The following is a 55047-nucleotide window of genomic DNA, read 5'->3' as shown; positions in this document are numbered from 1 at the left end:
ACCACTGCCCGGTCCAGGACTGTCCGATCCACCCGCCCCGCCGTGCCGTCTCCGTAGAACCCGCTGGACACAAAGGCGACCTTGTCCCCGGCGCTGTCCAGGATGGTGGCCCCTTGGGATGCGGCCTTCGTTTCCTCCGAAAGATATGGACCCTGCTCCGTCCGGACAGTCCAGCCGCTCGGGTAGTTGAAGGAGATGTGTCCATCCGGGAACGTGAATTTTTGCAAGGCTGCAACTGGTGGTGCTGTAGGTGTCGGCGTTGGTGCCACCGACGGAACGATCGCAGGAGCCGGCTGAGTGGGCGTGACCGGCGTCGGAGCGCTGGAGGGCGTCACTGATGCGCTGGCCGAAGGTGTGGCGGACATGCTTGGCGTTGGCGTTGGTTCAGGGGTTGTGACGGTGACTGCCGGCGCCGGCGTCGAGCTCACTGGCCCAAAGTTGGCCGCCACGAGGACGCCAGCCGTGACAGCTGCCGCTCCCAGCAACAACGCTCCGGCAATCCGGACCTTTCGTTTCCTGCGATCTTGGAGGGAGATCACGCCAGCCGGCACAGTGTCGCTGAAGACCCTGGGCCCGGTCAGCATACGAGCCAAAGCTTCTTCGCCGTTGATTTCGGCCTCTGGTTCCTGGGCAAGAGGGTCGATCGCGGAAATCTGGCTCTTGATCTGGTCCATCTCAGACTCCCATCTTGTGTGTAGTCGTTTCGACACCTGCAGGCATCTGTTTCCGGAAAGCACCACGTGCGCGGTGCAAGCGGACCTTGGCTGCTGATTCACTGCAGTTGAGTACCCGCGCGATTTCGGCACAGCCCAAACCATCCCAATAGGCCAGCTGGAGGATGTCCCGGTCCTGGTCGCGGAGGCGGGCCATGGCATCCTGTACAACGACGTTCTCGGAGTCGCCCCCGAAACGCTCCACCGCCGTCGTGCGTAGTTTTTCCTGCAGTGCCTTTTGCCGGTCACGGCTACGATAAGCATTCCCGACCAGATTGCGCGCAACAGCGAGCAGGTATGGAATATCGGGTTGGGAGTCGTCGTCCCATTTCTGCCAAAGGACCCGGAAAACGTCCGCCGCGATTTCTTCGGCAATTTCCGCCGATTCCACCCTGCGGCGGACAAATCTGAAAACGGACGGATAGCTGTTTTTGTGAATGGCGATAAACGCCAGTTCGCGCTCGGAAAGCACGATTTTCCCCCTGAAAGTAGTGTCCTGAACTGCAGGATACTTCTATAGTTTCCGGCCCACGTCCCGGGGTTACACGCGGCTTGAAGAATTTTCGATAGATTCGTCCCACCGAACCCGAGCGAAAGCGTGGAAGTCACATGGTGGAATCAGGTCCCGCAGCAGACTGGGCCCGCAAGCAGGTGGAGCAGGGGCGCGTGCCTGTGGCCGTGCTGGGAATCGCATCCAGGCACGGCATTGCCGACATTGTTGCCTTTGGGCACGACGGCGGCCGGAAGGCAGCCATCGATGATCACTTTGCGCTGTTCTCAGTCACCAAACCCATCAGCGCAATGACGGTGATGCGCCAGGTTGAGCTGGGGAAATTGTCGCTCGGCAATGCATTGATGGACGCACTCCCCGGCTTCGGCGCCCACCGCACTGACACGGTTACCCTCGAACACTTGTTGAGCCACCGGTCGGGAATCATGGATACAAAGCTCGACGGCGGCACTCCCCTCCGCGAGGACCTCACCTCGGCGGAGCAAGCCTTCTATGCTGGCTCGTTGGTCCAGTACTGCAATGTGGCTTTTGAAGGCGCTGCGGCAATGGCTGAATGGGCGGATGGACGCCCGTTCGAAGAGCAGGTTCGTTCATTGGCTGAGGACACCGGCGCGAAAGGCCTCACGTTCCACACGGACTGCAACCCGCACACAGTCCGTGGCGCAGAAGAGCAAGGCCTGGACGTTGAGGGGATGTACAGGAAGAAGCACCCTGGCGCTGGGTTGTTCGGCACCGCCACGGATCTGCTCAATCTCGGCACTGAGTTGCTGCGCGATTCCGGCAAGGCAGTGCGGCCCGCCACGCTTGCGGCCATGCGCCGGCCAAGGACCACCGGGGTTTCGCACATCAGTGTCCGGCCCAAGCCTTTGCGGCACACGGGCCTCGGTTTCCAGATGCCAGCCAACGAATCCGAGCTGATTGCCCAAGGGATCTACGGTCACCCCGGGTGGGCGGGCACGGAATGGTGGATGTTCCCGGAGCAGGACCGGTGCGTCGTGTTCCTGACCAACGTGCTGGACACCCCGGACCTTGGCGTGGACACCAATGAGCTCTTCAACGCAGTGGCGGCCTCCTGAGCCCAACTATGTAGCAGCACAGCGCGTTTTGAGCCCTCAAAACGCGCTCAGCTGCGACTTACTTGGGCTGGGGCGAGCGCATCACCCGGCCACGCCATGCGGAAACAGCCCAGACGATCACGAACAGGCCCACCAGGACGAGGCCTGCGTTGCCGAGGTCGATCCCTCCCAACCACGAAGTCAGCGGGTCCTCGAGTTCAAACGCGGCGTTGACGAATCCCCCGAGCGTGATCACGGAGATGAACAGCGCCGAGACAGCCGAGATGCCGGTAATCACCACGTTGAAGCCGAGCTTCCGCTGAGGGTCGTTGATGGCCGATCTGTACATTTTCATCATGGCCACGCCGTTGATGGAATCGCACAGTGTCATGGCAGCGGTGAACGCGAAGGGAAGCGCCATCAAGGCGAGCGGCGAGACGCCGGCGAGTGCCGCCGTCGTGGTGATAACCAGCAGCCCGATGGTGGTGGCCGTATCGAAGCCGAGGCCGAAGAGGAAGCCGATCACGTAGATATTTCGCGGCCGCTCCACCTTTGACAGGGGCTTGGCCAGCAACCGGGCAACAAATCCCTTCGCCTCGAGGTCTTCTTCTCGGATCGTTCCGCCGGCCTGGATGCTCCGGTAAACCTGCGTGGCGCGCAGGAATGCCGAGCCGTTGAAGAGCCCCATCCCCAGCAGGAACAACCCCGACACTCCGCCACCGATCAAGCCCAACACCTTGTTGCCCGCGGTGCCGTCCTCCATGAATTGACCTATCAGCGTTGCGCCTGCCACCACCAGGAGCCCGGCCAGGATCACCACGGAACTGTGGCCCAGGCTGAACGCAAACCCGACGCTCACCGGATCCTTGTGCTGGGCCACGAACTTGCGCGTGGAGTTGTCGATTGCAGCGATGTGGTCCCAGTCGTAGCTGTGCTTGATTCCAGCCACATACGCGGTCACCACCAAGCCGAGCGCAAGCGGCTGCGCCGCCCCTGCCGAACCCAGCAGCAAAAGCACGACGGCGGCAACGTGCAGAGCGGCCACCGCGCCGAACGTGAAAAGTAGCCGGGTGCGCAGCGGCAACTTCTCCCGGTCCCGGTATATGGCGGCGAACCCAGTCAACGCAGTCATCAATACTTCCTCAGATTCACGGGTCCCTGACCATACCAACGTTCACGGAGAACTGAGGTACAGGCGCCCAGCAGATTATTGAGTTCGTCGGTGCTGTTGGACAACGATCTCAGCACAAGTCCAGTGGTACCGCCAACACTATTGGTCAATGAAACGCCCGTGTAAGCATCATGGTCCCGCATCAAGTGGTGCAGCTCGTCGGCAAGCTCCTGATTTACCCGCGGATCCACAACCACCAACGACCCCACATGACTAAAGCCCTCCATGAACCCCATCCCAGTCACATCACCCAGCGGCGGCCTTATCAGGAGGTTATCGAGGACCAATAGCCGGGATCCCCCACCAGTCTCGACCTGGATCTCATTGCGCAGCCGCAACTCCTCATACCGGAACACCCCGCCGTCGGGCGACCACCCCGGCGTAATGACCTCAGCCATGACAAGGCTCGACGTCGGGTGGAGACTGATGCGCGAATTCTGCCGATAACTCGCCTCCCGATAGGCGATCAATTGGTCGGGCAGCAACTCCAACCGCGCCCCCTCCCCCAGCCGCACACTCATTCGCTGCTCAGCAAACGACCCCGGAGTCCGATACACCTTCGTGGCCGACTGAGTCGTCAACAGCAGCTCTGCCCCCGCCTGGACCTCCACATCAATAAGGAACAAGTCCGCCCCCAAATACGCCCCGCCAGGATTAACCATGACAAAGCAAACCTGCCCGGACCCATCCAAATAATGCGGCCGCAACACTCTCAAAGCGCCCTCATGAAATTGCCGGGAAGCAACAGACCTCCCGCCCCGCACACTAACAAAAAGCTCCAACCGCCCCCGCACCCCCCGCTCCCCAACCGCTGAAGGCAACCCTGCTTGCGACTCCACGTTCCCCCAAGGACCGACATCAACGGTCGGGACCACAATGTGCGTGCTCATAAGCCACCCACGCTAGGGGACTGGGCCGCCGCAGCGCTGGAGCTGGACAAGACGGTTCGTCGAATGAGCGGTGACCCGACAGCCGAGGCGGCGGAGCCGGATATTAGGGGCCGCGGCGTGGCGGGCATCGCGAAGCGGGCACGGCCCCTAATATCCGGCGAAGTCGCCGGACCCGTGGCGGGCGCCGCCCCCGGTGAGATCAAAGCGGCCTTGGGCACGCTCATGAGGCCAGATCAAGCATCAGGACGTCGCGCCGGATCCAGTTCAGGACGGCGTCCAACCCTTCGTCGGTTTTGAGATTCGTGAAGCAGAACGGTTTGTTGCCGCGGAATTCCTTGGAGTCCCGCTCCATTACTGAGAGGTCTGCCCCGACGTGGGGTGCCAGGTCCGTTTTGTTGATGATGAAGAGGTCGGATTTGATCATGCCTTGGCCGGCTTTGCGGGGGATTTTTTCGCCTTGGGCTACGTCGATGATGTAGATGGAGAAGTCGACGAGTTCGGGGCTGAAGGTGGCTGAGAGGTTGTCGCCGCCGGATTCTACGAAGATGACTTGAAGGTCGGGGTGCCGGGTTTTGAGTTCTTCGATGGCTGCTGTGTTCATGGAGGTGTCTTCGCGGATTGCGGTGTGGGGGCAGCCGCCTGTTTCGACGCCGATGATGCGGTCTTCGGGGAGGATGCCGTTGGCCGCGAGGATTTTGGCGTCTTCGATGGTGTAGATGTCGTTGGTGATGGCGGCCATGGAAATGTCGCCGCTCATGTGCCTGGTGATGCGCTCGACGAGTTGTGTCTTGCCAGCTCCGACCGGTCCACCGACGCCAATTTTGATGGGTTCAGACATGTGTCCTCCTGGTTAGCTCATGAACATGCGGGCGCGTTGGCGCTCGTGCCGCATTTGTGAAATTTCAAGTCCGGGGCTCACGGCCCCAAAGTCGTCCCAGCACAGTTGTGCTACAACCTCGACGGCGGCAGCAACGGCGTCGTGCGCGTGGCGTAGTACCCGTTGCCCGGCGTTCTGCCCGAGCGGTATGGCGCGGACGGCGTTCTGCGTCAGGGAAGTAACGGTGGCAAACAAATACGCTGCAAGCGCCTCCTCAAAAGGAACCTTCAGCGACCGCGCAATCACCCCAAAAGCCAACGGCTGGTGCCCCCCACACTCCCCCCGCCGAACCAACGCCCGATACGCCTCCAACTCCGCCGAAGGAAACACCTCACCACCAATCTCCAAAAGCCGCCCACCCATCTTCAAGGAAGCCTCCCGAACCTCCCGAGCCAACAACTGCGCAGAAAGAACAGAATCCAACAAGCCAACATCCACCCCCTCATACAAAAACCGCAAAGCCAACCCATCCGAATAAGTCAACTGCTGCCCCACAAAAACCCCCAACCACCGCCCAAACGACCCCTCATCACAAACCAGCTCACGATGTATGTAGCTCTCAAACCCCAAAGAATGAGCAAACGCCCCCGTAGGCAACGCAGAGTCCGTCAATTGCTGAAGAGCCAGCTGATATGAGCCGAGCTGTTGCCGAGCGCTCATCGCTGACCGCGCTGGAGCGGAGCTGGGAAGGGGGCCGCGGCGTGGCGGGCATCGCGAAGCGGGCACGGCCCCCTTCCCAGTGAAGCGCAAGCGCGCCCACCCGACTGAGCGCGCGACGAAGGCCTAGTGCGAATGCTCAGCATGGCGGAAAGGCACCGGCATGACCCGCTCCTGCCGCACATAAGGCACACCCACATGCTTCAGATAATCCTCGACCGTGTGGTCATACTGACAAACCATGACCTCGCCCCCGTACTCAGACACCGAGTCGAAGAATTGCGCCTGCAAATGCCGGTTGCCGAGGGAGTGCGCGACGACCCCCATTTCGTGGATGCTGCGCGGGGCAATCACGAGGACGTCGGTGGGCAGCACGGAGATGACGATGAGGTTGGTGTCGTCGGCGGCGAGGATGTCGCCGTCGCGCAGGTCGCCGGATCCGGTGGGGAGTCGGATGCCGAGTTCTTTGCCGTGGTCGGTGGTGACGCGTTGGATGCGTTTGACGAGCAGGGCGCTGGGGAGGACGACTTTTTCTTTGTGGTGGTCAGTGTAGGCGTCGGGCTGTTCGTGGAGGTTGCCGAGGATTTTTTCGATAATCATTTGGTCTCCGGGATGGTGTTTAGAAGAGGTGGTAGCGCTGCGCCATGGGCAGCACGTCGGAGGGTTCGCAGGTGGCTTCGACGCCGTCCACTGTCACCTTGTAGGTTTCGGGGTCGACGACGATGTCCGGGGTTTCGCCGTTGAACTTCAGGTCGGTTTTGCGAAGCTTGCGAATGCCGGTGACGGGCCGGATGATGCGTTCGAGTCCCAGTTCGGCCGGCACGCCGGCGTCGATCGCGGCTTTGGAGAGGAACGTGATGGACGTCTGCTGGAGTGCCTTGCCGTAGCTGGCGAACATGGGCCGCATGGTGCGGGGCTGGGGCGTGGGGATGGAGGCGTTGGAGTCGCCCATGAGTGCGTAGGCGATCTGTCCGCCTTTGATGACGAGCTCGGGTTTCACTCCGAAGAACGCGGGGTCCCACAGCACCAGGTCCGCGAATTTCCCTTCTTCCACGGAGCCGATGACGTCCGCCATGCCCTGAGCGATGGCGGGGTTGATGGTGTATTTGGCTATGTAGCGTTTGAGCCGGAAGTTGTCCGATCCGGCAGAACCGTGCACAGCACCGGAAGGATCCTGAAGAACCCCGCGTTGCCGCTTCATGGCATCGGCCACCTGCCAGGTCCGGATGATCACCTCGCCTACGCGGCCCATTGCCTGCGAGTCCGAGGACGTGATGGCGAAGACGCCGAGATCGTGTAGGACGTCCTCAGCTGCGATGGTTTCGGCACGGATGCGGGAGTCTGCGAAGGCCACGTCTTCCGGGATGTCCGGGTTGAGGTGGTGGCAGACCATGAGCATGTCCAGGTGCTCTTCGATGGTGTTCTTGGTGTACGGCAACGTGGGGTTCGTGGAGGCCGGAAGCACGTTGGGTAGCCCGGCAATCTTGATGATGTCCGGCGCGTGGCCACCGCCGGCGCCCTCGGTGTGGAAGGTGTGGATGACCCGGCCGTCGATCGCCTTGATGGTGTCTTCCACGAAACCGCACTCGTTGAGGGTGTCGGTGTGGATGGCTACCTGGACGTCGTATTCGTCGGCAACGCGCAGGGACATGTCGATGGAGGACGTGGTGGAGCCCCAGTCCTCGTGGACTTTGAGCCCGACTGCACCAGCGCGGATCTGCTCTGCGAGGGGTTCGACGGCGGACGCGTGGCCTTTGCCGAACAGGCCTATGTTGATGGGGAGCCCTTCCGCGGCCTGGAGCATCCGCGAGATATGCCAGGATCCGGGCGTGATGGTGGTGGCCTTGGTTCCTTCCGCCGGTCCAGTGCCGCCGCCGACCATCGTGGTGACGCCGCTGCAGAGTGCAGTGGGAACCTGTTCGGGGGAAATGAAGTGGATGTGGGTGTCGATGCCGCCAGCCGTGAGGATTTTCCGTTCGCCGGCGATGATCTCCGTGCTGGCACCGATCACGATGTCCACCCCGTCCGCGATCTGCGGATTGCCGGCTTTGCCGATCTTGAAAATGTGGCCGTCCTTGAGGGCGACATCGGCTTTGTAGATGCCTGTGTAGTCCAGGACGATGACGTTGGTGATGACCGTGTCAGGGATGTCCTCGGAGCGCGTCGCCTGGCCGTTTTGGCCCATGCCGTCGCGGATTACTTTGCCGCCCCCAAAGACCACTTCTTCGCCGTACACGGTGTAGTCGTTTTCAATTTCGAGGAAGAGTTCGGTGTCTGCAAGCCGGATGGCGTCACCTGTCGTTGGGCCGTACAGCTCGGCGTATTGCCGGCGGGGAAGCTCGAAGCTCACTTGGCATCTCCTTCCATAGCCACGCCCGGACGAGCGGTCCCGCCAACGCGAGCACCGCCGTCGAGCTTTCCATTGACGGCGTTACTCAAGCCGAAAACCTCCCGGGAACCTGCCAACTCCACCAGGTGGACGGTCTTCTTGTCGCCCGGTTCGAAACGGGCTGCGGTGCCGGCGGGGATGTCCAGACGCCGGCCGTAAGCGGCTTCACGGTCAAATTCCAGGGCGCGGTTAGCCTCCGCAAAGTGGTAGTGCGAGCCAATCTGGACTGGCCGGTCGCCTCGATTGACAACCTCGACGGCGATCGCCTCACGGCGGCTGTTGCACGCGATGGGCTCGGAGCGGAGCCTGTATTCACCGGGGATCATGGGGGCTCCTATCGAATGGGGTCGTGGACAGTGACGAGCTTGGTGCCGTCGGGGAACGTGGCCTCGATCTGGACGTCGTGGATCATCTCCGGCACGCCTTCCATCACGTCTTCGCGGCGCAGCAATGTGGTCCCGTAGCTCATGAGCTCCGCAACGGATTTGCCGTCCCGGGCGCCCTCAATGAGCTCGTAGCTGATGATCGCGATAGCTTCCGGATAGTTCAGCTTTAATCCGCGCGCCTGCCTTCGCCTGGCCAGATCGGCGGCCACCACGATCATGAGTTTTTCCTGCTCACGGGGCAAAAGATGCATCGATTCTCCTCAAAGCAGCTACTGGGGTGCACACGTACGGACAGTTTGTGATCAGCGTAAGGACTGGAAGTTTCAGCCACGTTTCCAGAGGGTCTCAGTCGGCTGTGGGTTTGGCCGCCCCTCGATGCTTTCGGATCTGCCATACGACCAGGATGACGACCACGACGGCGGCCACCACCAAAGCGGCACCGCGCCCCACTGTGCGGGCCAGTTCTTCGTACGAGTTCCCGGCGATGAATCCCAAGGTCACGAACAAGCCGCCCCAAAAGATGCCGCCTGTGAAGTTCCAGATGGCGAAGCGGCGGTATGGCATTCGGCTGAGCCCTGCGAGCGCGGGCATGACTGCACGAAAAAAGGCTGTGAAGCGGCCCAGGAACACGGCGAGGCCGCCACGGCGGGCAAGGAAATCCTCGGCTTTTTGCAGCTGGGCCCGTCTCTTGTCCAGGATTTTCAACCCCATGACCCACGGACCCAAGTGCTTGCCAATCTCGTAGCCCACCGTGTCACCCAGGATGGCTGCGGAGATGACAATCAGGATCATGCCCCACAAGGGAAGATCACCCCGGCTGGCGAAGACTCCTCCGACTACCGCTGCGGTTTCGCCTGGGATCACGAAGCCGATAAACAAGGCATCCTCGGCGAAGACCAACGCGAACACGATGCACATCACCACCAGTGGACTGGCGTTAAGGAGTCCGTCGAACAACGACTGCATGGGGTTGAGTGTGGCAGATCAACGGGTCTGTGGGGAGACGCTGCGGGCGCTGTTTTAATGACCGCCTATCCATAGACAGCCTAATACATCACTAATATACTAGTTGAGTACTTCACGTGAAAACTCGTGATCAGCTCGATGAGGAGTTAAACAGCACATGCAGAAACTCGCACACCGGCTCGAACGCCTGGGCACCGAAACTGCGTTCAGCGTGGCGCAGGCCGCTGCCGCCTGGAAGGCCAAAGGGAACCTGGTGTACCCCTTCCACCTTGGCGACATCAATATCCCAACGGCCCCTCACATCGTTGAAGCGATGAACAAGGCAATCACCGATGGCTACACGGGCTACTGCCCAGGCCCCGGTATCCCCCAGCTTCGGCAAGCCCTCGCCGAAGACCTCGGCGCACGGCGCGGGATGGAATTCTCCCCGGACAACGTGGTAGTGATGACCGGCGGTAAGCCTGTTATCACCAAGTTCCTGCAGGCCGTCATGAACCCAGGCCAAGAGGTGCTCTACCCCAACCCCGGATTCCCGATCTACGAATCCCAGATCGAATACCTGGGCGGCACCGCTGTGCCCTACCGTTATGTGCCCACACGTGACGGATTCGCGATCGACCTCGACCAGGTCCGGGCATCAATCACCCCGAACACAGCCGCGATCATCTACAACGACCTGCAGAACCCCATCTCGGCCGAATCGACGGCGTCCGAACGCGAGGCCATCGCCCAGATCGCGCAGGAGCACGACCTCTGGGTGCTCTCCGATGAGGCCTATTTCGAGACGCGCTATGAAGGAGTCTCGAGCTCGATCGCGGCACTTCCGGGCATGGCCGAGCGTACGGTCATTCTCTACACGTTCAGCAAGAAGTTCGCTATGACCGGCTCGCGACTCGGTTGTGCCGTTGCCCCGCTTGAAATCGCAAAAGTGCTCAGCACCCTGAACACCAACGATGAATCGTGCACCACTCACTACGTGCAGTGGGCCGGCATCGAAGCCCTCCGTGGCCCCCAGGAACCGGTACAGCAGATGCTGGACATCCTGAAGGAACGCCGGGATACCGCGTGCGGGATCGTGAATGCCATCCCGGGAATGAGCGTGGCAGTTCCGCAGTCCACGTTCTACCTGTTTCCCGACGTCACCGAAGCCATGCAGCGGCTGGGTTACACAGCAGTGGGTGACTTCGCTTCCGACGCCCTCTACAAGACCGGGGTTTCCTTCTGCACGCGTGAGCACTTCGGCCGGCGCCTGCCCGGCGAGGAGCGGCAGTACATCCGGCTCGCGTACTCGGGCATCGAAGTGCCGGACATCCGCGATGGCCTGGCCCGCCTGCGTGAATGGATCGAGACAGCATGAGCCGCATCGTCGTCACCGGACGCGTGCCGGAACCCGCGCTCCAGAAGCTCCGCGCCGAACATGAGGTGGATGCTTGGGAGGGCTCGGACTCCATCAGCCGCCAGGAACTCCTGCGGCGGGTTGCAGGAGCCGATGCCATAGTGAGCCTGCTGACCGAACGCATTGACGCCGAACTGCTCGACGCCGCGGGCCCGCAGCTCAAGGTGGTCGCGAACGTCGCCGTTGGCTATGACAACATCGACGTCCCCGCCTGCACCGAACGCGGGATCATCGCCACCAACACCCCGGGGGTGCTCACTGAGGCCACAGCCGACATCGCGTTCGGCCTGATCCTTATGGCCACGCGCCGGCTCGGCGAAGGCGAACGGCTCATCCGGTCCGGCCAAGCCTGGAAGTGGGGAATGTTCTTCCTGCTCGGCAGCAGCCTGCAGGGCAAGACCTTGGGTGTCGTCGGCATGGGTGGCATCGGCCAAGCCACCGCACGCCGGGCCAAGGCCTTCGGTATGGAGATCGTCTACCAGTCCCGCAGTGAAATCGACCCCGCCATCGCCGAGGAACTCGGTGCACGGCGAGTGGAACTTGATGAATTACTGACCATTTCCGACGTCGTGTCGCTGCACTGTCCGTACGGACCGGCCACGCATCACCTGATCGGCGCTGAGCAACTCGCCACGATGAAGAAGTCCGCCTATCTCGTCAACACCGCACGCGGACCCATCATCGACGAAGCCGCACTCGCCTTAGCCCTTCGCGAAGGACAGATTGCGGGCGCAGGCCTGGATGTCTTCGAACATGAGCCCAAGGTGCATCCGTGGTTGCTGGACCTGGAAAACGTGACGCTCGTGCCGCACCTCGGCTCCGCCACGGTGGAAACACGCACGGCCATGGCAGTACTCGCAGCGGACAACACGCTCGCCGTGCTCAAGGGCGAACAACCGCCTACTCCCATCAGCTAAGGGAACGGCAGTTGCTGTGGCGGCGGGTGAGTTTCTACCCGCCGTCACAGTACTTAAGCCCGAGAAGCACTAGTTGTTCCGGCCGCGAGCCGCGACCTTCCACGTATCCACCACGGCGCCCTCACGAACCACAGTGACCTCGTCCACGAGGTTCATGGCCAGGCAAACGTGGTTCGGGATGAGCCTGAGTCGCGTGCCCAGTGCCGGCAGTTCCTCAGAGTCCGGCCAAACAATGGTGGCGTGGTGTTCAGAGAGCGCTGTAATCCGGGCCTCCCGGTATTCGGGCAGGCGCCCGTATCCGGTGGCCCAGTCCGGACGGTCACTGCCCAGGATCTTGCTGCCCGCGTCCACAACCACCCGCCGGACGTTGCCGCCGTCGGACTCGTGTCGGCTGACCACAGTGGCAGCGACCGTCAGGGCAATGTCCTTCCACGTGCAGCGTTCGAGTTCAAGCTGTTGGGCATCACCGAAAACATAGACGCCGGGGCGCAACTCGGTCGCCAGCGTTTCGGCGTCGAGCAGCGCGGTGGGGGTGGAGCCGCCGCTGATGGTGCGGACCTCAAAGCCGGCGTGCTCCAGTGCGGCGGAAGCACGGCCAAGGGCCTCATTCTCGTTACCCGCTGCATCCCTTGGCATTCCGGGCTTGTAACTGTGTCCGGGGAATGTGAAGACGCCCGCAATGTTCAGGCCGCTTGCTGCGGCCGCGCGCGCAACATCCACCACTTCTCCGGGCAGGACTCCGCTGCGGTGATGCCCGCTGTCCACTTCGATAAGGACATCAATACTTCTGGCATCGGCGCCCAACTGGCGGCCCATCGCCGTCGCGCTTTCGGCTGAATCCGTGCCCACCGCGATGCTGCACGTTCTGGCAAGCTTCCGCAGCCGCTCTGCGTGGTGCGCCTCAACCCACAGCGGGTAGGCGATGAAAATATCCGTGGCGCCCCCGGCCGCAAAGACCTCGGCCTCCCCGATTGTCGCAACCGTGAGCCCGACTGCTCCAGCAGCGAGCTGCTTGGCCGCGATCTCCAGTGTCTTGTGTGTCTTCACATGCGGTCGGAGCCTCAGTCCCCTGCTCAGCATGCTCGATGCCATGCGTTGGATATTTCGGTCGAGGACATCGACGTCGATCATGATGGCTGGCGTGAGAATTCCGTCCGGGACTGCGTGGTTCATTCTTAGAACAGTAACGTCCTACGGCGCGGACTGCCTGACGCGCAGCGAGAACGCCGCCTCCGGCTGCTCCACCTTGTCCGCGGAACCCTTGCCTTCGATCCTGTTGATGAGTAGTTCGACCGCGCGCTCCGCAATTTCCGCGCGGCCAGGCTCCACCGTGGTCAACGACGGCGACGCGAACCGGGCTTCGTCAATGTCGTCGAAGCCAGCCACCGCTATTTCGTCCGGGACCGGTTTGCCTCGGACCAGAAGTTCGTGCAGCGCCCCCAAAGCAACGGCGTCGTTCAAACCGAACACGGCGTCGAAGCCAACCCCGCTGTCCAGCAGCCGGGCGATCGCGTCGGCACCGGCGTCGCGCCGCCACTCACATTCGATCACGAGCGCCGGGTCATACTCCGCGCCGGCGGCAGCGAGCGCAGCTTTGTAACCGTTAAGGCGCAGGCCGTTACTGCCGGTTGTGTCGCCGTCGTGCGCGCCCAGAACGGCTATACGACGTCGGCCTCCCGCCAGCAGGTGCGCGGTGACGGCTGCGGCTGCCTCATGGTTTTGGATGAGGACCATGTCCAGCCGCGGGTCCTGCACGAATTCGCCCAACAGAACCAGCGGTTTCTTGCCGGCGGCCTGGATGATTTGCTCGGCATCCAGTGACAGCGGGATGAAGAGGAGCCCGTCCGTGAGGCTGCGGAACTGGCCTTGAAGCGCAGACTTTTCGTGGTCCGCCTCGTTGCCGGACTGCTCAACGAGGACCCGGTAGCCGCGGGCCCACGCCGCCTTCATGATGTCCGACGCGAGTTCGGCGTAGTACGGAACCGAGAGGTCGCTCAGCACCAGACCGAGCATGCTGGTCTTGCCGGAACGGAGGCTGCGCGCGGTCAGGTTGGTTTCGTATCCGAGTTCTTCGATCGCATCCAGGACGCGCTGCTTGGTTGCGGGCCGGATGAATTCGTAGTTGTTGATGACGTTGGAAACCGTCTTCAAGGAGACCCCGGCGGCCCGCGCGACGTCGTTCATGGTGACGGCCATCAATGTGCTCCTTCAATCCCTCTGCCCCGGATCCGTTCGCCGGGGTTGCTGGGTACATCGTTGCAGATCAGCCGCCACTGTTGCGCTGCATGGCGCAGGCGTAGTGTCGGTAGTAGAAGATTTCGGGTGTGGCAAATGGTCCGGAGTTAACTATCCGGGCTGTGCGCGAACTCGAGCGCACTGCCGCCAGCCGGAGTCAATCGCTCTGGCATTGCCTGGAATGAGGCCGAATGGCCCAGAACGATGCAGTACCCACAGCGGAACAGTTGCAGGACCTGCTGTTGGAGAGCCCCGGCTTTACCGAATTCCTTCTGGGTCTGACCACCATTTCGGCTTCGTTGTTGGGCGGGGATGTCCCCATGCTCTGTGCTATCACCGTAGAGCGGGATGGAGGCCCTGCCACCGTGGCGAGCAGCACGGAGGCTGCTCAGCGCCTGGATGAAAAGCAGTACGAGTTCGACGACGGTCCGTGCCTTACGGCGCTCCGGGAGCAGCACACCGTCTTGGTTGAGGACCTTCAGGCAGACATCCACTGGCAACATTACGCCGACGCTGTTTCGCAGGAAGGTATCACCACCATGCTGGCGGTACCGATCGCAACAGACGACGACTCACGGGCGGCGTTGAACTGCTATTCCACCCAAGCAGGCACCTTCGATACAGAGACCGTGGCATCCATAGTGAAGCACGCAGAATCCTTATCGAGGATTCTGCGGCTGGCCCTTCGCCTGCACACCCCGGACCCATATCCCGTGCATCTGCGCTCCGCGTTGGAGTCGCGTGCGATAGTCGACGCGGCTATTTCCCTCATCATGATCCAGAACCGCTGCAGCAGGGACGCGGCCATCAGGCTCATCCAGTTGGCGTCGCGCAACAGCGACAGGCGGCTCCACGAAATAGCCGAAGACATTCTGAAGCGGGCCGGGCTCGAAGAAAAGGAGGGTAGGTAGCTCTATGAATGCCGAACCTTGGGAGGCACCGGAACACGATGGAAGATTTGACCAGCGCATGCACGCCGCCCATAGATTCCGGAACGGAAACGTCAGTCTTAACAGTCTGTGGACCTACTACTTCGGGATTGGAGGGGACGCCGACGAGTTGGTCTTGGACGCCTACCTCAACGGACTTCTGGTTCTTGCCCCGGGCCAGATGGAACTCGTAGATACTGCCTTCAGGGAACTCACCGCAGACGGCCGGACAGAACCGGCCGGCCAGCAGGGCCGAGGAATAGTAAGGAAAGACAATGACTGAAACCCAGCCATCACGGTACGTTAACAGCCCTCTCCCTTTCCCCGGTCCCGTTGAAGATCACGTGGATCTGACAGACTTCGTGGAACATCTGCAGGATCTCTTGGTGGAGAATGCCGATATCCGTGAATTCCTGCAGGACCTCGCCGCATTGATCGCAAAGAAGCTAACCAGGAACGGAAACACGATTGCCTGCGGAGTCACCGTCATCCGGCAGAAGAAACCGGTGGCCGTGGCCGATAGCGATACCCTTGCCAGGAAGTTGGACGACATCCAGAACAGCTTCCGCGATGGCCCTTGCCTTTCGGCCCTTCGTACCCGCACCATCACCCACGTTCCGAACGTCCACGACGAAGATCGCTGGCCCGAGTACATGAGGGCTGCCGCGGCCACGAATGTGGGTTCCATACTGGCCTTTCCCATGGAATTGAACAGCACCGCGGAGGCTGTGGTGAATCTCTACTCCACGCGCACTCACGGTTTTTCCCACGAGGACATTTTGTCGGCAGAGCGTGTCACGGCCACTGGCGCCAAAGCCCTCCATCTGGCGTTGAAGATCGGCCAGCTGCGGGATGCCCGCGAGAACCTCACCGCCGCTCTGGAATCCCGCACGATCATCGACACCGCCGTCGGAATCATCATGGCCCAGAACCGCTGCAGCAGGGATGCCGCCTTCCAAATCCTTGTCAGCGCGTCCAGCCACCGCAACATCAAACTCCGGGTAGTGGCGCAGGGGATCATCGCCCGTGTTGCCGGCGACCGGAAGATCACGGCAGCTTTTGAGGAATAGCAAGCAGCCTGTCTACATGCGGTTTTTCTGGCCCGAAACCCATTAGGCTGGATCTTGAACACGGGAGTCCAGCGATTCAAAGATTGTTTCAGTCGGCCAGCCGACCTGAACGGCCGGGAAGAAGATCATGACCAAGAAGCAGCTTCCTCTGGACGAGCTTTCGGGCGCCATCGGTCGGATTCTGGGCCTCTTGTTGACCGAGGAAAAGGTTGACCAAGCCGTTCATAGCCTCTCCCAGGCCATCAAGGAATCCGTACCCGGCACGCTCGGTGAAGGGGTCTCCATCCTCGATTCGCAGGCACGGAGGACCAGCACCGGATTCACGGACAGCATCGTGGAGCAGGCAGACTTCCTGCAATATGAGTTGGGCCAAGGTCCCTGCCTGACGGCGTGGGCTTCGGAAGAGCCTGTGCTGATCGAGGACCTGAGCACGGACCAGCGGTGGCCGGAATGGCGCACTGCTGTCAGCTCCCTGCCCATCAAATCGGTGGTCAGCGCGCCCCTCATCGCAAACGGGCAAAGCATTGGCGCCATGAAGGTCTACGCTTCCCAGCCCTTTGTCTATGACAACAACACGGCCTCCCTCATGGGCCTCTTTTCCTCTCCTGCAGCGACCCTTCTTTCCCATATTCAAAGCACCGAGACACCCAAGCGCATCAGTGAAGGCCTGCAGGCCGCCCTGCACAGCAGGGATCTGGTCAACCGGGCCTGCGGGATTTTGATGGAACGGCACAAAATCACTCATCAACGGGCCCTGCAGCAACTGATAGGGAACGCCCGAGACCAGAGCAGAACCCTGCAGGACGTCAGCACCGAGCTTGTAGCCGGGATCCCGGCAGACCACAGCTAAGGCCGCACGATATGGGCTTCGAAAGGAAAGAACCCGAGCAACGCCGAAGGCTCCTGGAAGCCCTCTCCGCGGCGCGTATCAACACAGGCGCGCTGTGGCTGCGGTACTTCAGCATCGGCGGGTCCGTGGGTGAGTATGAAGTTGAGGCTTATTTGCAGGGAATGCTCTCCATTCCCGAGCTGGAAAGGGACCTGCTGGCCATGGCGGCAAACGAGCTCCTGAATAGCCAAGCCGGCCCCCACGCACCCTATGCGGACGAGCTTCCGTCCTCGGGTTCGAACGGTTCCGAACCTGATTCCGCCGACTCGGAGCCTGGTTCCGGGACGGGTTCCGGGCCTGATCTTCCAGGCGACGAAGCCGATCCGTCCTAGCCGTCACACACCGCTCATCCATCTGCAACGCCCCGGCAACATGAATGCGGGAGGCTGGAGTCTCAAGGCCAATCGGCCCAAGAAGACAGCAGGCGGCTGAGGGGAGCAAACATGAGCAATGCAAACAGGGATCTTTTCCAGGCGCTGAAGACGCAGGCCAGCTTGGCACAGGCCTTCGGCACCTTGCCGGGCAGCAAGGAGGAGCCGCACCCTCTCAGCCCGGGCGAATTCATCGAGGCCTGGCACAACGGCCGCCTTTACCACCGGGGCACGGTGCTCAAGACAGTCGCAGGTACTGACCTGTTTTGGCTCCAGGATGCAGAAACCGGGAGCCGACGACTGCTCGATATGGAATCGATGGAAATCGTCGCCGCCGAGCAACCGGCCCCGCCGCCCGCAACGCAGGCGCCGGAGCCGGCCCAGGACGCACCATCAGAAGCAACGGTCACCCCAATTTCGCTGTATCCGATCTTCCAGGACGGCTCGCAGGCGATCGCCTAGGAATCCAGCGACAACCGGATCATGCTCCAGCTCACGGCCGGAAGCGCGGCGGTGAGCCGGCCGCCGTCGAGCGTTACACTGACGTTCTCTGAAGGCAGGACGGACGTCGAATCATCCGCGGTTGCCTGCCAGTACGGGTCCTTGTTCGTGTAGGTGACGGCCTCGATGACGCTGGCGGTCCCCAAACCCCCGACGGCGGCGTCGAGCGTTAGTGCCTCTGTCGCCGAACGGTTCACGGCGAAAACCACAACCTGCTTGGCTTCGGCGTCGTACGTTGCCACAGCTGACAACGAGTTGAAGCCAGCCGTCTTTTCGCTGTCCAGCTTCGGCGACTCGACAGCAAGGTTCAGCACCGTACCCGAGGCATGCTGGGAGGTGAGCGCGAACGGGTGGAACGTGGTCTGCTTCCAGGAGCGCCCGCCCGGCTCAGTCATGATCGGTGCGATGACGTTGACCAACTGCGCGAGGCTGGCGGAGTGGACGCGATCCGTGTTGCGAAGCAGTGCGATGAGCAGGTCACCCACCACCACCGCATCCGCCACCGTGTAGCGGTCCTCGAGCAGAACCGGCGCAACAGGCCAATCGTCGCCCGTGGGAGCCTTGGACTCGTCCCGGGAACCGTGCCACACATTCCATTCATCGAAGGAAATGTTGATCTGCTTTGCCGACTTGGTTGCAGACTTCACGTGATCGATGTGGGAGACGAGGTCCTTGATGAATGCCTCCATCCGGTGCCCGGCAGACAGGTGCTCCTGCAGGTCCCCGAAGTCCTCGAAGTACTGGTGCGCGGAAATCAGGTCTACGAGCTCGTATGTCTCGGTGAGGACAATGCGCTCCCATTCCCCGAACGTGGGCATAGTCGGACTCGAACTTCCACAGGCCACCAGCTCCAGGTCCGGGTTGACCATGCGCATGGCCCGGGCGGTTTCGGCGGCGAGGCGAGCATACTCGCCGGCCTTCTTGTGGCCGATCTGCCAGAAGCCATCCATCTCGTTCCCGAGGCACCACATCGTGATGTTGTGGGGCTCGACAGCGCCATTCGCCTTACGCTGTTCGGACAGGGCCGTGCCGCCTTTGATGTTGCAGTACTCCAGGATGTCCAGCGCTTCCTGCGTCCCGCGAGTGCCCAGGTTGACCGCCATCATGGGCTCAACGCCGGCCTTCTCGGACCACTTGGCAAACTCGTCCACACCCACCAGGTTGGGGTCGCTCGAGTGCCACGCAAGGTCAAGCCTCGTTGGGCGCTGGTCCACTGGGCCAACTCCGTCCTCCCAGCGGTAGCCGGAGACGAAGTTGCCGCCGGGATAGCGGACTGTGGAGACACCCAGCTCCTTCGTGAGTTCCAGGACATCGGTACGGAAGCCGTCCTGATCCGCCTTCGGGTGTTCGGGTTCGAAGATGCCCGTGTAGACGCATCGGCCCAAATGTTCGACGAAGGCACCGAAGGTCTTCCGCCTGACGGGACCGACGACAAATGCGGGATCGAGGGTGATTTTGGCGGTGGGGTTCTCTTGATTTCCCAAGGGGCGTCCTTGTCTGCTTGCTGTGGATGAGTCAATTTACAACGTTATAGAAACTATGTTGGTGGGAGCGGGGTGTGGGAGTCAAGAAGTTTTTTCCGGGGAACCCCGCCCAACGGACAATTCACCCCTGCGCGCGGCAGGGAATTGTCCGTTGGCGGGGGTCCGGGCGACTGGGAGTCCGGGAACAAAAACAGGCCGGAGACTCAACGTCTCCGGCCTGCAGAAAGGGTGGGCCCTGTGGGGATCGAACCCACGACCCACGGATTAAAAGTCCGATGCTCTACCAACTGAGCTAAAGGCCCCTCCAGCTGTTCAAACAGCCATGAATACTGTACCTCAACGTCAAGCCTGTCGAGGAACCCGCCCGGCCACGCGGCGTCGTCACCTCTTTTGAGCGAACAGCCGACGACGGCGCGCTGCGGCAGCGGCGTGTCGGCCCCACTCGCGGCGGCAAAGTAGGTGGGGAAGGCACGCGCCCAGCACGCGAACACCCCAAGAAACCGTTACTCGACCCCATCAGGGCACAGGAGTACGGTGAACTCATGAGCGAACAGCCAGGACCACGTGCGTACGGCGGAGCGAACAGGCACCACAAACCCAAGCCCTTCGCGCCCATCGATTTCGAACCGTTCGCCGGCGGGGCCGATCCCGCCCGCGTCTCCGAGGCTGCCCATCTGGCGGCGCAGGCGCTTGTAAAACGTGGCCGTGACAGCGACGACCCCAAGGTCACGCGCCGCTTGGTAAAGCTTGCGGATGAGCAAGGTCTCGAAGCCATCGCCGAGATGTGGGCCGAAAGCCCCGCCCGATCCCTTCCCGGCGCACTATGGCGGCTCTACGCTCTCCGCGCCGCCACGATCCAGAATCCCGAGCGCATCTCGGTGTACTTCAGGGCAGGCCGCGACACCGCCCAGGTATCCAACGTGGTTGCCGGGGCTGCGGAACCACCCGGAGCAGATGAAATGAAGACCATGGCGGACGCCATTTTGTCCGGCGCGTTCGACGGCGATTTCGACGTCGCGCTGGAACGTTCTGCTGCATTCTGCCGGGTCGTGGCGCTGGGCCAGGCGACCCTGGCAGACGGGGCGGAGCACAGCAATGAAAGCCATGCCAGCAAGCTCACACGCAATTCACACCAGCTGGTAAAGACGGCCGAGGACCTCGAACACGCCGCCAACGCATGGCGATTGGGAGAGCTGGATTAGCTCCTAAAAGCCCGGAATCTACCCACGTCCTGTCCGGCCTGTCAATGTTGACTTAGCCCCACCGACGTAGAACACTAAAACTGGTGCCGAACCGCGAAACCCCCGGGCTTCAACTTATAGCCGCTTCGAGCGGCCTACCGCCGAGAGGCGTATCCGGTTCGGCACCATTTTTATGCCCGGACCGAGATCCGGGCTAGCCACCCCTGAATGTAGCCGTGACCACACCCCCTCAGACTTAGCGGTGGCCGTCGTCGTACCGGTAAAGTTGGGGCCGAAGCGGGAAGCGTCAAGTCAAGCTACCCGCAGCCCATCCGTCCCCAGCCCGGAAGCGAAATGAAGCTGCGCCTTTTCCCCCAGGAACCTGCCGGGCTCGTACTGCTCGCGCAGATGGCCGGCGTCATTGTGGCCGCCACCGGAACGCTGTCCGAGATCCTTGGTGCGCAGGCCAGTCAGCACGAACGTCTGACTGAGGAACTTCACGAACACGAGTCGAAATCCCTGGACCTGCACTTTGCGCTCCTGACGCACATGCGCACCAGCTTCGTGAACCCGCTCCCCCGTGAGGACATGTACGCCCTGTCCCGCCACCTCAACGAGGCCATGGAGAAACTCGACGCCGCAGGCGAGTTGGTTGCCCTCTACAAACTGGAGCGGCTGCCCAAGCGGGCGGCCGACCAATTGGAGATCATCAGCCGCCAAGCCGAGCTGACAGTTGACGCCATGCGGAAACTCGAGGACCTTGACGAACTTGAGGACTACTGGATTGAGATCCTCAGGCTGGCGAAACGTGCCGAGCGAACCCATCGCACGTGGGTGGCCGAGATGCTGAAAGACATGAAATCCACGCAGTATGCGCGGCACCGGGACATCGCCAACCAGCTGGTGGAAGTGACCAAGGATATGCGGAAGATCGCCACGCAGGTAGGCAGCATCATCGTCAAGGAATCATGACGTGATCGTTGCATTCCTGATCCTCGTGGTGGGTTTGGCTTCAGGGTTCGCGTTCCTCAACGGCTTCCGTGACGTCTCGAATGCCGTAGCGCTATCCACGAGGACACGCGCCCTCACGCCATCCGTGGCAGTAATTCTGGCAGCTGTTTTCAACTTCATCGGCGCTATGCTCAGCGGCAGCTTTGTGCTCGCATTTACCCAGTCCTGGATCTCCCTGCCCAACGGCATTGGCGGGCTCTCGATGCTGACGTCTGCCCTCGCCGCCTCCATCATTTGGGGCGTGTACGCGTGGTGGCGGGGCATCCCTTTGTCCTCCACCCACTCACTTGTGGGCGGGCTGATAGGCGCGGGGGCTGCGAGCGGGCTGGTGGGCGGGAACTCCATCAACGGCGTGGACAACGTCCTCCTGACCCAAGTCGCTTTGCCTTTGGTTCTGTCCCCTTTGATCGCTTTCGTGGCCGCGTACTTGCTCGTGTGGCCAGTGACTTGGGCAGCACGCTATGCGCAGCCGAATGTCATCAACAGGCGTTTCCGCCGGGCGCAAGCTGTCTCTGCTGCTGCTGTGGCGTTTGGCCATGGACTCCAGGATGGGCAGCGCACCGCGGCCGTTCTCCTGCTGGCGCTGGTGGCGGCGGGATTGTCCACTGGGAGTGAATTGCCCTTGTGGGTCCTCCTTCTGACCGCCATCATGCTGACAGCAGGCACATTGTTTGGTGGCTGGAGGATCTCGCACACCCTGGGCTACAAGTTGATCCGCGTGGATCCTCTTCGAGGGTTCGTGGCGCAAACGGTGACGTCCGTGATGCTCTTCATTGGCGCCATCGGCCTGCAGCTACCGCTGTCCACAACGCACACGCTGACCGCGTCCGTGCTGGGTGCGGGCACGCACCAACGCTTCGCCACCACGAACAGGCGGCTTGTGCGCAGGATTCTCCTGTTCTGGGTGGCCACGCCGCCCGTCACAGCCGCCATGGCTTTCGTCCTTGAGTTGGCGTTCTCGCCCCTGGCCAAAACTTAACGCCTGACGCCGGGGCTCACCTTCCCGGGGCGCGCTCTGCTGCGACCTACTTGGGTACAAAAAAGCGACGGCGGCCGTACCCCCAAGGCGACGGCCGCCGTCGTTCATGACCGGCTCCCCCAAGAAAGCCGGAACCTGCAGACCCTTATCCGAAGCGGCCGGAGACGTAGTCTTCCGTGGCCTTCTGGGCGGGGTTGTTGAAGATGCTGGTGGTGTCTGCGAACTCGATGAGCTTGCCAGGCTTGCCGGTGCCGGCGATGTTGAAGAACGCGGTCTTGTCCGACACACGGGCGGCCTGCTGCATGTTGTGGGTCACGATCACCACGGTGTACTGGTCCTTGAGCTCATTGATGAGGTCCTCGACGGCCAGCGTGGAGATGGGGTCCAGGGCGGAGCACGGCTCGTCCATGAGGATCACCTGGGGCTCAACAGCAATTGCGCGGGCGATGCAAAGGCGCTGCTGCTGGCCGCCGGAAAGGCCGGAACCGGGCTTGTCCAGGCGGTCCTTGACCTCGTTCCAGAGGTTGGCACCAACCAAGGACTTTTCCACGAGGGCATCGGCTTCACCCTTGGAGATCTTCTTGTTGTTCAGCTTCACGCCAGCCAGTACGTTGTCCCGGATGGACATGGTGGGGAACGGGTTGGGGCGCTGGAAGACCATGCCAACCTGGGTGCGAACGGTAACGGGGTCAACGCCGGGGTCGTACAAGTTGTCGCCATCCAGCAGGACCTCCCCCTCGACGCGTGCGCCGGGAAGGACCTCGTGCATGCGGTTCAGCGTGCGGAGGAAGGTGGACTTGCCACAGCCGGACGGGCCAATGAAGGCCGTGACGGACTTGGCTTCAATGTTGATGTTGACGTCCTCAACAGCCAGGAAGCTGCCGTAGTAGACATTCAAGTCTTTGACGTCGATGCGCTTGGACATGGTGTTCCTTATTCCTTGGGGGTTTCTGGAAGTTTGAAGCGGCGCCTAAGAAGAGGCTACCGACCCGTCTTCGGTGCGAACAGACGGGCAATGAGGCGGGCTCCGAGGTTCAGGAGCATCACCAGGATGATCAACACCAACGCGGCGCCCCATGCCCGCTGGTCTGAGGGACCCGGGTTGGACGGCGACGTCGGGTTCAGGATCTGGGTGTAGATGAACGTGGGCAGCGAGGCCATCCAACCGCCAAACACATTGTTGTTGATGGTTGTGGCGAAGCCTGCGGTGACCAGGATCGGAGCGGTCTCGCCGATAACCCGAGCGATCGCCAGGGTGACGCCGGACGCGATGCCGGAGATCGCCGTCGGGATGACCACTTTGGTGATGGTGCGCCATTTACGCACTCCTAGCGCGTACGACGCCTCGCGAAGCTCGTTCGGGACGATCTTCAGCATTTCCTCGCTGGAGCGGACCACTACAGGGATCATCAGGACGGAAAGCGCGACGGCGGCTACCGCGCCGGTCTTGGTGCCCGGGCCAACAACCGCGAAGAAGAACGCTGCCGCGAAGAGGCCGGCCACGATGGAGGGGATGCCGGTCATGACATCCACGAAGAACGTGATGGCACGGGCCAAGGGACGGTCGTTGCCGTATTCCACCAGGTAGATTGCCGTGAGCAGACCCACTGGCACAGAGATGACTGTGGCCAGGAGCGTGATCTGGAGAGTGCCCAACAGCGCGTGGTAAATGCCGCCGAGAACCTTGCCGCCTTCCTCCGCTGCCTTGTTGTCGAAGGCACCGGTGACGCCGTTCATGGACGTACCAAGGAATCCGGGGGTTACCAGGCCGGGAATGCCGTTGATCAGCACGGTCCAGATGACGGAGATCAGCGGCAAGAGGGCAATCAGGAAGGCCCCGACGATCAAGCACGTTGCCAGCTTGTCCTTGGCCTTGCGGGCACCTTCAACGGCGGCGCTCCAGGTGACCAAGCCGATGGTGAACAGGATCGCGGAGACCAGGCCCCATCCGAAGGCGTTGAAACCGATGAGGGCCAGGATGGCTGCGCCCACGATCAGGGCGACGGCCAGGACGATGTAAGGAGCGAACTTGGGCAGCTGGCCCTTGGTGAGCGCCGAGCGCTTGCGGACTACGGTGGCGGTCATTTAGTTGGCTCCCGAGAATTCTTTGTGCTTGGTGATGATCCAGCGGGCAATCATGTTCACGCCAAGGGTGATGACGAACAAGACCAGGCCTGCGGCGATCAACGTATTGACCTTGAGCCCGCTGGCTTCCGGGAAGTTCAGCGCGATTTCGGCGGCGATGGTCTGGTTGCCGGACTGGATGAGGCTTGCAGTCAAGACTCCGGAGGACAGCACCAGGGCAACTGCCATGGTCTCGCCAAGCGCACGGCCCAGGCCAAGCATGATGGCGCTTACGACGCCCGGACGGCCAAACGGAAGAACGGCCATACGGATCATTTCCCAGCGGGTGGCTCCCAATGCGAGCGCTGCTTCCTCGTGCAGCTTGGGGGTCTGCAGGAAGATTTCACGGGACAGGGAGGTAATGATGGGCAGGACCATGACGGACAGGACGATGCCGGCGGTCAGGATGGTCTTGCCGGTGGCGGATGCCGGGCCCTGGAAGATCGGGATCCAGCCCAGGTTGTTGGCGAGCCAGTCGTAGGCCGGGGAGATTTCCTTGGCCAGGAACGCCGCGCCCCAGGCACCGTAGACAACGGAGGGGATGGCGGCCAGCAGGTCCACAACGTACCCAAGCCCCGAAGCCAGCCGGCGCGGGGCGTAATGCGAGATGAACAGGGCTACCCCGATTGCCACGGGGGTTGCGATGACGAGCGCGATCACGGCGGCGATGAGTGTGCCCACCACGATCGGACCGATATAGGCGAAGAAGCCGTTGCCGCCCTGGATGTCCGCAGGCGGGGCGACGAGTGCAGGGATTGCCTGCACCACAAGGAACAGGGCGACTCCGAAGAGAACCGCGAGAATCAGGCACCCTGCGGCCATGGCGGCCCCGGAGAAAACCTTGTCCCCGGCGCGTCCGGCGCCCTGGGAGGTTGTCAGGGAGTTGGTGGTCACTTCACGATCCTTCAGTCTGGAGTGAACTGGTCTTACATGGCTAAGTTCCCAATCCCGCGCGAACGGCTTCAGCCACTCCGCGCGGGACAGGGAACTTCAGTGTTTAGCCGGGTTCAGTCAAACCCGCCGGAAACCTTAGGCCTTGGCCTTGATGGTTTCGATGGCGGCCTTGGCCTTGTCCTGCAGCGACTTGGAAAGCGGTGCGGACTTGGCAGCGTCAGCGGCGGTCTTCTGGCCTTCGTCGGAAACTACGTAGCTTTCGAAGGCCTTGACCAGGTCAGCAACTGCCTTGGTCTCGTACGTGGTGCAAACGACGTGGTACGAAACGAGCACCACGGGGTAGGCGCCGGAGACAGTGGTCTTGCGGTCCAGCTTGATGGCGACGTCATTGGTGGCGCGGCCTTCAACGGGCTTGCCTGCTTCGACAGCCTTGGAAGCGGCGTCAGCGGAGATCTTGACGAATTCCTCGCCGACCTTGATGGAGGCGGTGCCCAGCTTGCCGGAAACAGCGGAGTCATCGGCATAGGTCACGGCGCCCGGGGTGTCGGTGACGGTCTTGACGACGCCGGAGGTGCCCTTGGCGTTCTCGCCCTTCAGGGTGGCCGGCCAGATGCCTGCAGCCTTGTCCGTCCAGACCTCGGGAGCAGCAGCTGCGAGGTAATCGGTGAAGTTGGTGGTGGTTCCGGAATCGTCAGAGCGGTTCACGGGGGTGACCTTGAGGTCCGGCAGGGTAACGCCAGCGTTCAGGGCCGCGATTGCGGGGTCGTTCCAGTTAGCGATTTCACCGCGGAAGATTTTGGCGACCGTAGCGGCGTCGAGCTTCAGGTCCATGACGCCGGGAACGTTGAAGGCCACGGCGATCGGGGAGGTGTACACCGGAATGTTAATGGCGCCTTCGGGGCCGCACTTTGCCTTGGAGCTCGCGAGCTCCTCGTCCTTCAGGTAGGCGTCCGAGCCGGCGAACTGTGCCGAGCCATCGATGATGGCCTTGCGGCCTGCTCCGGAACCGTCCGGGGAGTACTGCACGGTTGCGCCTTGGTTTGCGGCGGCGAAGCCGGACTTCCAGGCGTCCATTGCTGCGCCCTGCGCAGATGAGCCAACGCCGGTCAACGTGCCGGTCACCTTCATGCCGGCTGCCAACTGAGTGCTGGCCGGGGTGTTCGTTGCGTTGTCTGAACCGCAAGCAGTGAGCGCGAGTGCGCCGGCTGCGATGACCGCGATTGCCGCGTTGCGGCCGAAGTGAGTTGCCTTCACTTGGATGTGCCCCTTCCAGGGATTCTTCGATGCGGGCCGACGGAGATTTCGGCGTGCGCGAGCTGAGGACCTTTTGTTCCTTTACTGAAGGTATGGAGCGCAGGTAACGGGATCTGACGTGGAAGGTGAACGCAAAGTGAACGACGGCGGACCATTGGGTTATGTGGCGCGCGCCACCTTGAGTGGGACCGTGCCCGGCGTCCTACTCGTCATGGATGCCGGGGTTCGGCAAATAGACTGGAGGACATGGCTGCCGCGAAGGGATTTTCTGCAAGCAAGAGGTTCCTGCGTGCCAGAGTCCGGACGGGCTTGGTCCGTAGCCGAAACTCCCTGACTCCGGCCGTTCAAATGACCGTGTGTGCCGTGGGTGCCTACGCTTTCGCGGAATACGTCCTGGGCCACCAAGGGCCATTGTTCGCGGCCACTTCTTCGTTGATTGCACTCGGCTTCTCACGTGATCCGCGCCTGCGTCGTGTTATTGAGGTTGGACTGGGCTGCACACTCGGCATCGTGGTGGGTGACCTCCTGCTCCACTGGCTGGGCGCTGGGATCCTGCAGGCCGCCGTCGTGCTTCTTTTCTCTATCCTGCTGGCAAGGTTCCTGGACAGCGGGACCATTTTCACCACCCAACTGGGGCTCCAGTCGCTGCTGGTGGTGCTGCTGCCAGCGCCGGCCGGCGGGCCGTTCACGCGGAGCCTGGATGCAGTGGTGGGCGGCGTGTTCGCCCTGCTGGTGACTATTTTGGTGCCGAAGGATCCGCGCCGGGAGCCGCGGAAGGATGTCCAGAAGATCCTGCACGAACTTGCCGAAGTGCTGCGGGAGTGTGCCAAGGCCATGGTCGAAAGCGACTCCACCATCGCTTGGCACGCACTGATTCGCGGCCGTAACTGCCAACCACTGGTGGACAGGATGCGGCAGACGCTGCGGGCCTCGGGCGAGGTCGCGACTCTGGCTCCGGCCCACCGCAGGCACCGCGACGAGCTTGCCAGTTTGGAGCATTCGCTGGAATACATCGACCTTGCACTCCGTAACAGCCGCGTTTTTGCCCGCAGGCTCACCAGCGCCATCAACCATGCCGCGTTATCCGACGAAGCCATTGAAAGCATCTCCGAGGTCCTGCAGGAAACTGCCGCCGCGATCGATGAAATGACCATTGGCTTGGCGGAGCAGAGCGAGGGAACCCGTCGTGTCCATCTGCGTCACGCCCGCAATGAGCTGACCGACATCGCCTCGCGCCTGCACCCCAAGATGCTCGACGTCCAGAAGCTTGAGGGCGAAACCGTGGTGATGCTGTTCCGGCCGCTCATGGTGGACCTTTTGGAGGCGAGCGGACTGGAATCCGACGAGGCCCGGGACGTGCTGCCGGCTCTTTAGGGTCCGCGAGGCTAATACTGTCAGTCCCCCCGACTAACCTTGAACCCATGGCTTCCAAGACCTCCCGCGCATCCAAGACACCCGCTTACAAATGCGCCGAATGCGGGTGGACGGCCATCAAGTGGGTGGGCCGCTGCGGTGAGTGCCAGGCGTGGGGAACCGTTGAAGAGTACGGCGCCACGGTTGCGCGTACGACGGCGGCCACTACCGTTTTGGAGCCCGCCCGCCGTATCGCTGAGGTGGATGGGACAACGGCGGCGTTCTTGCCCACGGGTGTGGACGAGCTGGACCGCGTCCTTGGTGGGGGGCTCGTCCCCGGTGCCGTCATCTTGTTGGCGGGGGAACCCGGCGTCGGGAAGTCCACATTGCTGCTGGACGTTGCCGCGAAATTTGCCCGCACCGGGCAGGACGTCCTGTACATCACGGGCGAGGAATCCGCAGCCCAGGTGAAGCTGCGCGCGGAGCGGATCGATGCTGTCGCGCATACGTTGTATCTGTCCGCCGAGACCGATCTTGGACAGGCGCTGGGCCAGGTGGAGAAGCTTGAGCCGAAGCTGCTGATCGTGGACTCTGTGCAGACGCTCAGCAGTGCCGACGTCGAGGGCAGCGCGGGTGGAGTCTCCCAGGTGCGGGAAGTAGCTGCATCAATCATCTCCGCGGCCAAACGGCGGAACATGACCACGTTGCTGGTGGGCCACGTAACCAAAGAAGGAACGATTGCAGGACCGCGCTTGCTGGAACACCTGGTGGACGTCGTGTGCCAGTTCGAAGGCGAGCGCCATTCTCGGCTAAGGCTGCTCCGGGCTGTGAAAAACCGCTACGGGGCTACCGACGACGTCGGATGCTTTGATCTCAATGAGGCCGGCATCGAAGGGTTGGCCGATCCCAGCGGGCTGTTCGTTTCGCGGACCCGTGAACCTGTCTCAGGCACCTGCATCACGGTGACCATGGAGGGCCGCCGCCCGTTGCTCGCGGAGGTCCAGTCGCTGCTCGCCGAGAGTGCCAATGCCCAACCCCGGCGGGCTACCAGCGGGCTGGAGAGCTCCAGAGTTGCCATGTTGCTCGCTGTGCTTCAGCAGCGCGCCGGATGCATGCTGCACAAGGACGACTCCTACGTGGCCACTGTTGGCGGTGTAAAGCTGACGGAACCGGCCACCGACCTCGCCGTGGCGTTGGCCGTCGCGTCAGCCAAATCCCGCAAGGCACTCCCCCAACGGCTCATTGCCTTCGGTGAAGTTGGGCTGGCAGGCGAGGTCCGGCCTGTGCCCGGAATCAACCAACGCATCCAGGAGGCACACCGCCTCGGTTTCACGCACGCCATTGTTCCTGCCAGCCCGGCGGGTGCCGGCGTTATCCCGGAGGGCTTCTCTGTGCGGGAAGTGGGGCATCTGGCCGAGGCGTTGGAGCTGCTGATCACGTAGCGCACAAAGGCCGTCCTCGCGGGGTGTCGGGGCATCGCCGGGCTGCGTTTCGGCAAGGATTGGGCCATGACCAAAAGAACTGTGCTTATTGGGGGACGCTTTTTCTTTGGCCTTTTGACCTTGGTGGCGGTGGGAACGCAGCTGACGGTTCATTTGGGCATGGGCTATGACGTCTGGAACTTCTTCAGCTACTTCACCAACCTTTCCAACATCTTCGCGGCCCTGGTGCTGCTCATCAGCGGCTACAGGGTCCTCATCCGCAAACAACCCAGCGAGATCGACGACGCCACCCGCGGCACGGCGACCATCGCCATGGCCGTGGTTGGACTGGTATTCGGAGCTTTGCTTGCCGGCGAGGACCTGGGCTCACTTCTTCCGTGGGTCAACTTCGTGGTCCACTACCTGATCCCTGTGGTCATGGTGGTGGATTGGCTCTTCCAGCCGCCACGGGCAACGCTGACCACCCGCCACATCTGGTACTGGCTGCTTTATCCCATCGGTTACCTCGTCTACAGCCTGATCCGGGGTGCCTTGGTGAACTGGTACCCGTACTGGTTCATCGACCCCAACAGGGCAGGAGGGTGGGGTGGCGTAGTTGTCTTTGCCCTTGCGATTTCCGCTGGCTTCCTTTTGGTGAGCCTGGCGATGCTGTGGCTCGGTAATAAGTTGAAGCGGCAGGTGGATTACTAGAATATCTACACCAATTTGTTATATCGGCCCATGTCAACCACGCAAAAGCCCCAAACAGGCGTTGCCAAGAACGCCCGAAAGGGCACCTTCCGACCGTCTCCGTACGTAACGAAATGACCCACTTTGGGGCTTGCTGGTGCGGTTAACGGTGTCCGGAAGCCATATCATGGTGCTAGTCGTCATCAGGGCATTTTTCGAAGCGCCCGCGGATGCCGGATTCAGCTTGTCTGTGAGCCATGGCTTGCACCTTCGAAGGGAAACCCTATGGCCCGGAGCCCGGAAGAGTCGCTCAAGGCGACTCTGGCCAGAGTCGCACCCGGAACTCCCTTGCGGGACGGCTTGGAGCGCATCCTCCGTGGACGCACCGGCGCCTTGATTGTGCTGGGCTATGACCGCACCATCGACTCCATCTGTTCGGGCGGATTCGATATCGGAATCGACTTCTCGCCCACGCGCCTGCGTGAACTGGCCAAGATGGACGGCGCCATCATCTGCGACAAGGACGCCAGCAACATCGTCCGTGCCGCAGTGCAGCTCGTTCCGGATTCCAGCATTGAAACCCAGGAATCCGGGACCCGGCACCGCACAGCCGAGCGCGTTGCCATCCAGACGGGCGTCCCCGTTATCTCTGTCAGCCAGTCCATGCAGATCATCGCTTTGTACGTGAATGGCCTGCGCCACGTTTTGGAGGGTTCTGAGAAAGTCCTGGCCCGCGCCAACCAGGCCCTCGCAACGCTGGAGCGGTACAGCGCCAGGCTGGACCAGGTCACCAGCTCCCTTTCAGCCCTTGAGATTGAAGCGCTGGTCACCGTCAGGGATGTGGCTGTCACCTTGCAACGCCAGGAGATGGTCCGCCGCATCTCCGAGGAGATCGCACAATACGTCCTGGAGCTCGGCGAGGATGGCCGCTTGCTATCACTGCAAGTGGAGGAACTGACCATGGGCCGCGGCCCGGGCAGCGACGTCATCATCCGCGACTACTCGGACCCGGATGCCACCCCGGAGGATATCGATGAAGCCGTCCAGGCGCTCCTCAACCTCGGCCCCACCGAATTGATCGACCTCAGCCGCATCGCGCACATCATCGGCTTCGCCGGCGGTGTGGAACAGTTGGACGCAGTGGTCCAGCCGCGCGGCTACCGCCTCCTGTCCGGCCTCAAGTCCGTTCCGAAGGCCGTTGCCGATCGCCTGGTGGACTACTTCGGCGGTTTGCAGAACCTCATGGCAGCCACCATCGATGACCTCATGACTGTGGATGGCATCGGCGACCAGCGCGCACGCACGGTCCGTGAAGGTTTGAGCCGCATGGCCGAAGCAAGCTTGCTGGACAGGTTCCTCTAAAGCCGTGTGCCGCCGTCGGACACTCATCAAATCACCGTCCGCCGAAGGTTAGTTCAGCTGGAAGACGGCCTTGGTGCTGGACTTGTTCCCCAAGCGGGCCTCGAACGTGTAGTAGGCGCCCCCGGCGCCGGGTTTTGCGTTGATCGCGGCGCAGCCTTCAAGAGTCCGGTTGCGTTGCCAGGGGAAATTGGCGGTTTCGCTCTTGCCCGGCTGGATGGTCTTGACCAGGTCTTCACTTCCGGCCTGACAATCCTTGGAGGAAAAGATCCGGTCCGAGCCGCTCATCACCACGTACTCCATTTGCGATGTGCCCACGTTGACGTCACACGGCGTCGTCCCGCCGTTGGTAATGGTCATGGTGAGCAGTGGCATTTCCTCAGTCCCGTAGGCTGGCTTGTCCGTAGCAGCAGCCACTGTTACCAGGCTCAGATCGCATACAGGTGTGGGCGTTGCGGACGGGGAGGCAGTGCCTGCTGTGGGCGCATTCCCTTGAGTAGGCATCTGGGAGGGCTCCGCCGTGTTGACCGCCTGCGGCCCGGACTTACTTGCAAGCGCACCGCTGATTGCTATGGCTCCAGCCACCAGGAGGGCGATCACAACCAGTAGCGCACCGAAGACAAACTGCCGACGACGGCGGTAAACGGCGGCGCTCGGACGTCGCTTCTGCGCTGGGGAGCCAGGGCGGCCGGGACCGCCTGAATTACGGGCAGAACCCTTCGCCGGCGCTGATGTGCGCGCGGAAGACTGGTTCCTACCCTGATTGGCCATGTTTCTAGGCTAGGCGGGCCCACTCCGCAGCAGGCCACCACCACGCCGCCGGACGGCAAACCCGCTCAGTGTGACGTGCACCGCAGAAGCGTCGTCGTCCTGGTTTCCACTACAGTAGAGGGCAGAATTCCGGCGCTCCAGCGCCAGCCTAAACTTCAACAGTCCGGGAGATCTGACGCATGGCACTTCCCGGTTCCGACCAACTCGCCGGACTCCATCAGTCCTTGGATCAGTGGTTCGCCGAGACCGCCAGGGACCTTCCGTGGCGCGAGCCTGATTGCAGCCCTTGGGGCATTCTGGTCAGCGAAGTCATGCTCCAACAAACTCCTGTGGTCCGCGTTCTCCCCGTTTGGCGGGACTGGATGGAACGCTGGCCAACCCCCGGACACCTTGCCGATGAGCCCTCCGGTGAGGCTGTTCGTCACTGGGGCCGGCTCGGCTATCCCCGCAGGGCCCTGCGACTACACGCAGCCGCCGTCGCCATCCGCGACGAGCACAATGGAGACGTTCCGGATACCTATCCCGGGCTCCTGACCCTGCCGGGCGTCGGCAATTACACGGCCGCCGCCGTCGCCGCCTTTGCTTTTGGTCGCCGCGAAACAGTGGTGGACACCAACATCCGTCGCGTCCATGCGCGCCTCATCTCCGGGCACGCCCTGCCCGCTCCGGCGCTCACCGCGGCCGAGATGCGCTTGGCCGACACTCTGCTGCCCGAAGAACGGCCGCTGTCCGTGCGCTGGAACGCGTCCGTCATGGAACTGGGCGCCGTGCTGTGCACTGCCCGCACCCCCAAGTGCACCGAGTGTCCCGTGCGCTCAAGCTGCGCCTGGCTCGCGGCAGGTGAGCCACCGCCGTCGTACACGCCAAAGGGCCAACCCTGGCATGGCACGGACCGGCAAGTCCGGGGAGCCGTGATGGCCGTCCTCCGCGAAGCTGCCATCCCGATTCCGCGCGAGATGTTCGAACAGGCGCCGGCGGACCTCGGGTTCGCGCCGTCGGGCGTCGGGATTCCGCTGGCAGCACTTCACAGGCTCAACTCAGCGCCCGAGCAACTGGAACGGGCCCTCGACGGCCTGGTCAGTGATGGGTTGGCGGAAATCCACGACGGCGGTTTGCGGCTTCCGGCCTAAGCCGCGATGACGCGCGGTGTCGGTTCGGCAACAGGTCAGGGTGAGCCGTAACGATGGGGTGCCGATTCCCTTTGTTGCGGCGCCTCCTGCTGGGTCCAGTCCTACCCTGAAGCATGGGCAAGATTGGTTTGGCATTTACGCTAATGGGTACCTCTGCACTTCTTCCCAGCTGCTTCGCTGAGCCGGTACCTTGCCCGGCGATCGCGCAGGCGTCTGGCGTATCGATCACGGTCGCTGCCGACTACGTGGACACAGTTGCTTCATTGCGGATGAAGGCGTGCCAGGACGGGACCTGCACCGAAGCGAATGTGGTTTTGAACCCAGGCTCCATCGCCGTGGACCAGGGGTGCTCCCCTGAAGGCGTGTGCTCCGCAACGTCCTCGCCCGATGGCACCATGACCGGCTTCCTGGGACTGCCCACCCTCTCAGAAAGTCCGCTTGAAGCGACCGTATCCGGCACCTCTCCATCCGGAACCGCATTGCCTGTGCGGACGCTGACGTTCACGCCCAAGGCAGACTACCCGTTTGGTGAGCAGTGCGGCCGTTTCATCACCGCCAATGTGGTGCTCGACTCGAAGGGGCTGAGGCAGGGGTAACCGCACGATTCCTCTAGCGATTTGATTTTTTGACGGGTATTCTCATCTGACCTGCCTGATGATCGAATCCTGGGGGTGTTGTGCACCGGTCCGAGCAGCCCATCCGTGACACGTTTTCGGTTACGGCATCCATCCGTCCTGCCGTCGACGCACCTGCACCGAACGCAACTGCGGGAACCATGGACCTCACCGCGGGGATCCGCAATAAACATGGCAGCGAATTGAACGACCTTCGCGAGGCACTAATCGGGTCTTCACAGCGCGGGTCATGCCACAACGGCCGACGCCATTATCGAATGAGCCCCGCCTCTTCATTCGAAGACGAGAACATCAACGTGACGATCGTCGTGGAGACCGTGGAATGGGGATGGTTCGCCGCTGGGCCAACTCCACAAGGAACATGTGTCACCGTATCCATTGCTGCACATCGCAAGGACAGCGGAATACAGGCCCCGCTTTCGTTGGCCGAGTGCGACGCTTGGCTTCGAGCGCTCCTGCCCAGCCCGTGGATGCCCCACGTTTACCGATGCCGCTGCTCCCCCGGGTCCGCGAGTTCCGGCGTCGTTTCCTACAGGTTGTTTCTTGATGCGCGCTATAAACCGACGCCAAAGCCAGCGGAGGTGCTCGCGGAAGGCTGCCAGCCACTTCAACTTCACTAGAGTTTCCGCATCATGGAAACTCAGTTCCGATATTAAACACAATCGGGCATTGGAATTAGCACTTCCGAAACACTCGCCTCATAGCGTCATCTGTGACCCCGGCCGTGAGCCTTCACGGCCTCGCACAGATAGGCGCCATCTTGAAGACTCCCGCACTTGCTGTTGCTGTGAGCCCAGCGGCAAAGAAGCCCCTCTACAAATCCCTGTTTTTCCAGATCCTGGTGGCCGTGGTGCTGGGGGTCGCCATCGGCTCCTTCTGGCCCGATATCGGGTCTGCGCTTCGCCCGCTTGGCGACGGCTTTATTCAACTCATCAAGATGATCATCGCGCCGCTGATATTCCTGGTCATCGTCACTGGCATCTCGGCCGTGGGTGACGTAAAGTCCGTTGGCCGTGTGGGAGTCAAAGCCCTCGTCTACTTCACCGCCGCCACACTTTTCGCGCTGGCGTTCGGGCTGCTCGTGGCCAACATCGTCCAGCCGGGAGCAGGGTTGAACATTGATCCCGCTTCCCTGTCAGCGGAAGCCGTCAACGCCAAGACCACCACGGCCCCGCCCAAGGACGCAGGGCAGTTCCTGCTGGGCATCATTCCCACAAGCGTGGTTGGAGCCTTCGCATCCAACACGCTGTTGCAGGTCCTCTGTTTCGCCGTCTTCTTCGGGGCGGCCATCGTGGTGGTGGGACGGGAGAAGTGCAAGCCCGTCATCGACCTCATGGAGACCACACTGGAACTCTTCTTCAAGATCATGTCCTGGGTGATGAGGGTTGCCCCGGTAGGCGCCTTCGGGGCAATGGCATTCATCATCGGCCAGTACGGGCTGAGTTCGTTGAGCACCTACGCCCTGCTGGTGGCGGCATGCTACGGCTCGGCACTGGTCTTTATCGGCTTGCTGTTCATTGTGGCCTGGGTTTACCCACGCGTCCCGCTGTGGCAGTTCATCAAGTACTCCCGTGAAGAGTTCCTCCTGGCACTGGGCACGGCATCCACGGAATCAGTACTGCCGCGAATCATGACCAAGCTGAGCAACGCTGGATGTTCCCGCGCAACCACTGGGCTGGTGGTTCCCACGGGATACTCTTTCAACCTCGACGGCGCTGCTCTCTACCTTTCAATCTCACTGCTTTTCCTCGCCCAGGCATTCGGACACAACCTCGACTTGGGCCAACAGCTGGCTGCCCTCGGAATTCTGATGTTGACCTCCAAGGGCATGGCGGGTGTTCCCGGCTCGGCCTTCCTGGCCCTTTCCGCTACTGCCGGGGCTTTGGGAATCTTCCCCGTGGCGGGCGTGGCACTGCTCCTCGGAGCCGACAGGTTGATGGATTCCATGCGCGTCGTGGTCAACCTGCTCGGCAACTGCGTTGCCACGTTTGTGGTGTCCAAGTGGGAGGGGCAATTCGATCGCGAGGCGATGCTGGCCGCCTTCCGCGGGGAAATCACGACGCTGGAAACCACCACCCCGGAACCCACGACGCCGGAAGCCAGCAAAGCGGCGACGGAACCTTCGGTGCCCGTTTCTGCGTAGTCAGCAGCTTTGTCCCTGTCGGTGCCGGATGCGAAAATAATAAGTAGCCTGACAGTTATAGACTTTCTCCGGAACGAGATGACCGATGAGCTCCAATGAGAGGCAGCTGGCCCTTGTCACAGGTGCATCCACCGGCATTGGCTACGAGCTTGCGCGGCAGTTCCTCAGCAATGGATTCGACACGATCATCGTCGCGGAAAATGACGGGATCCATGAAGCAGCCCAACGCCTGGGAAACCTCGGCGGTGCCGTAATAGTGGAACAAATCGATCTCGCCGACAGGCAAGGTGTGGAGCAATTGCGCACGGCAGTTGCAGCCCTCGGAAGGCCACTTGACGCGGTGGCCCTCAATGCGGGGATCGGCGTAGGAGGGCCCTTTGCGGAGACGGACCTTGACCAGGAAATCAGGATCATCGATCTGAGCGTGACCTCAACAGTCGCCCTCGCCAAATGGGTGGTGGCGGACATGGTGGGGCGCGGTCAAGGAAGAATACTGTTCACCTCCTCAGTCATTGCCCGGGGGCCAGCACCGTTTCAGGCCGTCTACGGCGCATCAAAGGCGTTCGTGCAGTCCTTTGGACAAGCGCTGAGGAATGAACTGCGGGACGCAGGGGTCACTGTCACCACCCTGCTCCCGGGCCCCACGGAGACGGCGTTCTTTGAACGGGCAAAGCTGATGGACACGAAGGTAGGGACGGCGGAGAAGGACGATCCGGCGCAGGTTGCCGAGCAGGGCTTCAAAGCAATGATGAAAGGCGAGGGAAATGTGCTGGGCGGCTCCCTGAAATCCCGCATAATGGGGCTCGGCAGCAACGTCGTGCCGGATGCCGCGGGAGCGCAGTTCAACCGGCACTTAAGCGAGCCGGGATCGGCCGACAGCTAACTGCCAACAGCACGCCGGTATGTGCTCGGCGTGAACCCCAGGTACTTCTGGAAGTCGTTCGTGAGGTGTGCGTGATCTGCATAGCCTAGCTCGGCAGCGATGTCCGCAAGATCACAGGAGGGATCCAAACGAGCCCTCTCGGCGGCGTCCTGCAGGCGACGGCGACGGATCAGCACTGACGGGGTGAGGCCTATGTATTTCGTCGCAATTCGCTGGAGCGTCCGCCCCGAGACAGCAAGGCGCGCCGCTACGTCCTCAATCCGGACCACCTCCGGATCGGAGGCAATAGTGTCCATCATCCGGTTTGCCAGCAGGGCATCTTCGGAAGGTACGTAGTCCAAAGAATCCAGCCACGACGCAAAGGCGTCCACTGCCCGCTCACGGCGGGAGCCGCCGTCGGGCGCGTGCATGGCCTGCGCAGCAGCATTCATGGCCCGTGCGACAGAACCGTGGAGGTCCTCCAAAGGCAACACCACCTCGGCATCGCGCAAGCTGCCCGGATCGTCGGTGAACACCGGGACGGCCGCCGGGCGCAACAGCGCTCCCACTGCCCAGCCACGGCCGTTCAAGTCGCGATACGCGGCCCGGGTTGTGGGACCCGCGAAGACCACGTCATCCAACTGCACAACGAGGTTGGACGCGGGGTAGGCGATCAAGTGCTGGCGGGAAGTGCGGCCTGGCTCAACGTCCCATTCGGGAATCCAGAACCATTGGACAAGATGCGCGACCGACTCCGGTGCCGCTAAACGGTTGAACGTGGGAAGCCGCGCCGGGTACAGAATGCCCTTGAACGAACTATCCACGTGCCACCTCCCACAAAGTCTGTCGCAAATTTCCAAGCGCCGCAGCCAGCCCTGCCCGTAGCGTCGTGGACATGACAGATAGTACAAGCACAGAGTCAACCACGGCCGCCCACGGCAAGTACACCACCCACGGCGTCCCCAACGGCCTGACCAGCCTGACACCCTTCCTCGCCATACCCGATGCCAAAAATGCGATCGCGTTCTACCGGGACGTTTTCGGGGCACGGGTTGTTGGCACCACCGAGATGGGCGGAGTTGTGGTCCATGCCGAACTCGACCTCGGGAACGGCCACCTGCAGCTCGGCGAGCCCAACCCGGAATACCATCTGGTCCCGGCGCCCGGCGGCGATGACGACTGCTACTCCCTGGGCTTCTATTGCCCGGACGCTGACGCGCTTGTCCAACGAGCGGAACAAGCGGGCGCCATCATCCGTGAACCACTCACCACGTTCGTTTCAGGGGATCGATACGCCAGCATCCGCGATCCCTTCGGCGTCCGCTGGTCCATCATGACGCGCGTGGAAGATCTCTCCGAAGAGGAAAGCAACCGGCGCGTTGAGGAGTGGGCGGCAGATCAGGGTTAAGAAAGGCGCCGTATCAGGAAAGGCACAGGCAGAACGGGTGGCCAGCCGGATCAAGGAACACCCTGAAGGTGGTCCCCGGCTGGTGCTCAGCCTTGCGTGCCCCCAGCGAAAGGGCCACTTCCTCGCCCTTGTCCAGGTCCTCGACCATCAGGTCAAGGTGCATTTGCTGAGGAACTGTTTGCCCCGGCCATTCAGGCGCGTGATACGACTCGACCTGTTGGAAAGCAATGCAGTTGTTCCCATCGCCGGGGCGGATCTCGAACCAATCGGTTTCGCCCTTCACGTCCCAGCCCAGCAGTTCGCCATAAAAGGCGGCAAGGGCGGGCGCATCCGGACAATCAATAACAACACTCGGGTATCGGGCTATTGCCATTTTTGCTAAACCTCGTCTGCCGTTTTCTTCATTCGGGCCAGTGCACTCTTAGTGCCCCTTTGGGTAAGAACGTGGACCACTGCGCCAACACCCGCAGAAACCACAGCGAACACGAGCACTCCCGGCAAGGAATCGTTCAGATCAGTTCCGTCCTTGGGGGCAGGTTTTCCTGTCTTTTTCTCCCAAAGTCCTTCAAGCGTCTTGTTTGCCAGCACGCCAGCTCCAAGGCTGACTGCCAGGCCGAACAATTTCACCAGCAAATTCACGAAAGAATCCTCCATCTGATCGTGCGGGGTAAGCCCTGTCAAACACAAAAGGAAGGCGGGGCCGCTGCAACCGCAACGGCCCCGCCCGAATTCCTAGTCGTTCTTGAAAGCGTCCTTTACCTTTTCGCCAGCACCCTTGAGGTCGGCTTTTGTCTGCTCGCCTTTGCCTTCGGCTTCAAGGCGCTCGTTGTCGGTAAGCTTTCCGGCAGCTTCCTTAGCCTTGCCTGCGATCTTCTCGCCAGCGTTCTCCATCTTGTCGTCAGCACCCATGTCGCACCTCTTCCTTGTAGTGAACCTGTACCTCTACAACATCACTAATCAGTGTACTTAGCAATATTTGGGGTGGCGCTGCTTGTCGAAGCCGCCTGTTTAAAGCTCCCCGAACCCCTCGCCCACCAACCGCCCGACATATTGAACGGCCCTTGCGGCGTCCTTGCCACGGGCCTCCACGCGCAGGGTTGCGCCCTGCCCGGCGGCGAGCGTCATGAGCGCCATCATGGACGTCCCGTCGACGTCGTTGATTGTCACCTCAGCGTCAAGGCCTGAGAGTCCACCGGCTATCTTGGCTGCAGGCCGCGCGTGGATGCCCATGGGATTAATGAGCTCGAAATCGCCGGCAGCGTCCGGCCCGTCAGCAGCGACTGGCGCCTGAGTATGGGCCGAAGCCAGGAATCCAACCGCTTCGGCAGCCTTACGCACCTCCTCGACGCCAGCCCCGCCCTGGGCGGCAACGGCCGCGGCCACGAGCCCTTCAACCAAAGGCGCATCGGCAAGCAGTATGGCGTCAGGATCACTGGCGAATTCGATCGCAGACTCAGCTGTCATTACTGCCGAGCCCAGATCCGTCAGCACCACCACGCCATCGCCTCCCGCATCAATCAGCGACTGCTCGACGGCGGCCAACACCTTCTCGAGGCTGGTGCCAATCCGTGCGTCGTCAGTGCCCCCGGCGGCGACGAGTTCGACGTCGGGCGCCATCTGTGCGGCGAGTTCCACTGCACCTTCAGCGATCTTGCTGCTGTGCGAGACAACCACGATCCCAACTGTCATACGGCGTCGGTTCCCGTGTTTCCTGCGGAGCCGGCCGCTGCTGCTGCCGCGGCGCGCAAGAGCAGTGCCGTGGAGGCCGCTCCTGGATCGCGATGCCCTGCGCTTCGCTCCCCGAGATAACTCGCGCGGCCCTTCCGAGCCACCAGCGGATCGGTGGCCACAGCCCCCACTTCGGCCGCCTCGGCAGCAGCTTGCAGGACGGCGAGCACATCGCCGCCGTCGGACGCCGCGTTCTGCGCTGCCTCAACTGCCGGAGACCACGCGTCGATCATGGTCTTGTCGCCGGTCTCGGCTTTGCCGCGCGCCACCACGCCGTCGCGGGCAGCGGCGAGCGCGGAAGCCAGCGCCTCTGCATCAATGTCGGTGGAATCACCGAGGGAAGTGGCCGCCCGAAGATATGCGGTGCCGTAAAGGGGCCCGGCAGCTCCGCCCACCTTGGACATCAGCGCCATCGCAGCCGCTTTAAGGGCAGCTCCCGCAGTTTCCGGCGGCGTCTCGTCCAGCTTCTGCAGGACCGCCTGGAATCCTCTGTCCATGTTCTCGCCGTGGTCCGAATCGCCAATTGGCCGGTCCAGCTCGATCAGTTCCCTTCGATGTTCTGCCATGGCCTTCGCGGAGAGCTTCAGCCAGTCCAGTGCCCATTCAACGCCCAGCCCCATGCTCACGCTCCCCAACGCAGGGCAGCCGTATGAACCGGGGCATCCCACAAACTCGTCAATTCGTCGTCGAGGCGTAGCACGGACACCGAGCAACCTTGCATTTCGAGGGACGTCACGTAATTCCCTACCAGCGAGCGCTCCACTGTTGCGCCGCGCTCTGCGAGTACCTGGGCGGCCCGGCGATAGACGATGTAGAGCTCACTCTGCGGCGTGCCGCCCATGCCGTTCACGAACAGCAGCACCCTGTCGCCGGAGGAGAGGGAGAGATCCTCAAGCACGGGCTCCAATAGACGGTCGGTGATCGCGTCGGCGCTTTCCATGGCGATCCTGTGCCGTCCAGGTTCGCCATGGATGCCGATGCCGATCTCGATTTCGTCCTCGGCAAGCTCGAAGCTCGGCGTACCTGCGTGCGGAACTGTGCAGCCGGAGAGGGCGACCCCCATGGTCCGAACGTTGGCAGCGACCCGCTCCGCGATGGCGGCAACGGCTTCAAGATCGTCCCCACGCTCGGCGGCAGCACCCGCTATCTTCTCTACGAGGACCGTCCCACCCACTCCACGGCGGCCCGCCGTGTACAAGGAGTCCTCCACGGCGACGTCGTCGTTGACCAACACCGAACGTACGTGGACGCCTTCGGCCTGTGCCATCTCCGCCGCAGTCTCAAAGTTCAGGACGTCGCCTGTGTAGTTCTTGACGATATGCACGACGCCGGCACCTGAGTCGACAGCGACGGTCGCCGGTATGATCTGGTCTGGCGTGGGCGAGGTGAAGACGGCGCCGGGGACAGCGGCGTCGAGCATTCCGAGGCCTACGAAACCAGCGTGCAGCGGTTCGTGGCCGCTACCCCCGCCGGATACCAGGGCAACCTTGCCCGCAACAGGTGCGCCTTTCCGGACGACGTATTTGGGGTCGGGATGGACGTCCACGATGTCGGCATGGGCCATGCCGAAGCCTTCGACGGACTCGTCCACCACTGCGCGGGGATCATTGATGAGCTTTTTCATTGGATGCTCCTGGGCGTGCTGTGGCTGGTGCTCTGACCCTACTACCGGGCCCCGGGCACATGGTAGGCCTCCTCGCATGCAGAAGCCGCGAGCGCCCATTAAGGGCCGTAGGGACAGCACCGGAGAGCTGTCCCTACCGCTGTGACGCTTAATCCTGATGATGCCCAGGCTCCGCGGCGGTGCGTGCAGGAGTGGAGGCCGCTTCAGTCCGCGAATGGAAGTCGAGCCAAAATGCGGAGTACAGGTCCGGGTTGGCGTGGGCCGTCCCCGGCCAGAAGGATTCGTTCGGCCAGGAACCGTGGGGGATGTCTATCTGGAAAGCTGAAAAGTCCGGAAACGTGACGCGATCTTGCATGGTCCGACCCTTAACCGTTCAGCACGGCGTCGCCGCCGGCAGTGACCACGTCTTCGAGCAGCACGGTCTGATTCATAACAACCGGCTGTTCCGTGGTGGGAAGTCCCACTACGTGCCCGAAGCTGAACATGTTCTTCGGATCCAACTCCGCCTTGGCCTTCTTAAGACGTTCACGCGCACTGGGGCCCCAGGGCCGCTCCCTGTCCTCGGCATCCACAAAGTGCCCATGGAGGTTCACAAATGTGCCGGGATTGGCAGCGGGACGAAGGTCTGTATGGACGGCATCGAAAACTGCGGGCAGCATCTCAACAACAGGAGGCGCGGCAATGGCAACCATGTAGAAGCTGAACGCCGCGTCACGGCCGCCCACACTGTCCTCGCCCTCCGCGCTCTTGGCGAGGGCGCCGCCCAGCAGCCGGAGTTCGGCCAGCAACACCGGGCTCTCAACGCCCGGACCGAAGTGCCGGAGGATTGCCTCCGCTGCGTCCTCGTCCAAACGGTCAAGCAGGAAGCCACGCTCGCGAACGGGGACTGGCTGGTCCGGATCCTGGTGGATCGTGTCGAATTGGCTTGCTTCCAAGGGGCCGGTGGCGTCCATCATGAACGGGGCGCTTCGGCGCATGGGCTCCAGCAGGTCCGATGCTGCAGCCAGGTCCCCTTGGTAGGCGTAGCGGAGGTGGATCACAAACTTTCCCCGCAACGGCTCCGGAATCATCTCCATCTGCGGAAGGCGCAAAAACGCCAACGACGCCGACGCCTCCGCGGGTAGCGATGGCACCCATTCCCTAAACGCCGCCAGGACTTCCGGGGCGTGTCCGCCGTCGAAGTACACGCCACCTGCGTAGAGATCGGCGGCTGGGAAAAGGTGGAATTCCATGGCGGTCACAATGCCGAGATTGCCCTTGCCGCCTCGCAGGAGGAAGAACAGCTCAGGGTTCTCGTCCCTGGTGACCCTTTGCTGGGTGCCGTCTGCTGTGACCAGCTCGAAAGCGATGACATGATCCGAGGCGAAGCCGTACTTACGTCCCAGGATGGGCAGGCCCCCGCCCAGCGTGTAACCCACCACGCCGACGTCACTGGTGGAACCACAGAGACCCATCAAACCGAAGGTTGCAGCAAGCTCAACCACAGCCTTCCATCGAACACCGGCCCCCACCCTGGCAGTCTTCTCAAGGGGGTCGATGCTGAGTTCCAGCATGCGGCGGGTACTGATAAGCATCCCGCCTTCTATCGCGTTTGTTGCACCATGTCCCGTGGACTGGACGGCTACGGGCATTCCCCGTTCCGCCGCCCATCTGACAGCCGCCGAAACGTCCTCTGCGTCGAGGGCGCCGAAGGCAAGATCCGGCTGGTGTTGAGTAGAGAGGTTGAAGGCCGATATCTCGGCTGCGAAACCGGGGTCGGCAGGCGTGAACACGGGACCGCGCACGCTGAGTTGGAGTTCTGAAACGCTTGAATTACCAGAAAACGACGCGTGGGACTGCATGATCTTCTCTCGATTGACCGAATGGCGGAAGCTCCCCAGCAAGCCTCGATCAGTTTATCCATCAACTTTAGATAAGAGAAGGGTTTTAAATCACGCATAATGCGGGCAGGGTTGGAGTCCGCCTCAGTTAGCCCTTGTTGCCGGTCTTCTTAGAGGTGCTTGATCATGCGCGTATTGCCCAAGGTATTCGGCTTTACCCGGGCCAGATCCAGGAATTCCGCCACGCCTTCGTCATGCGAGCGCAGCAGCTCGGAGTACACCTGCGGGTCCACGGCCGACTGGTCCTCCATGACCTCGAAGCCGTGACGCTTGAAAAATTCCACTTCAAACGTCAGGCAGAAAACCCGGCTCACGCCAAGCTCCTTGGCTTTTTCCAGGAGATCCTCCACCAGCACGTGCCCCACGCCCCGCCCCCGCCACGTGTCCGCAGCGGCAAGGGTGCGGATCTCGGCCAGGTCCTCCCACATAACGTGCAGGGCCCCGCAACCGATGACGTCGCCGTCTTGGGACTCGGCAATCCGGAATTCCTGGAGGCTCTCGTAGTACGCCACAGTTTCCTTGGCCATCAAAATCCGCTGCTCCGCGAGAGGGGCAACCAGCCTCTTGATCGCCGCCACATCACTAGTACGGGCAGGACGAAGGCTAAAGGTCGAATTCACTCCCCCATCCTAACGAGACAAAGAGGAGCCCGACCGCGCATGACCTACGCCGGGGCTGAGCCGGGCGGCGCTGACGGACGCCATGGTCACCATTTAGTACCGGAGGGCCGCCGCGAGGCGCTGGTCCTGGGCTATTTGCGTAGCGTGCGTCTAAGCGAGGCACGAGCGAGCACGCGGCAAATGGCGCAGGTCCAGCGCCGGACTCACGCCAGACCCAGCAACGGACTAGATCCCCAACTCCTCCGGCAGCGCCACGTCCTCGCCCAGCACCTGCTTTGCCAGGAAGTGCTCCACGACTCCGTACCAAACCTTGGCGTGCTGCGGCTGTAGTACCCAGTGATTCTCGTCAGGGAAGTAGAGGAAGCGGTGCGGGCTCTGGCCGTTGTCGTCCGCGGGCAGCTGCGATGAGGACAGTAGTTCGTACCAAAGCCGCAGGCCCTCGCCGATCGGTACGCGATAATCCTTGTCTCCGTGGATCACCAGCATGGGCGTCTTGATGTTGCGTACGTTGAGGTGGGGCGAGTTCTCCATCGCCATCTCGACCGTCATTTCCTTCAGCCAGTACTGCGCTGCGTCGGTGGTGGGGCCGAACTGGTCCAGGGCCCACAAACTGGCGTGGGTCACGATCGCCTTGAAGCGGTCAGTCTGGCCTGCCACCCAGTTTGCCATGTAGCCGCCGAAGGATCCTCCCATCGCCGCAGTCCGTGACTCGTCGATGTCCGCCCGCTCGACTACGGCGTCGGTGATAGCCATGAGGTCCGAGAAGGGCTTTTTGCCCCATTCACCCCAGCCGCGCTGGATGAACTCCTGGCCGTAACCTGTGGAGAGGGCGGGGTCGGGCAGCAGTACGGCATAGCCCTTTGCGACCAGCAGCCAGGGGTTCCAACGCCAGGTCCAGGCGTTCCATGAGCCCAGCGGTCCACCGTGGATCCACAGCAGGAGGGGCGCCGGGCGGTCCGCGGATGCACCTTCCGGGAGCGCCAGGTAAGCCGGCACGCGCGAGCCGTCCTCCGCCGTCGTTTCCACGCGTTCGAGGTGGCCCTTGTACGTTGGCCGTTCCGCGGGTGCCTGCAACCTCACCACATCTCCGGAAGCGAGGTCGATCCGCACAGCTTCAGCGGGGAACTCGTAGGAGCTCCGCAGTGCGTACGCTGTGGTCCCGTCCGGCGAAACCACGACGTCGGAATACGCCGCAGCGTCTTTCGTCACCCGTGTTACTGCTCCATCGGCAACGTCGATCCGGAAAAGCGGCGACGCGCCGTCGTCGTCCGCTTTCACCAGAATGGCATTGCCTTGCGGGAGCCACTCCAAGGCAGTAGCCCAGCGGTCCCATTGGTGTGCGAGCGGCTCCAGGTCAGTCGTTTCGCTGCCCGATACGTCCAGCAGGTGCAGCTTGATCTGCGGAGCCTGGGTGGGCGTGGTGTCACTTTCGCTCTCCACAACCAACGTGCGGTTGTCCGGGCTGACGGGCCCAGGGAAGTAGCTCATTCCCTCGCGGTCCAGAAGTACCTTCACAGCCCCAGTGGCGACGTCGACGGCGGCAAGCACCTCACGGCTGTCGGCCTTGGCGAGGGCTTTGGTGAGGCTCGTGTAGATAGTCTTGCCGTCCGGACTCACCACAGCTTTGGCTTCCCGCAGCGAACCTCCGACGCCGGGCGTCAGGTTCCTCAGCTTAAGCGGCGTTGGAGTGTCAACGGTGGTTGGTTTGCCGGCTTCCTTCTCCTCGCCCGGTTCCACTGCAAACAGGCGCGGCTCGGCAGGACCCAGGTCCGAGTCCCAATAGCGGATCGGGTAGCCACTGTGCAGGATGGCGGACACTTTGTTATCTTTGCGGGTCTTGCGGCGTTCTTCGTCGTTCTCCTCATTGCTGGAACCTGCCAGAACCTCGGCGTTGACGAAGACGGCATCCGCACTCTTTGCCGCCAGGACGGAACTGATCCCGCCGGCGCGCGAGTGCACAACCCGGGCCTCTCCCCCATCGGCAGGGAGCAGCCACAGCGCGTTCACCGGATCGGCGTCGGGATCTGCGCTCTCGGGGTCGGGGCGGGAAGACGTGAAGTAGAGATCACCGTTGGCGGCAAAGGCGGCACCGGCCTCGCCTTTGGAACTCCGCGTGATCCGTCGGGCATGGCTTTGGCCGGTGGGGTCGATCTCCCACAGTGCGGTGACGAACTCGGTGCCCTTGCCGTTCAGGGTTGAAACGGTAGTGACCAGGCGCTTGCCGTCCGGGCTGAGCGTGAGACCACTGACCCTGGGGATGGAGAGGTAGTGGTCGATGTCGTGGAAAGGAGTTTCAGGTGGCGTGCCTGGGGTTGGGGTGTCAGTGGAATCCATGCTCCGATTCAACACGCATTGTGCCGCCGATCACAGGGTGGTTCACTCAGAGTGAAACAGTACTTTCAGATATGGCGCGATACTGGCGGTACGGGCGCCATTTGCCGCTTGCTGCTCCTTCGTCGCTTTGACGCAAGCTACGCAAATGCCTCTGGCGCCGCCAGTGGGAGGTCTCTTAACGCCGAAGCCCCGCCCACTCCTTGCAGAATGGGCGGGACTTGTTGCCTCGTTAGCTGAGTCGTGCACCTTTACGCGGTCGGAGCGATCTCCGGGATCCGCGGCTTGGCGTTGCCTGCAAACGTGAACTTGGCGTCGTCGCCTTCGCCGTCCACATCCACCACCACGATGTCACCGGAGTGCAATTCGCCGAAGAGGATCTTCTCGGAGAGCTGGTCCTCGATCTCGCGCTGGATGGTGCGGCGCAGAGGCCGGGCACCCATTGCGGGATCGTAGCCACGAGTGGCCAGAAGAACCTTCGCTGCCGTGGTGAGCTCGATGCCCATGTCCTTGTCCTTGAGGCGGCGCTCCAGGCGGGTAACGAACATGTCCACGATCTCGATGATCTCGTCCTGGGTGAGCTGCGGGAACACCACAACATCGTCAACACGGTTGAGGAACTCGGGGCGGAAGTGCTGCTTGAGCTCCTCCGTGACCCGGGCACGCATCCGGTTGTAGCCAGTCTGGGTATCCGTGCCGGACTGGAAGCCCGTAGCGACGCTCTTGGAGATGTCGCGGGTACCCAAGTTGGTGGTCATGATGATCACGGTGTTCTTGAAGTCCACCACGCGGCCCTGGGAGTCGGTCAGTCGGCCATCTTCCAGGATCTGCAGGAGCGAGTTGAAGAGGTCCGCGTGGGCCTTCTCAACTTCGTCAAACAGGACCACGGAGAACGGACGCCGACGAACCTTCTCGGTGAGCTGGCCGCCTTCTTCGTAGCCAACATAGCCCGGAGGTGCACCGAAGAGCCGCGAAACCGTGTGCTTCTCGGAGTACTCGGACATGTCCAGCGTGATGAGGGCATCCTCTTCACCGAACAGGAACTCGGCAAGGGCCTTGGCGAGCTCGGTCTTGCCGACACCCGTGGGCCCAGCGAAGATGAACGAGCCACCAGGACGCTTGGGGTCCTTCAGGCCTGCACGTGTGCGGCGGATAGCCTGCGACAGGGCCCTGATGGCCTCGTCCTGGCCGACGACGCGCTTGTGCAGTTCGTCTTCCATCTTGAGGAGCCGCGAGGACTCTTCCTCGGTGAGCTTGAAGACGGGGATGCCGGTGGAGTTCGCAAGAACCTCGGCGATCAGGTCTTCGTCAACCTCGGAGATGTCATCCATACCGCCGGACTTCCAGTTGCGTTCCTTCTCAGCGCGTTCGGCAATGAGCTTCTGCTCTTTGTCGCGCAGCGAAGCAGCACCCTCAAAGTCCTGGGCGTCGATGGCGGATTCCTTCTCCATCTTGACGTCGGCAATGCGCTCGTCCATGGCCTTGAGCTCCGGCGGAGCGGTCATGCGGCGGATACGCAGCCGTGCGCCGGCTTCATCGATGAGGTCGATCGCCTTGTCCGGCAGGAAGCGGTCCGAAATGTAGCGTTCGGCCAGCTGCGCGGCTGAGGCGAGGGCGCCGTCGGTAATCGTTACGCGGTGGTGTGCCTCGTAGCGGTCCCGCAGGCCCTTCAGGATCTCGATCGCGTGAGCGACGGAAGGCTCCTTGACCTGGATCGGCTGGAAGCGGCGCTCAAGAGCAGCGTCCTTCTCAATGTGCTTGCGGTACTCATCCAGCGTGGTGGCACCAATGGTCTGGAGTTCACCACGGGCAAGCATCGGCTTCAGGATGGATGCAGCATCGATCGCGCCCTCAGCAGCACCTGCACCAACGAGGGTGTGGATCTCGTCAATGAAGAGGATGATGTCGCCGCGTGTGCGGATCTCCTTGAGGACCTTCTTCAGGCGCTCTTCGAAGTCGCCACGGTAACGCGAGCCGGCAACCAGCGAACCAAGGTCCAGCGTGTACAGCTGCTTGTCCTTGATGGTTTCCGGGACGTCGCCGCGGACAATCGCCTGGGCGAGGCCTTCGACGACGGCAGTCTTACCGACGCCGGGCTCACCGATGAGCACTGGGTTGTTCTTGGTACGGCGGGAGAGGACCTGCATGACGCGTTCCATCTCCTGCTCGCGGCCGATCACGGGATCGAGCTTGTTCTCGCGGGCAGCCTGGGTGAGGTTGCGTCCGAACTGGTCCAGCACCACCGAACCTGCCGGGGTTCCCTCCGGCTGGCCCTGGCTGGAACCCGAACCGGCGGTTTCCTTGCCCTGGTAGCCGGAAAGCAGCTGGATGACCTGCTGACGGACCCGGTTAAGGTCCGCACCAAGCTTGACCAGCACCTGGGCCGCAACGCCTTCGCCCTCGCGGATGAGGCCGAGCAGGATGTGCTCGGTTCCGATGTAATTGTGGCCGAGCTGCAGTGCTTCGCGGAGCGAAAGCTCAAGCACCTTCTTGGCGCGCGGGGTGAAGGGGATGTGCCCGGATGGAGCCTGCTGGCCCTGGCCGATGATCTCCTGCACCTGTTCGCGGACGCCATCGAGCGAAATGCTCAGGGATTCAAGCGCCTTGGCGGCAACGCCTTCACCCTCGTGGATCAGACCCAAGAGGATGTGCTCGGTACCAATGTAATTGTGATTGAGCATCCGTGCCTCTTCTTGGGCAAGGACAACCACGCGACGGGCACGGTCCGTAAATCTCTCAAACATTTCGCCACACTCCTAGCTACGACGTACTTTGATGCTACGTGCCGGAGCCCGACTTTTGGAGCGTGTTCGCCACAGGGGAAACATGACGCCCGGCGGAATAAACCTGGCACCCCCCTCGCAGCCGGGATGCCCGCCCGCGGAACGCCTGTCGCATACCCGTGCCGGCCTCGTGAAGGACGTGGTCACGCCTCCTGAAGGACGTGGTCAGCCGTCCAGGGCAGCGGCAGGACTCGAGCCGCTCGGCTTGGCCAGTCGTTTTGACCACACGCTTTGACCAGTCCAAAAGGGCGGGATAATCCCCACTCCAGGCGCCGGAAGGATTCACGGAATATTCCAAGACCTGGTTCAGGCACCCCTGGGAAGGCTTGGCAACAAACTACGGGCTTAAAAACCTAATGCCCCGGCAGAAGCTGCCGGGGCATTGAAGGCGGGTGAATCAGGAATTGGCCTTCTGGTACGCTTCCTGAATTTCAGCCTGAATACGTCCGCGACTGTTTACGGTGTAACCGTTGTCACGGGCCCATTGACGGATCTGTGCCGAATCCTGGTTTCGAGTGGCAGTCGCACGGCCACGTGTTGCACGGCCCGAAGAGGTCTTCCTGGCCTTGGCTACGTAGGGCTCCAGTGCTTTGCGCAAAGATTCTGCGTTAGCGGTGGACAAGTCCATCTCGTAGCTAACGCCGTCCAGCCCGAAACGGACAGTTTCGTCCGCTGACCCTTCATCCAGGTCATCGACGAGGATGATTTTAACTTTCTGTGCCATGAGTAGCCTCTCTTTTGGAGGGTTGGATAATCAGAAATTTGAGGGTTCCTATTCCTGATTATCGTTCACGCCAAGCACACACGTCAAAGGCGCATTTGGGTTTCCAGCTAAGGACACCCAATTTGCAGCCTATTTAGCTGCCGGGCCTTCACTCTCAGGGCCGGAATTGCGCAAATTGGCCTCTGCTTGGGCGCGGGCTTCTGCTTGCCGCTCGGATTTGTCCGCATTGAAGATGGACTTCATGGCAAACCAGAAGATCAAACCAACAACGACCGATGGCGCCAGGACTGCGATGTATTCCATGATCAGTGTCCTTCGGGCTTCAGCAAGGGGAACAGAATGGTTTCGCGGATACCTGCGCCGGTGAACAACATGACAAGGCGATCGATGCCGAGCCCGATACCACCCATGGGCGGGGCACCGTATTCAAGGGCGCGAAGGAAGTCTTCGTCGAGTTGCATGGCCTCAACATCGCCAGCCGCAGAACGGCGTGACTGCTCCGTGAGCCGTTCGCGCTGAATAACGGGGTCAATGAGTTCGGAGAAGGCTGTGCCGCGCTCCATGCCCCCGATAATCAGGTCCCATGCCTCGATGAGCCGGCCGTCTTCGCGATGCGGACGGGCAAGCGGTTGAGCAGACGGCGGGTAGTTGTAGACGAAAGTCGGGTTCAGCAGTGTGGGTTCCACAATCTCGCCAAAGAGCTCAACCACGATCTTCTCCGCGTCCCACTTCGGGTCCACCTTGACCTCGTGCTTGGCAGCAATGGCCAGCAGTTCCTCCACGGTGGTCTCGGGAGTGACTTCAACGCCAACCGCTTCAGAAAGACCCGGGTACACCGCAACCCAAGCCCATTCGCCGTCGAGGTTGATCTCGCCGGCGTCGGTCTGGATGGTACGGGTGCCAACCACGTCCGCCACGTTGAGGATGATTTCCTTCATCCGCTCGGCCATGACGAACTGGTCAGCCCAGGCTTCATAGCACTCAAGGGTGGTGAATTCGGGGCTGTGCGTGGAGTCGACGCCTTCGTTCCGGAACACCCGGCCCATGTCGTAGACGCGATCGATGCCACCCACTACCGCGCGCTTCAGGAAGAGTTCCGTGGCGATGCGCAGGGTCATCTTCTGATCGAACGCGTTCATGTGCGTCTCGAACGGACGGGCCGTAGCACCACCATGGACCAGCTGCAGGATGGGGGTCTCCACCTCGACGTAGCCGTGGCGGTCAAGGGTGTCGCGGACAGACCTAGTGATGGCAGCACGCTTATAGACCATCTCGCGGGCTTCATCGCGGACCATGAGATCCACGTAGCGCTGGCGAACACGGGTTTCTTCGTTGAGTTCCGCGTGCAGCACCGGGAGCGGGCGCAGGGCCTTGGAGGCCATGGACCAGGAATCGGCCATGACGGAGAGCTCACCGCGGCGGGAGGAAATGACCTCACCCTTGATGAAAACATGGTCCCCAAGGTCAACCAGGGCTTTCCAATCGGCCAGCGCTTCCTCGCCCACATTGGCCAGGCTCAGCATTGCCTGGAGACGAACGCCCTTGCCGTCAACGCCACCTTCCTGGAGGGTAGCGAAGCAGAGCTTGCCAGTGTTGCGCACGAACACGACGCGGCCGGTGACGCCTACGATGTCACCGGTGGTCTCGTCGGCTTCCAGGTGCGCATACTTTTCGCGGATCTCGCTCAAGGAATGCGTCCGCTCAACGCCCACGGGATAGGCCTCTGTGCCACGTTCGATCAGCTTGGCGCGCTTGTCCATGCGGATACGCATCTGCTCGCTGGCATCGATGGGCTCTGCGGAGGTGTTCAGGGCTGGGGTGTTTGCGGAAGTCACAGTCCTTAAGTTTACCGGTGATTACGGGCCTCTGATTCCGGACATAGACTCGGGCTGTGGAGACGTGGACAGTTGAAACGGACGACGGCGGCGGGCAGCTTGAGGTGCACACGTTCCGGCCGGCGTCGAAAGCCTCGATTCCCGGTTCGCGCGCACCTGCGGAACCGTCCGGCGTCGTCGTGGTCCATGGCACTTTGGTGACCGATTCCCTTTACTGGCCCTTTGCGCGGACCTTGAGCCTCATGCTCGGGCGGCCGGTTCATTGCTACAACCGGCGCGGCCGGGGCCACTCAGCGCCGCAACCGCCCGGATACTCCGCTGACACCGAGATCGCCGACCTTCAGGCGGTGATGCGGAAGACCGATTCACCGGACGTCGTGGCGCACAGTTATGGCGGTTTCGTGGCGCTCCAGGCGGCGCGCAGCACCAGGATCAACCGCTTGGTCACCTACGACGCCGCTGTCTCGCTATCAGGAAATCTCCATGGTCGGTGGCGTCCGGAATTGGAAGCCGCAATTACGGCAGGCCAACTGGACCACGCATGGGCCCATCTGGTGCAGGGTCTGAGAACTGCCGGTCCCATCTCCTACCTGCCGATGGGCGCCTTGCGGATGCTTAGCATCCTCTCTGCACAGACGCGGCTGGGTTCGGAGATGCGCTCCCTGTTGCCCACCGCCGTCGCCGAAATGCGCGCGGTCCTCGATGCCGACGCGCATCTTCACGATTTCACCTCGCTCGTGACTCCGACACTCATGCTTAGCGGCGGCTGGAGTCCGTCCTACTTCGCCGAAACCGGACGCACCCTTGCTGGAGCGGTTCCAGTCATCGACTTCGCTATTGTGCCGTTGCAGTTCCACGAAGGTCCTCTTCGGCCAGGCAGGCGGCTTGCAGCCCGAATCGCCCGCTTCCTTTCAGGAGGCACAGCCCCAATGCCAGCGCGCCCTAGGATAAAGCGGTGAGGGAACGCACCATCAAAACGCACGACGGCGGCAAACTCGCGTTATACAGCTACGGCGCGGAAGACGCACCCGGGGAGCGCCGCGTGGTTCTGATCGGCGGCGCATTCCTCACGGCCCTGATCTATCGTCCCTTCTCCATCGCCCTCGCGAAGGGCCTCGGAGATGGGTGGGCCGTGGACGTCTACGATCGCAGGGGCCGCGGCGGCTCCAGCGATCAACCACACAACTACTCCATGGTCACGGAAATTGCGGATGTGCGCACCATCATGGATGCCACCGCTGCCAGGAACATCCTCGGCCACAGCCTGGGCGGGTCGGTGGCCCTCAACGCTGCGCAGGCATTTGCCGGCACAAGACACCAACCGGACAGGCTCGCCGTTTACGACGCCGCAGTTAATATCGACGGGAGCATGGACACGGATTGGATGGCGGGCTTCGAGGACTCCGTGAACAAGGGCAACATCAACCTAGCGCTTGCCCGCATGAAGCGTGGAATGCATCCCGGAACTGCCCTGGCCCGCGTCCCTGAACCCATACTGGTGGGTCTCATGGCTGTAGTCTCGCGAACCAAGGTCAACACAATGTTCCGTGAACTCATGCCATCCGGCGTCGGAGAACTCAAGGCTGCGTTCGAAGCCACGGAAACTCCGCGCGACTTCTCCGTCCTACCTCCCGGCACCCATTTCATGGTGGGCAAGAAGAGTCCCCAATACTACAAAGTGACGGCCGCGCGTTTGCACGCGGCCGTTCCAGGAAGCACCCTTGAAGTATCGCCAAAGGGCTTCCACGGTTCCGTTCCAGCCGCCGTGAAGGAACTAGTCATGGACATTTCGGACTACTTCAAAAGCTGATTGTTATCCACATAACGTCCTGCATGCTGCCTGCGTTCAGGTGGCTCGGTTAGGCTCAAGACATGACGCGCGAGATCATCACCACAACGGACGGCGGACACCTCGAAGTACTCACCACAGGCGGTGACCTGGCGGCGGCAGGCTCGGGTATTGTGGTCGTGCCCGCCTCAATGGTGACGGCCTCTGACTACACACGTTTCGCGCAGAAGCTGAGCGAGTCCCTCGGGCGGCCCGTACATACGTTTAACCGCCGCGGTCGTGGTGAATCATCCCCCCAGCCCGAGGACTACACCCTCGAAGCCGACATCCGGGATCTCGACGCGGTCATGAAGCACACATCCAGCACAGACGTTTTCGGGCACAGCTTCGGCGGTGCGGTTGCGCTGCATGCGGCGCGAACCTTACCCGTGGAGCGACTCGCCGTTTACGATCCCGCCGTGTCCGTCAACCACAGCGTCAAAGCCGACTGGACGCCGGAATATGAACGCGCGACGGCGGCAGGAGACTACGATCGCGGACTCGCCGTTCTCATCAAGGGAGTAGAGACAGGAGGCGCCTTCGCGCGCATGCCCCTGTCCATGTTGACGCTCGCCACGAAGCTGACGGCCGGAACACCCATGGGTAAGCAGATGCGGGAACTGATGACGTGCGGAGTCCGGGAAATCAAGGCAGTCATCGCTGCCGACATGCCCGCCGAGCCGTTCCTTGAACTGCCCTTGGAAACACTGATCGTGGTGGGCGAGAAAAGCCCCGCATACTTCGGTGTAGCGTGCGGCCAGATCCACGACGTCCTGTCCGGCTCCAGCTACACCATCCTCCCCGGGTTCGGGCACGACGGCCCAAACAAGGCGCCCGACAAGCTCATCGCAGAGTTGTCTGAGTTCTTCTCGGGCTAGGGGAGTTCGCCTCAGGGGTGGGCTTTCCCACCTTGCCGTGTCTGGTTTGTTGGTTAAATGGGGGAAGCCCCGACCGTCGTGGTCGGGGCTTTCCCTGTTAATGATTGTCCGGCGGTGTCCTACTCTCCCACACCCTCCCGGGTGCAGTACCATCGGCGCTGTGGGTCTTAGCTTCCGGGTTCGGAATGGGACCG

General features: G+C 62.1%; 58 protein-coding genes, 1 tRNA gene and 1 rRNA gene (1 of these 60 only partly in view). 24 read left to right on the top strand and 36 right to left on the bottom strand.

All coding sequences use genetic code 11. From position 1 onward, the window contains the following. Both AC1DD5_RS13575 and AC1DD5_RS13570 read right to left on the bottom strand, forming a co-directional pair. A protein-coding gene (locus tag AC1DD5_RS13575) for a hypothetical protein (protein WP_477517865.1) crosses the window boundary here: on the bottom strand, positions 1-674 show its 5' portion. The gene continues 358 nt to the left of window position 1, outside the view; only the first 674 of its 1032 coding nucleotides appear in the window; the start codon lies at positions 672-674; the stop codon falls past the left edge of the window. 1 nt (position 675) lies between these two features. Beyond that, complete coding sequence (locus AC1DD5_RS13570; RefSeq protein ID WP_477521767.1) at positions 676-1185, bottom strand: RNA polymerase sigma factor; 510 nt, start codon at positions 1183-1185, stop codon at positions 676-678. 137 nt (positions 1186-1322) lie between these two features. Between AC1DD5_RS13570 and AC1DD5_RS13565 the strand changes: the two genes are divergently transcribed. After that, positions 1323-2300, top strand: a complete 978-nt coding sequence (locus AC1DD5_RS13565; protein ID WP_477521766.1) for a serine hydrolase domain-containing protein — start codon at positions 1323-1325, stop codon at positions 2298-2300. Positions 2301-2358: 58 nt separating this feature from the next. Here the strand turns inward: AC1DD5_RS13565 and AC1DD5_RS13560 are convergent, their stop codons facing one another. The 9 genes from AC1DD5_RS13560 to AC1DD5_RS13520 all read right to left on the bottom strand — a co-directional run bounded on the left by AC1DD5_RS13560 (position 2359) and on the right by AC1DD5_RS13520 (position 9615). After that, complete coding sequence (locus AC1DD5_RS13560; RefSeq protein ID WP_477521765.1) at positions 2359-3411, bottom strand: HoxN/HupN/NixA family nickel/cobalt transporter; 1053 nt, start codon at positions 3409-3411, stop codon at positions 2359-2361. Next, positions 3411-4244 carry an urease accessory protein UreD gene (locus AC1DD5_RS13555; RefSeq protein ID WP_477521861.1) on the bottom strand — a complete coding sequence of 278 codons (834 nt, stop codon included), beginning with the start codon at positions 4242-4244 and terminating at the stop codon, positions 3411-3413. The genes AC1DD5_RS13560 and AC1DD5_RS13555 overlap by 1 nt, the downstream gene beginning before the upstream one ends. Before the next feature lie 316 nt (positions 4245-4560). After that, positions 4561-5178, bottom strand: a complete 618-nt coding sequence (ureG, locus tag AC1DD5_RS13550) for an urease accessory protein UreG (protein ID WP_377653954.1) — start codon at positions 5176-5178, stop codon at positions 4561-4563. Between the two features lie 12 nt (positions 5179-5190). Further along, positions 5191-5877, bottom strand: a complete 687-nt coding sequence (locus AC1DD5_RS13545) for an urease accessory protein UreF (RefSeq protein ID WP_477521764.1) — start codon at positions 5875-5877, stop codon at positions 5191-5193. A 123-nt stretch (positions 5878-6000) separates the two neighbouring features. After that, positions 6001-6474, bottom strand: a complete 474-nt coding sequence (ureE, locus tag AC1DD5_RS13540; protein ID WP_477521763.1) for an urease accessory protein UreE — start codon at positions 6472-6474, stop codon at positions 6001-6003. 19 nt (positions 6475-6493) lie between these two features. Then, positions 6494-8224: an urease subunit alpha gene (gene ureC / locus AC1DD5_RS13535; RefSeq protein WP_477521762.1), complete on the bottom strand. Its 1731-nt coding sequence runs from the start codon at positions 8222-8224 to the stop codon at positions 6494-6496. Beyond that, positions 8221-8589, bottom strand: coding sequence for an urease subunit beta (locus AC1DD5_RS13530; protein WP_477521761.1), 369 nt, complete (start codon positions 8587-8589; stop codon positions 8221-8223). Before AC1DD5_RS13530 ends, ureC begins: the two co-directional genes overlap by 4 nt. An 8-nt stretch (positions 8590-8597) precedes the next feature. Continuing rightward, the gene (locus AC1DD5_RS13525; protein WP_431117499.1) at positions 8598-8900 is read right to left on the bottom strand and encodes an urease subunit gamma; all 303 of its coding nucleotides are present in this window, start codon (positions 8898-8900) and stop codon (positions 8598-8600) included. 94 nt (positions 8901-8994) lie between these two features. Then, positions 8995-9615 carry a DedA family protein gene (locus AC1DD5_RS13520; protein WP_477521760.1) on the bottom strand — a complete coding sequence of 207 codons (621 nt, stop codon included), beginning with the start codon at positions 9613-9615 and terminating at the stop codon, positions 8995-8997. A 157-nt stretch (positions 9616-9772) separates the two neighbouring features. Here AC1DD5_RS13520 and AC1DD5_RS13515 point away from each other — a divergent pair, with 157 nt between their 5' ends. Continuing rightward, the gene (locus tag AC1DD5_RS13515; protein WP_477521759.1) at positions 9773-10972 is read left to right on the top strand and encodes a pyridoxal phosphate-dependent aminotransferase; all 1200 of its coding nucleotides are present in this window, start codon (positions 9773-9775) and stop codon (positions 10970-10972) included. Beyond that, the gene (locus AC1DD5_RS13510; protein WP_477521758.1) at positions 10969-11928 is read left to right on the top strand and encodes a 2-hydroxyacid dehydrogenase; all 960 of its coding nucleotides are present in this window, start codon (positions 10969-10971) and stop codon (positions 11926-11928) included. Before AC1DD5_RS13515 ends, AC1DD5_RS13510 begins: the two co-directional genes overlap by 4 nt. 69 nt (positions 11929-11997) lie before the next feature. On the opposite strand, the gene AC1DD5_RS13505 is transcribed toward AC1DD5_RS13510, so the two are convergent. Continuing rightward, positions 11998-13101 (bottom strand): D-TA family PLP-dependent enzyme, encoded by a 1104-nt coding sequence (locus tag AC1DD5_RS13505; RefSeq protein WP_477521757.1) that lies wholly within the window; start codon positions 13099-13101, stop codon positions 11998-12000. Positions 13102-13119: 18 nt separating this feature from the next. Then, the gene (locus tag AC1DD5_RS13500; RefSeq protein WP_477521756.1) at positions 13120-14124 is read right to left on the bottom strand and encodes a LacI family DNA-binding transcriptional regulator; all 1005 of its coding nucleotides are present in this window, start codon (positions 14122-14124) and stop codon (positions 13120-13122) included. Between the two features lie 230 nt (positions 14125-14354). On the opposite strand from AC1DD5_RS13500, the gene AC1DD5_RS13495 reads away from it, so the two are divergent. The 6 genes from AC1DD5_RS13495 (at position 14355) to AC1DD5_RS13470 (ending at position 17884) form a co-directional block, all read left to right on the top strand. Continuing rightward, on the top strand, positions 14355-15074 hold the full coding sequence (locus tag AC1DD5_RS13495; RefSeq protein WP_477521755.1) for a GAF and ANTAR domain-containing protein: 720 nt from the start codon (positions 14355-14357) through the stop codon (positions 15072-15074). Positions 15075-15078: 4 nt separating this feature from the next. Then, complete coding sequence (locus AC1DD5_RS13490) at positions 15079-15375, top strand: hypothetical protein (protein WP_477521754.1); 297 nt, start codon at positions 15079-15081, stop codon at positions 15373-15375. Continuing rightward, positions 15368-16162, top strand: coding sequence for an ANTAR domain-containing protein (locus AC1DD5_RS13485; protein ID WP_477521753.1), 795 nt, complete (start codon positions 15368-15370; stop codon positions 16160-16162). The genes AC1DD5_RS13490 and AC1DD5_RS13485 overlap by 8 nt, the downstream gene beginning before the upstream one ends. A 127-nt stretch (positions 16163-16289) precedes the next feature. Next, the gene (locus AC1DD5_RS13480; protein WP_477521752.1) at positions 16290-17012 is read left to right on the top strand and encodes a GAF and ANTAR domain-containing protein; all 723 of its coding nucleotides are present in this window, start codon (positions 16290-16292) and stop codon (positions 17010-17012) included. 11 nt (positions 17013-17023) lie between these two features. Further along, the gene (locus AC1DD5_RS13475; RefSeq protein ID WP_477521751.1) at positions 17024-17383 is read left to right on the top strand and encodes a hypothetical protein; all 360 of its coding nucleotides are present in this window, start codon (positions 17024-17026) and stop codon (positions 17381-17383) included. A gap of 111 nt (positions 17384-17494) precedes the next feature. Next, positions 17495-17884 (top strand): hypothetical protein, encoded by a 390-nt coding sequence (locus AC1DD5_RS13470; RefSeq protein ID WP_477521750.1) that lies wholly within the window; start codon positions 17495-17497, stop codon positions 17882-17884. Here the strand turns inward: AC1DD5_RS13470 and arfA are convergent. Both arfA and AC1DD5_RS13460 read right to left on the bottom strand, forming a co-directional pair. Then, positions 17881-19407, bottom strand: coding sequence for an arabinosylfuranosidase ArfA (gene arfA / locus AC1DD5_RS13465; RefSeq protein WP_477521749.1), 1527 nt, complete (start codon positions 19405-19407; stop codon positions 17881-17883). The genes AC1DD5_RS13470 and arfA overlap by 4 nt on opposite strands. A gap of 229 nt (positions 19408-19636) precedes the next feature. Further along, positions 19637-19709: transfer RNA gene (locus tag AC1DD5_RS13460), tRNA-Lys, on the bottom strand. 240 nt (positions 19710-19949) lie between these two features. Here AC1DD5_RS13460 and AC1DD5_RS13455 point away from each other — a divergent pair. From AC1DD5_RS13455 to AC1DD5_RS13445, 3 genes are all read left to right on the top strand, one after another. Continuing rightward, a complete protein-coding gene (locus AC1DD5_RS13455; protein WP_431117486.1) occupies positions 19950-20609 on the top strand; it encodes a hypothetical protein in 660 nt (219 codons plus the stop codon). Positions 20610-20942: 333 nt separating this feature from the next. After that, positions 20943-21560: a DUF47 domain-containing protein gene (locus AC1DD5_RS13450; RefSeq protein WP_442006601.1), complete on the top strand. Its 618-nt coding sequence runs from the start codon at positions 20943-20945 to the stop codon at positions 21558-21560. A 1-nt stretch (position 21561) separates the two neighbouring features. Then, positions 21562-22578 carry an inorganic phosphate transporter gene (locus AC1DD5_RS13445; protein WP_477521748.1) on the top strand — a complete coding sequence of 339 codons (1017 nt, stop codon included), beginning with the start codon at positions 21562-21564 and terminating at the stop codon, positions 22576-22578. A gap of 145 nt (positions 22579-22723) precedes the next feature. Here the strand turns inward: AC1DD5_RS13445 and pstB are convergent, their stop codons facing one another. The 4 genes from pstB to pstS all read right to left on the bottom strand — a co-directional run bounded on the left by pstB (position 22724) and on the right by pstS (position 26850). After that, a complete protein-coding gene (pstB, locus tag AC1DD5_RS13440; protein WP_431117483.1) occupies positions 22724-23503 on the bottom strand; it encodes a phosphate ABC transporter ATP-binding protein PstB in 780 nt (259 codons plus the stop codon). A 56-nt stretch (positions 23504-23559) separates the two neighbouring features. Then, entirely contained in the window at positions 23560-24663 is a 1104-nt protein-coding gene (gene pstA, locus AC1DD5_RS13435; RefSeq protein ID WP_477521747.1) for a phosphate ABC transporter permease PstA, read from the bottom strand. Next, a complete protein-coding gene (gene pstC / locus AC1DD5_RS13430) occupies positions 24664-25596 on the bottom strand; it encodes a phosphate ABC transporter permease subunit PstC (RefSeq protein ID WP_477521746.1) in 933 nt (310 codons plus the stop codon). A 135-nt stretch (positions 25597-25731) separates the two neighbouring features. Further along, positions 25732-26850, bottom strand: coding sequence for a phosphate ABC transporter substrate-binding protein PstS (gene pstS / locus AC1DD5_RS13425; RefSeq protein WP_477521745.1), 1119 nt, complete (start codon positions 26848-26850; stop codon positions 25732-25734). A 246-nt stretch (positions 26851-27096) separates the two neighbouring features. On the opposite strand from pstS, the gene AC1DD5_RS13420 reads away from it, so the two are divergent. The 4 genes from AC1DD5_RS13420 to disA all read left to right on the top strand — a co-directional run bounded on the left by AC1DD5_RS13420 (position 27097) and on the right by disA (position 31676). Further along, on the top strand, positions 27097-28224 hold the full coding sequence (locus tag AC1DD5_RS13420) for an FUSC family protein (protein ID WP_477521744.1): 1128 nt from the start codon (positions 27097-27099) through the stop codon (positions 28222-28224). A gap of 47 nt (positions 28225-28271) precedes the next feature. Next, positions 28272-29645: a DNA repair protein RadA gene (radA, locus tag AC1DD5_RS13415; RefSeq protein WP_442006607.1), complete on the top strand. Its 1374-nt coding sequence runs from the start codon at positions 28272-28274 to the stop codon at positions 29643-29645. Between the two features lie 66 nt (positions 29646-29711). After that, positions 29712-30335, top strand: a complete 624-nt coding sequence (locus AC1DD5_RS13410) for a Pr6Pr family membrane protein (RefSeq protein WP_477517844.1) — start codon at positions 29712-29714, stop codon at positions 30333-30335. Between the two features lie 264 nt (positions 30336-30599). Beyond that, positions 30600-31676: a DNA integrity scanning diadenylate cyclase DisA gene (gene disA / locus AC1DD5_RS13405; protein ID WP_442006609.1), complete on the top strand. Its 1077-nt coding sequence runs from the start codon at positions 30600-30602 to the stop codon at positions 31674-31676. A 48-nt stretch (positions 31677-31724) separates the two neighbouring features. Here the strand turns inward: disA and AC1DD5_RS13400 are convergent, their stop codons facing one another. Then, on the bottom strand, positions 31725-32444 hold the full coding sequence (locus tag AC1DD5_RS13400) for a hypothetical protein (protein WP_477521743.1): 720 nt from the start codon (positions 32442-32444) through the stop codon (positions 31725-31727). 179 nt (positions 32445-32623) lie between these two features. Here AC1DD5_RS13400 and AC1DD5_RS13395 point away from each other — a divergent pair, with 179 nt between their 5' ends. From AC1DD5_RS13395 to AC1DD5_RS13380, 4 genes are all read left to right on the top strand, one after another. Beyond that, positions 32624-33574 (top strand): HhH-GPD family protein, encoded by a 951-nt coding sequence (locus tag AC1DD5_RS13395; protein WP_477521742.1) that lies wholly within the window; start codon positions 32624-32626, stop codon positions 33572-33574. Between the two features lie 113 nt (positions 33575-33687). Beyond that, on the top strand, positions 33688-34170 hold the full coding sequence (locus AC1DD5_RS13390) for a hypothetical protein (protein WP_477521741.1): 483 nt from the start codon (positions 33688-33690) through the stop codon (positions 34168-34170). A gap of 799 nt (positions 34171-34969) precedes the next feature. Next, on the top strand, positions 34970-36352 hold the full coding sequence (locus tag AC1DD5_RS13385; RefSeq protein WP_477521740.1) for a cation:dicarboxylate symporter family transporter: 1383 nt from the start codon (positions 34970-34972) through the stop codon (positions 36350-36352). 85 nt (positions 36353-36437) lie between these two features. Continuing rightward, positions 36438-37235 carry an SDR family NAD(P)-dependent oxidoreductase gene (locus AC1DD5_RS13380; protein WP_442006614.1) on the top strand — a complete coding sequence of 266 codons (798 nt, stop codon included), beginning with the start codon at positions 36438-36440 and terminating at the stop codon, positions 37233-37235. Here AC1DD5_RS13380 and AC1DD5_RS13375 read toward each other — a convergent pair. Beyond that, positions 37232-38038, bottom strand: a complete 807-nt coding sequence (locus tag AC1DD5_RS13375; protein ID WP_442006615.1) for an AraC family transcriptional regulator — start codon at positions 38036-38038, stop codon at positions 37232-37234. The two genes, AC1DD5_RS13380 and AC1DD5_RS13375, sit on opposite strands and share 4 nt — an antisense overlap. A 71-nt stretch (positions 38039-38109) precedes the next feature. On the opposite strand from AC1DD5_RS13375, the gene AC1DD5_RS13370 reads away from it, so the two are divergent. Continuing rightward, positions 38110-38622: a VOC family protein gene (locus tag AC1DD5_RS13370; RefSeq protein ID WP_442006616.1), complete on the top strand. Its 513-nt coding sequence runs from the start codon at positions 38110-38112 to the stop codon at positions 38620-38622. A 13-nt stretch (positions 38623-38635) separates the two neighbouring features. On the opposite strand, the gene AC1DD5_RS13365 is transcribed toward AC1DD5_RS13370, so the two are convergent. The 14 genes from AC1DD5_RS13365 to lysS all read right to left on the bottom strand — a co-directional run bounded on the left by AC1DD5_RS13365 (position 38636) and on the right by lysS (position 52147). Beyond that, positions 38636-38995 (bottom strand): VOC family protein, encoded by a 360-nt coding sequence (locus AC1DD5_RS13365; protein WP_442016205.1) that lies wholly within the window; start codon positions 38993-38995, stop codon positions 38636-38638. A gap of 5 nt (positions 38996-39000) precedes the next feature. Next, entirely contained in the window at positions 39001-39261 is a 261-nt protein-coding gene (locus AC1DD5_RS13360) for a DUF4235 domain-containing protein (protein ID WP_223947533.1), read from the bottom strand. A gap of 93 nt (positions 39262-39354) precedes the next feature. After that, a complete protein-coding gene (locus AC1DD5_RS13355; protein ID WP_442006618.1) occupies positions 39355-39531 on the bottom strand; it encodes a CsbD family protein in 177 nt (58 codons plus the stop codon). Between the two features lie 99 nt (positions 39532-39630). Then, positions 39631-40311, bottom strand: coding sequence for a dihydroxyacetone kinase phosphoryl donor subunit DhaM (gene dhaM / locus AC1DD5_RS13350; protein ID WP_442006619.1), 681 nt, complete (start codon positions 40309-40311; stop codon positions 39631-39633). Then, entirely contained in the window at positions 40308-40970 is a 663-nt protein-coding gene (gene dhaL, locus AC1DD5_RS13345) for a dihydroxyacetone kinase subunit DhaL (protein ID WP_442006620.1), read from the bottom strand. Before dhaL ends, dhaM begins: the two co-directional genes overlap by 4 nt. A gap of 2 nt (positions 40971-40972) precedes the next feature. Beyond that, on the bottom strand, positions 40973-41974 hold the full coding sequence (dhaK, locus tag AC1DD5_RS13340) for a dihydroxyacetone kinase subunit DhaK (RefSeq protein WP_442006621.1): 1002 nt from the start codon (positions 41972-41974) through the stop codon (positions 40973-40975). A 148-nt stretch (positions 41975-42122) separates the two neighbouring features. Beyond that, the gene (locus AC1DD5_RS13335; RefSeq protein ID WP_442006622.1) at positions 42123-42329 is read right to left on the bottom strand and encodes a hypothetical protein; all 207 of its coding nucleotides are present in this window, start codon (positions 42327-42329) and stop codon (positions 42123-42125) included. 10 nt (positions 42330-42339) lie between these two features. Next, positions 42340-43815 carry an FAD-binding oxidoreductase gene (locus AC1DD5_RS13330; protein ID WP_477521739.1) on the bottom strand — a complete coding sequence of 492 codons (1476 nt, stop codon included), beginning with the start codon at positions 43813-43815 and terminating at the stop codon, positions 42340-42342. A gap of 149 nt (positions 43816-43964) precedes the next feature. Continuing rightward, positions 43965-44474, bottom strand: a complete 510-nt coding sequence (locus AC1DD5_RS13325; protein WP_442006624.1) for an amino-acid N-acetyltransferase — start codon at positions 44472-44474, stop codon at positions 43965-43967. 225 nt (positions 44475-44699) lie between these two features. Then, entirely contained in the window at positions 44700-46808 is a 2109-nt protein-coding gene (locus AC1DD5_RS13320) for a S9 family peptidase (protein ID WP_477521738.1), read from the bottom strand. Positions 46809-47056: 248 nt separating this feature from the next. Beyond that, positions 47057-49549 (bottom strand): ATP-dependent Clp protease ATP-binding subunit, encoded by a 2493-nt coding sequence (locus tag AC1DD5_RS13315; protein ID WP_442006626.1) that lies wholly within the window; start codon positions 49547-49549, stop codon positions 47057-47059. A 436-nt stretch (positions 49550-49985) separates the two neighbouring features. Next, on the bottom strand, positions 49986-50312 hold the full coding sequence (locus AC1DD5_RS13310) for a histone-like nucleoid-structuring protein Lsr2 (RefSeq protein ID WP_223947524.1): 327 nt from the start codon (positions 50310-50312) through the stop codon (positions 49986-49988). Positions 50313-50441: 129 nt separating this feature from the next. After that, positions 50442-50615 (bottom strand): hypothetical protein, encoded by a 174-nt coding sequence (locus AC1DD5_RS13305; RefSeq protein WP_442006627.1) that lies wholly within the window; start codon positions 50613-50615, stop codon positions 50442-50444. 2 nt (positions 50616-50617) lie between these two features. Beyond that, entirely contained in the window at positions 50618-52147 is a 1530-nt protein-coding gene (lysS, locus tag AC1DD5_RS13300; protein WP_477521737.1) for a lysine--tRNA ligase, read from the bottom strand. Between the two features lie 56 nt (positions 52148-52203). Here lysS and AC1DD5_RS13295 point away from each other — a divergent pair, with 56 nt between their 5' ends. From AC1DD5_RS13295 to AC1DD5_RS13285, 3 genes are all read left to right on the top strand, one after another. Next, a complete protein-coding gene (locus AC1DD5_RS13295) occupies positions 52204-53106 on the top strand; it encodes an alpha/beta fold hydrolase (RefSeq protein WP_477521736.1) in 903 nt (300 codons plus the stop codon). Then, on the top strand, positions 53103-53957 hold the full coding sequence (locus tag AC1DD5_RS13290; protein WP_477521735.1) for an alpha/beta fold hydrolase: 855 nt from the start codon (positions 53103-53105) through the stop codon (positions 53955-53957). The genes AC1DD5_RS13295 and AC1DD5_RS13290 overlap by 4 nt, the downstream gene beginning before the upstream one ends. Positions 53958-54019: 62 nt before the next feature. Next, positions 54020-54853, top strand: a complete 834-nt coding sequence (locus AC1DD5_RS13285) for an alpha/beta fold hydrolase (RefSeq protein WP_431117459.1) — start codon at positions 54020-54022, stop codon at positions 54851-54853. A gap of 106 nt (positions 54854-54959) precedes the next feature. On the opposite strand, the gene rrf is transcribed toward AC1DD5_RS13285, so the two are convergent. After that, positions 54960-55047 (bottom strand): 5S ribosomal RNA (gene rrf / locus AC1DD5_RS13280); the annotation flags it as partial.

It is taken from the genome of Paenarthrobacter sp. 10L420 (genome assembly GCF_056395385.1).
Note: the sequence above shows the minus strand (reverse complement) of the source record. Positions and strands in the feature narration are given on the sequence as shown.

What these genes read in the sequence shown, in the direction of transcription:
- AC1DD5_RS13565 (WP_477521766.1), top strand. Translation starts at nt 1,323, where the DNA reads ATGGTGGAATCAGGTCCCGCAGCAGACTGGGCCCGCAAGCAGGTGGAG.
- AC1DD5_RS13560 (WP_477521765.1), bottom strand. Translation starts at nt 3,411, where the DNA reads ATGACTGCGTTGACTGGGTTCGCCGCCATATACCGGGACCGGGAGAAG.
- ureG (WP_377653954.1), bottom strand. Translation starts at nt 5,178, where the DNA reads ATGTCTGAACCCATCAAAATTGGCGTCGGTGGACCGGTCGGAGCTGGC.
- AC1DD5_RS13545 (WP_477521764.1), bottom strand. Translation starts at nt 5,877, where the DNA reads ATGAGCGCTCGGCAACAGCTCGGCTCATATCAGCTGGCTCTTCAGCAA.
- ureE (WP_477521763.1), bottom strand. Translation starts at nt 6,474, where the DNA reads ATGATTATCGAAAAAATCCTCGGCAACCTCCACGAACAGCCCGACGCC.
- AC1DD5_RS13530 (WP_477521761.1), bottom strand. Translation starts at nt 8,589, where the DNA reads ATGATCCCCGGTGAATACAGGCTCCGCTCCGAGCCCATCGCGTGCAAC.
- AC1DD5_RS13525 (WP_431117499.1), bottom strand. Translation starts at nt 8,900, where the DNA reads ATGCATCTTTTGCCCCGTGAGCAGGAAAAACTCATGATCGTGGTGGCC.
- AC1DD5_RS13520 (WP_477521760.1), bottom strand. Translation starts at nt 9,615, where the DNA reads ATGCAGTCGTTGTTCGACGGACTCCTTAACGCCAGTCCACTGGTGGTG.
- AC1DD5_RS13515 (WP_477521759.1), top strand. Translation starts at nt 9,773, where the DNA reads ATGCAGAAACTCGCACACCGGCTCGAACGCCTGGGCACCGAAACTGCG.
- AC1DD5_RS13510 (WP_477521758.1), top strand. Translation starts at nt 10,969, where the DNA reads ATGAGCCGCATCGTCGTCACCGGACGCGTGCCGGAACCCGCGCTCCAG.
- AC1DD5_RS13505 (WP_477521757.1), bottom strand. Translation starts at nt 13,101, where the DNA reads ATGAACCACGCAGTCCCGGACGGAATTCTCACGCCAGCCATCATGATC.
- AC1DD5_RS13500 (WP_477521756.1), bottom strand. Translation starts at nt 14,124, where the DNA reads ATGGCCGTCACCATGAACGACGTCGCGCGGGCCGCCGGGGTCTCCTTG.
- AC1DD5_RS13495 (WP_477521755.1), top strand. Translation starts at nt 14,355, where the DNA reads ATGGCCCAGAACGATGCAGTACCCACAGCGGAACAGTTGCAGGACCTG.
- AC1DD5_RS13490 (WP_477521754.1), top strand. Translation starts at nt 15,079, where the DNA reads ATGAATGCCGAACCTTGGGAGGCACCGGAACACGATGGAAGATTTGAC.
- AC1DD5_RS13485 (WP_477521753.1), top strand. Translation starts at nt 15,368, where the DNA reads ATGACTGAAACCCAGCCATCACGGTACGTTAACAGCCCTCTCCCTTTC.
- AC1DD5_RS13480 (WP_477521752.1), top strand. Translation starts at nt 16,290, where the DNA reads ATGACCAAGAAGCAGCTTCCTCTGGACGAGCTTTCGGGCGCCATCGGT.
- AC1DD5_RS13475 (WP_477521751.1), top strand. Translation starts at nt 17,024, where the DNA reads ATGGGCTTCGAAAGGAAAGAACCCGAGCAACGCCGAAGGCTCCTGGAA.
- AC1DD5_RS13470 (WP_477521750.1), top strand. Translation starts at nt 17,495, where the DNA reads ATGAGCAATGCAAACAGGGATCTTTTCCAGGCGCTGAAGACGCAGGCC.
- AC1DD5_RS13455 (WP_431117486.1), top strand. Translation starts at nt 19,950, where the DNA reads ATGAGCGAACAGCCAGGACCACGTGCGTACGGCGGAGCGAACAGGCAC.
- AC1DD5_RS13450 (WP_442006601.1), top strand. Translation starts at nt 20,943, where the DNA reads ATGAAGCTGCGCCTTTTCCCCCAGGAACCTGCCGGGCTCGTACTGCTC.
- pstB (WP_431117483.1), bottom strand. Translation starts at nt 23,503, where the DNA reads ATGTCCAAGCGCATCGACGTCAAAGACTTGAATGTCTACTACGGCAGC.
- pstA (WP_477521747.1), bottom strand. Translation starts at nt 24,663, where the DNA reads ATGACCGCCACCGTAGTCCGCAAGCGCTCGGCGCTCACCAAGGGCCAG.
- AC1DD5_RS13420 (WP_477521744.1), top strand. Translation starts at nt 27,097, where the DNA reads ATGGCTGCCGCGAAGGGATTTTCTGCAAGCAAGAGGTTCCTGCGTGCC.
- radA (WP_442006607.1), top strand. Translation starts at nt 28,272, where the DNA reads ATGGCTTCCAAGACCTCCCGCGCATCCAAGACACCCGCTTACAAATGC.
- AC1DD5_RS13410 (WP_477517844.1), top strand. Translation starts at nt 29,712, where the DNA reads ATGACCAAAAGAACTGTGCTTATTGGGGGACGCTTTTTCTTTGGCCTT.
- disA (WP_442006609.1), top strand. Translation starts at nt 30,600, where the DNA reads ATGGCCCGGAGCCCGGAAGAGTCGCTCAAGGCGACTCTGGCCAGAGTC.
- AC1DD5_RS13400 (WP_477521743.1), bottom strand. Translation starts at nt 32,444, where the DNA reads ATGGCCAATCAGGGTAGGAACCAGTCTTCCGCGCGCACATCAGCGCCG.
- AC1DD5_RS13395 (WP_477521742.1), top strand. Translation starts at nt 32,624, where the DNA reads ATGGCACTTCCCGGTTCCGACCAACTCGCCGGACTCCATCAGTCCTTG.
- AC1DD5_RS13390 (WP_477521741.1), top strand. Translation starts at nt 33,688, where the DNA reads ATGGGCAAGATTGGTTTGGCATTTACGCTAATGGGTACCTCTGCACTT.
- AC1DD5_RS13380 (WP_442006614.1), top strand. Translation starts at nt 36,438, where the DNA reads ATGAGCTCCAATGAGAGGCAGCTGGCCCTTGTCACAGGTGCATCCACC.
- AC1DD5_RS13370 (WP_442006616.1), top strand. Translation starts at nt 38,110, where the DNA reads ATGACAGATAGTACAAGCACAGAGTCAACCACGGCCGCCCACGGCAAG.
- AC1DD5_RS13365 (WP_442016205.1), bottom strand. Translation starts at nt 38,995, where the DNA reads ATGGCAATAGCCCGATACCCGAGTGTTGTTATTGATTGTCCGGATGCG.
- AC1DD5_RS13355 (WP_442006618.1), bottom strand. Translation starts at nt 39,531, where the DNA reads ATGGGTGCTGACGACAAGATGGAGAACGCTGGCGAGAAGATCGCAGGC.
- dhaM (WP_442006619.1), bottom strand. Translation starts at nt 40,311, where the DNA reads ATGACAGTTGGGATCGTGGTTGTCTCGCACAGCAGCAAGATCGCTGAA.
- dhaL (WP_442006620.1), bottom strand. Translation starts at nt 40,970, where the DNA reads ATGGGGCTGGGCGTTGAATGGGCACTGGACTGGCTGAAGCTCTCCGCG.
- dhaK (WP_442006621.1), bottom strand. Translation starts at nt 41,974, where the DNA reads ATGAAAAAGCTCATCAATGATCCCCGCGCAGTGGTGGACGAGTCCGTC.
- AC1DD5_RS13335 (WP_442006622.1), bottom strand. Translation starts at nt 42,329, where the DNA reads ATGCAAGATCGCGTCACGTTTCCGGACTTTTCAGCTTTCCAGATAGAC.
- AC1DD5_RS13330 (WP_477521739.1), bottom strand. Translation starts at nt 43,815, where the DNA reads ATGCAGTCCCACGCGTCGTTTTCTGGTAATTCAAGCGTTTCAGAACTC.
- AC1DD5_RS13320 (WP_477521738.1), bottom strand. Translation starts at nt 46,808, where the DNA reads ATGGATTCCACTGACACCCCAACCCCAGGCACGCCACCTGAAACTCCT.
- AC1DD5_RS13315 (WP_442006626.1), bottom strand. Translation starts at nt 49,549, where the DNA reads ATGTTTGAGAGATTTACGGACCGTGCCCGTCGCGTGGTTGTCCTTGCC.
- AC1DD5_RS13310 (WP_223947524.1), bottom strand. Translation starts at nt 50,312, where the DNA reads ATGGCACAGAAAGTTAAAATCATCCTCGTCGATGACCTGGATGAAGGG.
- AC1DD5_RS13305 (WP_442006627.1), bottom strand. Translation starts at nt 50,615, where the DNA reads ATGGAATACATCGCAGTCCTGGCGCCATCGGTCGTTGTTGGTTTGATC.
- AC1DD5_RS13285 (WP_431117459.1), top strand. Translation starts at nt 54,020, where the DNA reads ATGACGCGCGAGATCATCACCACAACGGACGGCGGACACCTCGAAGTA.